The following is a 56,829-nucleotide window of genomic DNA, read 5'->3' as shown; positions in this document are numbered from 1 at the left end:
GACTGGACCGAACTGGTGGCCCAGGCGCACGAGCGCGGCGCGCTGGTGGCCGTCGGCGCCGACCTGTTGGCGCTGACGCTGATCACCCCGCCGGGTGAAATCGGCGCCGACGTCGCATTCGGCACCACCCAACGCTTCGGTGTGCCAATGGGTTTCGGTGGTCCGCACGCCGGTTATCTGGCGGTGCACGCCAAGCATGCCCGGCAGCTGCCGGGTCGGCTGGTCGGGGTTTCGGTGGATGCGGACGGGTCGCCGGCGTACCGGCTGGCGCTGCAGACCCGTGAGCAACACATCCGCCGGGACAAGGCCACCAGCAACATCTGCACCGCGCAGGTCCTGCTGGCGGTGATGGCCGCGATGTATGCCAGCTACCACGGCGCAGACGGCCTGACCCGCATCGCCCGGCGGGTGCACGCGCACGCCGAAAAGATCGCCGCCGCACTGGGTGACGCGCTGGTGCACGACACGTTCTTCGACACCGTGCTGGCACGGGTGCCCGGCCGCGCCGACGAGGTGATCGCCGCGGCCAAAGCGAAAAACATCAACCTGTGGCGCGTCGACGACGACCACGTGTCGGTGTCCTGCGACGAGGCCACCACCGACGAGCACGTCGCCGCGGTCCTCGACGCGTTCGGGGTGCACGCTGCCGAGCCCGCGTTCGCCGGCATCGCCACTCGCACGTCGGAGTTTTTGACCCATCCGGCGTTCACCAGGTACCGCACCGAGACATCGATGATGCGCTATCTGCGGACACTGGCCGACAAGGATCTTGCCTTGGACCGCAGCATGATTCCGCTCGGCTCGTGCACCATGAAACTCAACGCCGCTGCCGAAATGGAGCCGATCACCTGGCCGGAGTTCGCCCGGCTGCATCCGTTCGCCCCGGCCTCCGACACTTCCGGAATACGCCGGCTGATCACACAATTGGAGCAGTGGCTGGTGCAGATCACCGGCTATGACGTCGCCTCCTTGCAACCCAATGCGGGCTCTCAGGGCGAGTATGCGGGGCTATTGGCGATTCACGCCTACCACGCCAGCCGCGGGGAACCGCAGCGCGACATCTGCCTGATCCCCTCCAGCGCGCACGGCACCAACGCCGCGTCCGCCGCGCTGGCAGGGCTGCGAGTGGCCGTGGTGGCCTGCCGCGAAAACGGCGACGTCGACCTGGACGACCTGCGCGCCAAAGTCGCCGAGCACGCCGATCGCCTTTCGACGCTGATGATCACGTATCCCTCGACGCATGGGGTGTACGAGCACGACATCGCCGAGATCTGCGCGGCCGTGCACGACGCCGGCGGTCAGGTGTACGTCGACGGCGCCAACCTCAATGCGCTGGTCGGGTTGGCCCGGCCCGGCAAGTTCGGCGGCGACGTCAGCCACCTGAACCTGCACAAGACGTTCTGCATCCCGCACGGCGGCGGCGGACCCGGTGTCGGCCCGGTGGTGGCGCGCTCGCACCTGGCGCCGTTTTTGCCCGGGCATCCGCTCGCGCCCGAATTGCCGCCGGCGCGGCCGGTGTCCTCGGCGCCCTACGGGTCGGCGTCCATCCTGCCCATCACCTGGGCCTACATCCGGATGATGGGCGCGGCCGGGCTGCGGGCGGCCTCACTGACCGCGATCGCCTCGGCCAACTACATCGCCCGCCGGCTCGACGAGTATTACCCGGTGCTCTACACCGGCGAGAACGGCATGGTGGCCCACGAATGCATCCTGGATCTGCGGCCACTGACCAAGGACACCGGGGTCACCGTCGACGATGTCGCGAAACGTTTGGGAGACTACGGATTTCATGCACCGACCATGAGCTTCCCGGTGGCCGGCACGCTGATGGTGGAACCCACCGAAAGCGAAAGCCTGGCCGAGCTGGACGCGTTCTGCGAGGCGATGATCGCCATTCGCGGCGAGATCGACCGCGTCGAGGCAGGGGAGTGGCCGGTCGAGGACAACCCGCTGCGCGGCGCCCCGCACACCGCGGAGTGCCTGGTGGTCGACAAGTGGGAGCATCCCTACACCCGCGAACAGGCCGCCTATCCGCTGGGCCGCGACTTCCGGCCCAAGGTGTGGCCGCCGGTGCGCCGCATCGACGGCGCCTACGGCGACCGCAACCTGGTGTGTTCGTGCCCGCCGGTCGAGGCGTTCGCCTGACTACATGCCCAGCGCGTCGAGGATCTGTTGCGGGATGAAGTCCACCAGCAAGGTGGTCATGCCGCCGAACGGATCGATGCCGATATTCGCCAGATCACCCAGACCCAGATCGCCGAGCAGGTCACCCAGGCTCAGGTTGGACAGATCACCCAAGTTGCTCAGGTCCAGCGGCAGGTTGGACAGATCCAGCAGGTCCAACAAGTCGCCGAGGTTCAGGTTGTTCAACAAGTCACCCACCGGCAGGTTGAGGACATCGAGTGAGCCCAGCAAGTCGGCGAGGCTCAGGTCACCGGTCACCGGAATCGGCAGACCCAACTGACCCAACACATCCGTCAGCAAACTGCTGATCGTCAGATCGCCGGTCAACGGGATGGGCACGCCCAGTGCGGTCAACAAGCCCTCGATGGTCAGATCACCCGTTGACGGAATCGGAATCCCCAACTGTCCCAGCACCGAGGTGATCAGGTCACTCAAATCCAAGTCACCGGTCGACGGGAGGTTGATCCCCAGCGCAGTCAACAAATCGGTGATGCTACCGAGGTCGCCGCTGGTCGTGCTGCCAAGACCGAGAAAGTCCAGCAGGTCAGTCAGATCCAGGGCGCCGCCATTGCCCAGCGTGAGCGTGTTCACCAGCTGAGCCAGGCTTACACCGTTCAAAAGGTCGAACAGTGTGGGAAAGAGAAGAAGCACGGGCGCTAGTAAGCCCCCGATTCCCGGGACGGTTTGCAGCAAATCGCCCAACCCTAGGCCGCCCAGCCCCAGACTATCCAGCAAACCGCCGAGGCCGACGTTGCCGACATTGAGACCGCCGAACAGCCCACTGATCACGTCGGTGAGGCTGAGGTCGCTCACGTTGATGTTCAGACCCAAGGCATCCAACAGGGCCGTCAGAGTCACGTCGCCCAGGTTGGTGTTCAGACCTAAGTCATCCAACAGGGCCGTCAGACCGAAGCTGCCCAGGTTCGCGTTGAGGCCCAACCCATCCAACAGGTCCGTCAAACTCAGCTGACCCAGCGTTTCGTCCAGACCCAAGTCGGTCAGCAGGTTCGTCAGGCTGAAGCTGCCCAGCCCCAAGTCACCAAGGCCGAGGACGCTCAGCAAGCCGCCCAGCGTCGGGTCGCCCAGTAGGTCACCAAGACCCTCGTCGCTCAGCCCCAACGCGCTGAACAAGCCGCCCAGGTCCAGCTCGCCCAGCCCGAGTTGATCCAGCAAGCTGGACAGGTCCAGGTCGGTGAGCAGCGTGTTGCCCAACCCCAGGGCATCCACCAGGTTGAGCAGGTTAAGGTCGACGCCCCCGGTCTGCAGAGGGGCGAGGATTCCGTTGAACGCGGGCAGCGTGATGGTGCCGCCCAGCAGGCTGAGCTCGTCCTGGCCGTTGAGGTAGGCGTTCAGGATGGTGGCAATGCCTTCGAACAGGCTCGCCGGGTTGGTCATCGCCTGGCCGACGACCTCGTTGATCGCGGTAGTGGTGGTCACCCACGTGCCGAGCTGTGCGAGCCCGAGCGAGAGTCCCGGCGGCAAATCCACCGAAATTTGCGCCGGCAGCGAGCCGAGGTCCGTGGTGACATCGGGAGTGACGTCCGTCAGGGCGCTGATCACGCCGAGCGGGTTGGTGAACAGCGCAGCAATGACACCTGTGATGGCCGGGAGGTCCGCGTTGTCGATGATGTTCTGCACGTTGGTGTTCGTGTTGGCGAACAGATCCGACCACGCGTCGACCAGTTGGACCGGCCGCGACTGCACTTCGGGCGGTGGTATCGCTATCGGCGCGGCGGTGATGAGGCTGGCGCCTACCAGAACGACACCAGCTGTGGCGTAGGGACGCAATGCTTGTTGCATGACCATCATCTCCTCGGACCGATGGCGAACTGTGATGCACCTCACAGGTATCTGGACCATATAGCAGAATGAATTAGGCGTGAGTAAAACCGCTCAGTAATAATTAAGGATTTACTCAGGCCACACCTGGCAGTTACTTACCCGATAATTAGTTTTGCGGCGCGGTGCCGATGGCGACCGGGCGCTCAGCTCAGGAAGGTGGTCACCGCACTGGTCAGTTCGGGGGAGGCCGACGTCGCCAAGTTCTGGTAGCTCCCGCCGGAAAGCCGGGCGACAGCTTCCCAGGTGGAACGGTCCGAGTCGGCGCCGAAGTCAATGATGTTGACCGCAATGGGTTTTCCGGGGTCGAAGGCCCCGCGAATGTAGTCCTGCAGCCCCGGACCGTCGAGAGTGCGATCGGTGTGCGGTCCAGCGGTGATCACGAGCACCGAATTCGCTTGCCCCTCATGGAAATTGGCCTTGGCCGCGTCGTAGACCATCCGCAGCGTGGTGAACGACACCGCCCCGCCCTGGGACGCGTACTGCTTGTCCAGCGCCTGGGTGAGCGCCGTCGACCGCGGCTGGCCGTCCACCTGATCGGCCAGCGGCCCGGCCGAGACTTCGCTCCGGCCCTCTTTGCCGTCGAAGGTCCACAACCCGACCACCGCGCTGGGCGGCAGCGCCTCAATGCGGTTCTCCAGTGCGGCCACCACATTGGCCAGCCGGGAATTGCCGCCTTCGTCGGTGGTCATCGACTGCTCGAGCATGATCGTCGCGGCCGGCCCGCTTGACGACACGGCCAGCGTGCTGGCCAGCGTGGCCCGCATCGTGTCGTCACCCACCGACAGTGTCGGGGGCAGCTCCGCAAAGCTGGTGACGTCGCTGCTCGGCGGCTTGGCGCCCTGAGCGCGGAATCCGGCCTTGGCCAGCTCCGCGAGCTGGTCGGGCTTGCGCATGTACCGGGCAAACGCACTGGCGGCGGTGAGCTGGTCCTGCGACAACCAAGAACCGCTCAGCAGCACCGTCGGGTAGTCGGCCACCGCGGCCGGGCCCGGCGGAATCCAGGAGCTGAGCCTGCTGGGCGCGTCGGGGATCGACTCCCCGCGCGCAAAGAGCTGCTGTTCGGTGGTCACCACGGCATGCACCGGCGCGCGCGCCGGATCACCGGGTTGAAGCAGCGCGTCCATTGCCGCATCCAGCGAATTGTCGGCCAGCTTGGGTTGGCTGTCGATCAGTGTGCGCACCGCGCCCGCCCCACCGGTGGCCGGCGCGCCGCGCGGAACGGATCCCGCCGCCACCGCCTCGGCGGCCAGAAACGGGGCGTCGCCGTTACCGCTGATCGGCAGGGCCAGCCGCAACGACCCCCAACCGGGCAGCTTCAATCCGCTCAACGAATCCGGCTTGCTCTGCAGCGCGGGCAGCGTGGACCATTTCTGGTCGCCGAGTGCGCGCTGAAGCTCCGGCCGCAGCGCCAGCAGCACCGGCGACGTCACCAACGACCGGCTGTCGCTGATCGTCTTTTGCCCCGCCGAGGCCGACAGCCGCGCCGCCGACACCGAGCTGGCCGGGACCCAGAGTGCCGGTCGCGGACCCAGATCCGCCGGCCAGTCTCCGATGAAACCCTCGACGACGGCGTCCGAGCCGGCCGGCTTGACGCTGACCTCCACACAGTGCTCACCGACCGGCGTCGCCGAGGCGTTGTACTGCTCGGCGAATTTCTCCACGTGCCCGGCAATCGACGGATCGGCGACGACGGCCACCGTCTCCTTGTTTCCGACACAGCGCGCCGCAGCGGTGTGCGAGCGGTGTGACAGCGCGTCGCCGAAGAACCGCCAGACGATCACGGTGGCGACCACGACCACCACCGCGACCAGCGCGGCGATCACCCCGATGCTGACCCCACGCCGCCCGCCTTCACTGCGGTGCCGGCGAACCCATTCGGTGCCGCGGTGGCCGCCGCGAGCCGGCGGCGGAGATGGCGACGGCTGGGCCGGCCGGGCGAAAACGGGATAGTCGTCGGCGCCAAAGTCCTCGCCGTAATCCTCGGCTAAATCCTCGCCATAGTCCTCACCATAGTCTTGGCCATAGTCTTGGCCATAGTCGTGGCCATAGTCGTAGTCGGCGTGACCGGGGTCATCCGGCAAACCGCCCGAAACCTGGTCGGGCGTCGGCTCGCTGTAGCGCTGGTGCCTGCCCCCCTGATCGCCGGGCGGCCAACCGGTGTCGTAGGCGTCGGTGCCGAAGAAGTCGTCGGACGTCCCGTCCGCCGGCTCGTCGGGATCCGGAATGCTGTGTCTACCCATACCGGTACGCGCGTGCAGTGGTCATGCGAGCAGGTCAGGTTCGGGCGCGAGCCTTAAACTCGCGGCGGCGCCGATGCAGAATCGGCTCGGTGTAGCCGTTGGGCTGCTGGGTGCCGGACAGGATCAACTCCTCGGCGGCGAGGAAGGCGATGCTGTCGTCGAAGTTGGGCGCCATCGGCAGATACGCCGGATCGCCCGCATTCTGCTCGTCCACCAGCGGAGCCATCCGCTCCAGGCTGGCCCGCACGTCCTCGCGGGTGATCACCCCGTGGTGGAGCCAGTTGGCGAGCAGCTGACTGGAAATCCGCAGCGTGGCGCGGTCTTCCATCAACGCGATGTTGTGGATGTCGGGCACCTTCGATGACCCGACACCCTGGTCGATCCAGCGCACCACGTACCCCAGGATCGACTGACAGTTGTTGTCGACTTCTTCCCGGATCTCTTCGGGAGCCCAGGCCAATTCCTTGGCCAGCGGGATCGTCAGCAGTTGGTCAATCGTGGTGCGTCGCTTGCCGGCCAGCTCGTTTTGCACCGCGACCACGTCGACGTAGTGGTAGTGCATCGCGTGCAAGGTGGCCGCGGTCGGCGAGGGCACCCACGCCGTGCTGGCGCCCGCCTTGGGTTGCGCGATCTTCTGTTCGACCATGTCGGCCATCAGCTCGGTCATGGTCCACATGCCCTTGCCGATCTGAGCCCGCGAGGCAAACCCGGTCGCCAGACCGGTGTCGACGTTGTTGTCCTCGTAGGCCAGGATCCACGGCTGGGTCTTCATGGCGCCCTTGCGCACCATCGGCCCGGCCTCCATGGAGGTATGGATCTCGTCGCCAGTGCGATCCAAGAAGCCGGTGTTGATGAACACGATTCGGTCGGCGGCGGCTTTGATGCACGCCTTGAGGTTGACCGTGGTGCGCCGTTCTTCGTCCATCACGCCGACCTTGAGCGTCTTTTGCGGCAACCCGAGCACGTCTTCGACCCGGCTGAACAGCTCGGTGGTGAACGCCACCTCGTCCGGGCCGTGCATCTTGGGTTTGACGATGTAAATCGAGCCGCTGCGGCTGTTCACCAGCGGACCGTTGGCCTCGCTGGACTTCAGCCCGTGAATGGCGCACAGGCCGGTGAACAGCGCATCCTGGATGCCCTCGAACACCTCGTTGCCGTCAGCGTCGGTGATCGCATCGTTGGTCATCAGGTGGCCGACGTTGCGAACGAACAGCAGGGCGCGCCCTGGCAGGGTGAATTCACTGCCGTCGGGCGCGGTGTAGGTGCGGTCGGAGTTGAGCACCCGGGTGAAGGTGCGGCCGTCCTTGTCCACCTCGGCGGCCAGGTCGCCCTTGTTCAGGCCGAGCCAGTTGCGGTAGGCGCGGACCTTGTCGTCGGCGTCGACGGCGGCCACCGCGTCCTCGAAGTCGATGATCGTGGTGACGGCCGCCTCCAGGATGACGTCTTTGACCCCGGCCTTGTCGGTCTTGCCGACCGGCGACTCCGGATCGATCAGGATCTCGATGTGCAGCCCGTTGTTGACCAGCAGCACCGACCATTTCGGGGAGCCGGGCTCGCCGGTGTAGCCGGCGAACCGGCCGGGGTCGGCCAGGCCACGAACCTCGTCGTCACCTTCCAGGTCGACTAGCAACCGGCCGTCGTCGATCTTGAACCCGGTGACATCGGCCCAGGAGCCCGACGACAGCGGCACCGCCTCGTCGAGGAACCTGCGGGCGTAGGCGATCACCTTGTCGCCGCGCACCCTGTTGTAGCCGGTGCCCTGCTCGGCGCCATCGGTCTCCGGAATGACGTCGGTGCCATACAGCGCGTCGTACAGCGAGCCCCACCGGGCATTGGCGGCGTTGAGCGCAAAGCGTGCGTTGGTCACCGGGACCACCAGCTGGGGGCCCGCGGTAGTGGTGATCTCCGGATCGACGCCCGAGGTGGTGATCGTGAAGTCCTCGGGTTCTGGCAGCAGATAACCGATTTCGGTGAGGAATTGGCGATAGGCCTCCGGGTCGACCGGTTCGATGACGCGGTGGCGGTGCCATTTGTCGATCTGGGCCTGGAGTTCGTCGCGGCGCGCGAGCAGGTCCCGGTTCTGCGGCGTCAGGTCGGTGACCACCTTGTCGACGCCGGCCCAGAAGCTGTCGGGGTCGATGTCGGTGCCGGGCAGAGCCTCGGCGTTGATGAAGTCGTACAGCACCCTGGCGACGCGCAGGTTTCCAACCGGCACGCGATCTGTCATCATTCGCTCCCTATCGGCCTCAATGGAATCGTGCTCAGCCTACCGGCCAGTAGCCTGACTATTTGCATCCGGCAGCCCGCAACAGCAGGTCACACCGCTCGATCAGCGCCCCGCGCAGCGGAGCGGCGCGCTCCGCGATCGCACGCTGGCAACGCACATACTCGGCGCGGCCGGCGGCGTGCTCGACGGCGATCGGTGTGTACCCGTAGCTGCGTAGGTCATACGGGCTGGCCCGCATGTCGACCTCCCGCGCGGCCGCGGCCAGTTCCAGGCAGTCCAACAGCAGCTCGGAGTCGATCAGCGGGATCAGCTTATAGGACCACTTGTACAAATCCATGTTGGCATGCAGGCAACCGGGCTGCTCCCAAAGGTGTTGGGTGCCGCGACTGGGCGCACCGGCGTTGCGTGGCATCGCGTCGGGCGTGAAAAACCGGAACGCGTCGAAATGACTGCACTGCAACGGCGCCGACTCCACCACGGCGTCGATGCGTGATCGACTCAGGCGCAGCGGAACGCGCTCGTGACGCACGGCCTCGCTGCGGTACACCATGGCCCACTCGTGCATCCCGAAGCAGTTCAGCTTGGCCTGCCGGTCGGCCGTGGACCGCAGGAGCCGTGCCACGAACCGAACGGTGTCCAAGCGGCTGCGCAGGTACGCATCGCTGACACTGATGCAATTGCCCTGGACGGCATAGCCACGCCGGCCGCGGTAACGACGGATCACCTCGTCGCCGGTCAGCGCCACCCCGTACCCGGGATGCCAGCACCGCAGCTGGCGCGGACGCAGCGTGTAGTAGTCGAACAGGAAATCCCAGATCGGATGGGGTTGGCCGAAGCGATGCCCACTCAGAAACGCTTCGACACGGTCCCGATACGCGTCAGCGCGGACACTCCACTGCGCGGGCGCCAGCACCTCAGCCATGACGTGTCCGGTCGCGCACCGTGCCGATGAGATCTTCGACGAAATCCTCCAGCGCCACCATCCCGACCACGCCGCCGTCCGCACCGGTAACCAGCGCCAGGTGACTGTTGCTGCGGCGCATCCGCGACAACGCCTCGGCCAACGGCATGGACTCAGGAACCTCCGGCAGCGGGCGCACCGTGGCCCGGTCGATCACTGCCTGCGGATCGTGATCTTCGGAAACGCCGAGCGACAACACGTCCTTGATGTGCAGGTACCCGATGAAACTGCCGTCGACGTCGGTCACCGGGAATCGCGAATAGCCGGTCTCGCTGAGCGCCTGCTCGACCGCCTCGACGCTGGGGCCCCCGCCGGCGACCGCCACCGGCACCGTCCGGATCTGCGCGACTGGTTTGGCGACGTCGGCAACCACCCGATTGCGAATCTGCAGCGCCCGAGTGAGCCGGGTGTGTTCCTCGGGATCCAGCAGCCCTTCCGACACCGATTCGGCGATCATCTCGCTCAGCTCGACGGTAGACACCGTGACGTCGAGCTCGTCGCGCACCGGCACCCGCAGCGCTCGCAGGATCGTTTCGGCACACCAGTTGTAGAACGCGATGAACGGGCGGGCCGCCCGCACGTAAATCAGGTAGGGCGGGATCAACAGCATCGCCGCTCTTTCCGGGCCAGCGATCGCGATGTTCTTCGGAACCATTTCGCCAAGCAGCAGATGCAATGTCACCACGATCGCCAGCGCGACGAAGAAGGACGCCGTGTGCAGCAGGGCATGAGGAAGTCCGGCCAGGTCGAATGCCGCCTTCAGCAGGTCGGCCACGGCGGGCTCGCCGATCCGCCCGAGCAGAATCGACGACACCGTGATGCCGAGCTGGGCGCCGGCGAACATCAGCGGCAGTTGCTCACCGGCCCGGATCACCGTGAAAGCGCTGGCCTTACCCTGCTCGGCCAACGCTTCGAGTCGGTCGCGGCGCACCGATATCAGCGAGAATTCCGCGCCCACGAAGAAGCCGTTGGCGCCGATCAACAGGATGGTCGCCAAGATCCGCAGCATGTCACCCATCAGCGGCCTGACCGTGAATCTTCACCGAGATCGGTCAGCTCGAGCAGGTCGATGCGCCGACCGTCCATGCGTAACACGCGAGCCCGCCAGCGGTTGGATGTCTCCGCCATCTCATCGGGCTGGAAGGCGGACAACTCGACGACGTCGCCGGCCACCGGGATGTGGCCGAGCTCTTTGAGTACCAGCCCGCCGATCGTTTCGTAGTCGCCTTCGGGCGCGCGATAGCCGGTGGCAGCGGCCACCTCGTCGATGCGCAGCAGGCCCGACACCCGCCATCCGTTGCCGGCCGCCACCACGTGCGGGGTGGCGTCGTCGTGTTCGTCGCGCACATCGCCGACGATCTCCTCGATGAGGTCCTCCACCGTGACGATGCCTGCCGTACCGCCGTATTCGTCGACAACCAACGCGGTTTGCAGGCCATTGGCGCGGATCTGAGCCATCACCGCATCGCCGTCGAGGGTGGAGGGCACCATCGCGACCGGCTGTGCGACCGCGGTCAGCGGAGTGCTCGCCCGCTTGGCCGGCGGCACTTTGAAGATCTGCTTGACGTGCACGATGCCGACGGTCTGGTCGAGGTCGCCGTCGACGATCGGGAACCGGGAAAAACCGCTTTCGGTGGCGGTCGCCACCAGATCGGCGATGGTGTCGTCTTTTTGCAGGGCAACGATTTTCGACCGCGGCGTCATCAGCTCTTCAGCCGTGAGCGTGCCGAACTGCAGCGAGCGATGCACCAGCGTCGCGGTGGCGGGATCCAGTGCGCCGCTGCGGGCGGAGGTGCGCACCAGCGACACCAGTTCGGCCGGGGAGCGCGCCGAGCGCAGCTCTTGGGCCGGTTCGATGCCCAGCCGGCGCAAAATCCAGTTTGCCGTGCCGTTGGTCAGCCGGATGGCCAACGCGAACAGCGTCGAAAAGGACAGCTGCACAATCGCAACCACCCGCGCCGTGGCCACGGGCCGTGCGATCGCGACGTACTTGGGCACCAGCTCGCCGAACACTATGGACAACGACGTCACCGCCGCCAATGCCACAGACGCAACGATGCCGTCGGCGATTCGGTCGGGCACACCGAGCGCGTCCAGTGCCGGGTGCGGCAGGTCGGCCACGAGCGGTTCGGTGAGATATCCGCTCACCAACGTGGTGATCGAGATCCCCAGTTGGGCACCGGATAACTGAAACGACAGCGTGTGGTGGGCGCGCTGCACATAGCGGTCCCGGCGGCTTCCGCCGCGGGCGTTGGCCTCCACGGTGCTGCGCTCGAGGGTGGTCAGCGCGAATTCAGCGGCGACGAACAACGCGGTGCCCGCCGTGAGCGCCACGATCGCCAGCAGGCTGATCGCGGTGACGACGAAGTGGTTCATCGGCTTTGCCGTCTAGGCGGCACCCGAACCCTTTCCGTTGATGTGACTGCGCGATTGAACTGACATGGTAGCGAAAACAGCCGGTTTACCAGCCAAATGGCAGCGGATGCCCCTCGGCGAAGCCCGCCGCCGATTGCACCCCGATCACCGCGCGCTCGTGCAATTCCGCCAGGGTCGCGGCGCCGACATAGGTGCACGTGCTGCGCACCCCGGAGGTGATGTGGTCGATCAGGTCCTCGACACCGCCGCGATCGGGGTTGAGTCCCATCCGCGACGTCGAAATCCCTTCCTCGAACAACGCCTTGCGGGCGCGGTCGAAGGCGCTGTCGCCGGAGGTGCGGGCGACCACCGCCCGTTTGGAGGCCATCCCGTAACTTTCCTTGTACGGCTGGTCGTCGCGGTCGCGCATCAGGTCGCCGGGGGACTCGTAGGTGCCCGCGAACCACGATCCGATCATCACGTTGGACGCCCCGGCTGCCAGGGCCAGCGCCACGTCCCGCGGGTGGCGCACACCGCCATCGGCCCAGACATGTCCACCGAGTTGCCTTGCGGCGGAAGCGCATTCGAGAATCGCCGAAAATTGTGGGCGCCCGACGCCGGTCATCATCCGGGTGGTGCACATCGCGCCCGGACCGACGCCGACCTTGACGATGTTCGCTCCGGCGGACAGCAGGTCACGAGTTCCCTCGGCGGACACCACATTGCCGGCGACCAACGGCACCGGCAAGTCCAGCGACGAGACCGCCTTGATGGCGTCCAGCGCCTTCAGCTGGTGTCCGTGCGCGGTGTCGACGACCAGCACGTCGACACCGGCTTCGACCAGCGCTTGGGCCTTACCGGCCACGTCACCGTTGATGCCGACGGCCGCACCGATACGCAACCGGCCCGCGGCGTCAGTCGCGGGGGTGTACAGGCCCGCGCGGATCGCGCCGGTGCGGGTGAGCACCCCGGCAAGCGTGCCGTCGGCGCCGGTCAGCACGGCGACGTCGACGGGAGCGTGCTCGAGCAGATCGAAAATGGTGCGCGGGTCGGTGCCCACCGGGGCGCTGACGAAATCGGTCAACGCGACATCCCGGACCCGGGTGAAGCGATCGACTCCGGCGCAAGAGGATTCGGTGACCAGCCCGATCGGGCGTCCCTCGAAGACCACCACCGCGGCGCCGTGCGCGCGCTTGTGGATCAGAGCCATCGCGTCGGACACCGAATCGTCCGGTGCAAGCATCACCGGGGTGTCGACGACCAAGTCGCGGCTCTTGACGAACTCCACGGTCTGCTGCACGGCGGTGAGCGGAAGGTCCTGCGGCAGAATCACAATGCCGCCGCGGCGGGCTACTGTCTCGGCCATTCTGCGACCGGCCACTGCGGTCATGTTGGCCACTACTACCGGGATGGTCGTGCCCGAACCGTCCTCGGTGGTCAAGTCGACATCGAAACGCGACGCCACATCGGAACGGTTGGGCACGATGAAGACGTCGTCGTATGTCAGGTCGTACCCGGGCCGGTGCCCGTCCAGAAATCTCATGCGCCCCCTAGGCTGGTACCTCGCTGCGGTCACCACTCCATAGCGTGTGGAACTTGCCCGGCGCGTCGATCCGACCGTAGGTGTGCGCGCCGAAGAAATCGCGCTGGGCCTGGGTCAGCGCGGCCGGCAGCCGCTCGGTGCGCAGCGCGTCGTAATACGACAGCGCCGAGGCGAAGCCCGGAATCGGGATACCCAGCTGGGTGGCGGTGCACACCACGCGGCGCCAACTGTCGATCGCCGATTCGACGGCGCCACGGAAATACGGCGCCACGATAAGGCTGGCCAGGTTCGGATCGGCGTCGAAAGCGTCCTTGATCCGGTTGAGAAACTTCGCGCGAATGATGCAGCCGCCCCGCCAGATCGTTGCCAGATCGCCGGGGGAGATGTTCCAGCCGTATTCGGCGCTGCCGGCCTGAATCTGGTTGAAGCCCTGCGAATACGCGACGATCTTCGAGGCATACAGCGCTTGACGGACGTCCTCGGTGAACGCGTCCGGGTCGCCGGGGCGCTCACCGAGGCGGCCCGATGCCAGCCCGACGGCAGCCTTGCGCTGCTCGACCGATCCGGAGAGCGCGCGGGCGAACACCGCCTCGGCGATCCCGGTGACCGGCACCCCGAGGTCCAGCGCCGATTTGACCGTCCAGCGGCCGGTGCCCTTCTGCTCGGCCTCATCGAGGATCACGTCGACCAGCGGCTTGCCGGTTTTCGCGTCTTGCTGGCGCAGGACCTCAGCGGTGATCTCGACCAGGTAGCTGTCCAGGTCCCCGCCGTTCCACTCGCTGAAGATGTCCGCGATCTGCGGCGCCGTCAAGCCCAGGCCGTCGCGCAGCAGCTGGTAGGCCTCGCCGATGAGCTGCATGTCGGAGTACTCGATCCCGTTGTGCACCATCTTGACGAAGTGTCCGGAGCCGTCGGGGCCGATGTGTGTGCAGCACGGCACGCCGTCGACGTGCGCGGAGATCTCCTCGAGCAGCGAGCCCACCGACTTGTAGGACTCGGCGGGGCCGCCCGGCATGATCGAAGGGCCGTTCAGCGCGCCCTCTTCGCCGCCGGAGATGCCCGCCCCGACAAAGTGCAATCCGCGCTGAGCCATGGCCTTTTCGCGCCGGATGGTGTCGGTGTACAGCGCGTTGCCGCCGTCGATGATGATGTCGCCTTTTTCCATCGCGTCAGCGAGTTCGTTGATGACGGCGTCGGTGGGGTCGCCGGCCTTGACCATGATCAACACCCGGCGCGGCTTCTCCAGCGCGGCAAGAAACTCCGGAATTGTCTCGGTGCGGACGAATTTGCCCTCGTCGCCGTGTTCTTTCAACAGCGCGTCCGTTTTGGCAATCGAACGGTTATGCAGCGCAACGGTATAACCGTGCCGGGCGAAATTCCGGGCGATGTTGGAACCCATCACCGCCAATCCGGTGACCCCGATCTGCGCGGTGCCGGTGGCGGCGTTTGATTCCGACGAGCTCATGTATTCGCCCTCTCAGGTTGGCTTCTGCTCAGCGTTCCACCAAACACTGTGGCACAGCACGGTTGATCTAGCCGTACCGCCGGTTCAGGCGAACAGCCGGTGCAGCTCGATGAGCCACGGCACGGCCAGCGCAATCGTCGGGACAACCAGCACCGCGGCCGCCGCCAGATACGCACCCAGCGCCAGCGCGAGACTGTTGCCGCGCCCGGACAATCGGCGCACCCGCACCACGGTGGTGGGGCCGCCGGCGGCCAGTGCGCCCGCTGGCGTCCGCCCGGACGCGCAGGCGACCAGCGCCCGGGCCAACGGAGTACGACCGACCACGCGCACCGCGGCATCGTCGGCCAGCAACTCGACGAGCAGCCGCACCGAGTTCAGCGCGCTGGTGCTGCGGACAAACCGGGGGAAAGCGGCCCGAACCGCAGTGAAGCCTTCCAGGACGAGATCATGACGGGCCCGCAGGTGTGCGCGCTCGTGGCTCAGGATCGCGGCGATTTCCGCGTCGGTGAGACTGGCCAGCGTTCCCTCGCTGACCACCACCCGGCTGCGCATACCGGGCAGGCAGTAGGCGAGCGGCTGCGCCACTTCCAGGATGCGGAGGTCGCGAACGCCGGTCTGCGAGCCCATGTCCTGGTTCCCGACGCCGAGCAAATCGACCAGCATGCGGTGGTGGGCCCGCCGTCGCCGGGTGGCAATGGCCACCCGCAGCACGGCGAGTGCCAATCGAGCGCCGACCAGCACGGTGACGGCGAATACGCTCACGTACAGCGTCCACAGGGGCCAGCCGAGTCGGTTGATGTCACCGAACAGGCTGGCCGTGGGGCGCCCGTCGGGGCCAGGCATCAGCAGGCGGCTGGCGACCGCAATGCCGGCGCTGAACGCCGACAACACCGCGGCTAACGCGATTGCTTGCCACAGCACGATGGTGGCCCGGGGTGCGCGCAGCGGCCATTTCGCCCGTGCCAGTAGAGCCGGCACCGGACCGACGAGCAGCACCGCGAGGACGGCGAAGGCCAGCGCAGCCACGCTGCCAGTCTCCCTTACTCCTCGTCTCGGTCGCCAGCAGTTTTGCCGGCCCGGTGACTCGCTTCCAATTCGTCGAGTGCCCGCCGAAGCGCGTCGGCCTCGTCGGCGCCGACCCGTTCGACGAAGTGCACCAGTGCCGCCTGCCGGCCACCGGAGTCGGCGGCCTGATCCAGGGCGTCGACCATCAGCCCGGCGACCAGTTCGTCACGTCCGTGTACCGGGGCGTAGCGATGTGCGCGGTCGTCCCGTATCTGCGACACCAGGTTCTTCTTGGCCAGCCGCTGCAGGACGGTCATCACCGTCGTGTAGGCCAAATCGCGCCGTGCAGACAGGGCTTCGTGTACTTGACGGACCGTTTGCGGTTCGGACGCTGACCACAGGTGGTCCATCACCGCACGCTCGAGATCACCCAGGCGCATCTGCTTAGCCATAATCGTTCATCTCCTGTGCAATGACGCAAGCCTACCTCTCGTTACTACCGGGCGTCGTACCCAGCCTGGGTCCGTCGTGACAGCCATCACGGTTCCGCCGCGCAGACCGTCTGGATTATAGTTAGCCTAACCTAACTTGCGGGAGGCACTGTGACGACTTCGGTGGACGACCCACTGATCGCGGGGATGACGATTCGTCAGACACTGCCGCTGCACGAGTCCAGCCGGCGCCTCCGCGAGTTGTATCCGCACTGTCCGCGGGTCTACGGGGTCGCGGTGATGTCTGACGTCTTCCCGCGGCGCTGGTGGCCGCTGGCATCGGCTGTGAGCGGCGACCGGCTGCAAATCATGTTCGACGGCATCGCGGCCGACATGACCGTCCGCTCCGCCGCGCGGGAGCTAGCTACTGCTTTGACGCACACCGTGATTGGACGGGTGATCGCGCTTGTGGTGCTGGAGGGCCGGGCCTGGGACACCGGCATCGAGAACTTGTGGGTGCATGCCGACGCCGACGGTGCGATCGACTGGGTCGGTGTGGTCGATCCGACCCTGCGCGCCCTGCCCGACGACCCGTGCTTTCGAGATGGCCCTTGCCCGGCCATGGTTCGGCTGCCTAACGAGGCGGCATTGACCACCTGGGTCGCGCACCGCAGTCACCGGACCTTGGCACCGCTGTTCACCAGGTTGCATGCGATGAGTGCCGGCGCACTGCCCGTCGCGGCGATGTGGCACACGGTGGGCTCGGCCGTGGTGGCGACCGCGACGCAGCTGCCCGCGCTCACCGCCGCCAGTGAGGTGATCGCCATGCGCCGGGCTCAGGCCGTGCTCGATGCGCTGGTCGGATTCGGTTTACCGGTGCGGGGATACCCGCCGAGAGGAACGCGGACCCTTGCGAAATTAGGGCAGCCTTGCCTATGCTGATCGCCGTCGAGTATCACGAGAACTGAACCGACCGCAGCAGGGTCCTGAGGGCTGCAGTGACCCCCGGTCTACTCGATCGGCGAGCCCCGCGCCTGGTGCGCGGGGCTCGCCCGTGTCCGGGGGATTCAATCGAATGGTGTAGACACAAGGGCGTGCAACCTGTTCCAGTCGCTCCCGATGCGGACACAACGTTCGACAAGGAAATCGGGCTGGTGTTCACCGAGCTCACTGCGGACGTGGCCCGAGCGCAGCTCGAAATTCAACCGAAACTGTTGCAGCAGTTCGGGATTGTGCACGGCGGGGTGTACTGCTCGATGATCGAGAGCATGGCCAGCATCGCGGCGTATACCTGGCTGGCCGCCAACGGCGGCGGTGTTGTCGTCGGAGTCAACAACAACACCGACTTCCTGCGCGCCATCAGCTCCGGCACGGTGTACGGGACCGCCGAACCGGTGCACCGCGGCAAGCGTCAACAGCTGTGGCTGGTGACCATCACCGACGGCGACGAGCGTCTTGTCGCCCGCGGTCAGGTACGGCTGCAGAACCTCGAACCGCGGACTTGAGGCGCGGCTCGCGGCTGTTAGGCCCAGCTGGAGCCGACGGCGGAGTCGGTGCTGGCCATGTTGTTGCCGGCGGCCTGCACCTTTTGCCCGTGGGCGTTGGCCTGCTCGTAGATCACCTGGAAGTTGCGACCCAACGCGGTGATGAACTCCTGGCAGGCCACCGAACCGGCACCACCCCAGAAGTCACCGGCGGCCAGCACATCACGAATGATGGCCTGGTGTTCGGCCTCCAGGGCGGCGGCCTGGGCACGGATCAGCGCACCGTGGGCGTCGACATCGCCGAACTGGTAATTGATCGTCATCTTTGTTCTCCCAATGTCTTTCAGCTGCCCAGGATCTGCTGGCTGGCCTGCTCTTGCTGTTCGTAGTTGTTGGCGTCGCGGATCAGCCCGTCGCGCACCCCGTGCAGCATGTTGACGATGTTGCGAAACGCGGTGTTCATCTGGGCCATGGTGTCGTGCGAGGTCATCTGGGCTGTGCCGCTCCAGCCGGCACCGGCGATGTTCATCGAGGACGCCCACATCTTGCGGGCCTCGTCCTCAACGGTCTGAGCGTGCACGTCAAAACGGCCCGCCATGTCCCGCATCGCGTGCGGGTCGGTCATAAAGCGCGTTGGCATTTGATGTCTCCTTTTCGTCTCGAGCGTGTTGGTGCAGTGAACGGCTAGCGCATGGTGGAACGTCGTCCCTTGGCCGCCTTGCGCCGGCTTTCCTCTGGGTCGCGATAGCCCCGGGGACTCGGTCCGTTGCCGGCCAGGGTCATCAGCGGCGCACCGCCGAACAGCGGCATCCCGCGGAAAAGGCCGCCACCTTCGGCCGCGACGACGTTGGAAATCGGCAATTCCGCCGCTGCAAGGCGCATCTCCGGGGCTGCCGTGGCCCAGCTCTGCGGCACCGACAGGCCACTCATCGAGGTGGCCTGGCCGAGACCGGCGGACACCGATGCACCCGCCAGACCGGCCGATGCCTCCACCGGTAGTAGGCCCAGCGGCTCGGCTGCCGCGATAGCGGCGGGAGCCGTTGCAGCCAGGCCGAACGGCGACGGGAGCGCGGCACCGGCGATGCAATATTCGGGTACGAAAGCCGCGATGATGGCGGTGTCGAAAAGGGCGTCCTGGGGAATGGCCCAGATGTCGGAGAGCGAGCCCAGGCTGTCAAGCCCCGAGGGCTCTGCGGCCTGAGACACCGCGGACAGCGTGTGCGAAACCGCGGCGTGTCCGGCCGACGTGCCGCCGGACTGGCTGACCGCGGCTCCCTGGCTGGCGAGCGCTCCCGGGTTAGTGGTTTGGTGCGGCGTCGCGAACGGCGTCATCTGCGACGCTGTCTGTGAGGCGGCGGCGTAGCCGTACATCGCGGTTGCGTCTTGCGCCCACATCTCGTCGTACTGAGCCTCGGTGGCCGCGATCGCAGGCGTGTTCTGGCCCAAGATGTTGGTCGCCACCAGCGCCGCCAGTTGCGCGCGGTTGGCGGCGACAACCGGCGGGGGCACCGTCATGGCGAACGCGGCCGCATGTGCGGCCGCAGCGGCCTTGGCCTGGTTGCTGGTCTGCTCCGCCTGTGCCGCAGTGGCGCTGAGCCATGCTGCGAAGGGTGCGGCCGCCGATGCCATCGATATCGACGACGGCCCCCGCCACGGCCCGCTGGTCAGTGCCGAGATCACCGACTGGTAGCTCGCCGCCGCGGTGTACAGCTCGGTAGACAGCTCGTCCCAGGTGGCCGCCGCGGCGAGTATCGACCCGGAGCCGGGCCCGGCATACATGCGCCCCGAATTGATTTCCGGCGGTAATGCTGCGAAATCCATTGCCGCGCAACACCTCAACTAGCCGCGACGGCATTGGCGGCCTCGGTGGCCGCGTATGTCATCGCGCTGTTGTTGAGGGTGGCCACGAACATCTCGTGGATGGCCGCGGCTTGGGCGCTCACCTGGTGATACATCTGCGCGTGAGCGACGAACTGCGCGGCCGTCAGCACCGAGACCTCGTCGGCGGCTGCGGGAACCACCCCCATCGTCGAGGCTTGAGCTGCGGCGTTGCGGGCGTTGAGCGCAGAGCCGACACCGGCCAAAGTGCTGGCCGCCGACGCCAGCGCCTCAGGTTGTGTGGACACGAAAGACAATGACTTCTCCCTACGAAATCCGGGCCGGCGTTGATCCCGCCGACGGCAGACAACGGCTCCAACAACTACCCAGTGCCCACCCTGTTGTGATAGAGCGTTAACGGGCATTTAACTTTATTAACGATCTTTTAACTTCCGCCCAGCGACCGCACAGGCTCTCGTACCGAAGCACTCAGCGACACGGCAAAATTGCTGTCTAACTGCAGAAACTACGGATTTCGACCGCGCTCATCGGGTATCGACCACAAGGGTGAGCCCGGGCCGGCTGTCGACCGTGGCGCGTGGCTCAGAGCAGATTGAGTCCAATGGGTGAGGCTGCAGTAACTTGCGCTTAACTGGCGATCTGCGAACTCATCGGCGAAGCGGAACTGGTCGGCGACCGCTGGCGCCGGCCGGTGAGGCCCCGCGCGGTGCGCAGCGCCACCGCCATCAACGTGTTGGTGGGGTTCTGGCAGCCCGAGGTGACGAACACGCTGCCGTCGGCGACATAGACGTTGTCCATCTGGTGCATTCGCCCGCTCGGATCTGTGACGCTCGTGGTCGGGGACAGCCCCATCTGCATCCCGCCCATCACATGCTTGGTGTCCGGGGGAGTGAGGCCGCCTATCTGATTCACGAAACTCGATGGCACAGCGGCATATAGCGTCGCACCGGCGGCCGCGAGCATCGCCGTGATCGGCAGCAGGTAGAACGTCTGCGCGACCTGTTCGTGCTTGCCGAGTGCGTAGGTGATCCGGGGGACAGGCTGGCCGTTGAGGTCGGTGACCGTGGGGTCGAGCGTGACGTTGTTGGACAGGTACGGCAGATCGGTGCCGATGAAGTTCACCCCGGCCAGCCGGTCGCGCAGGATCGAGGCGCGCATCAGGTCCTTGAACGATGAGCCGAACGGCTTCCCGGGCAGAAACGACAGGATCAGCTGGTAGAACTTGCCCTCGGCGATCGGGTCCTGACTGCCTCCCAGCTCGCACAGGCCGCCGCGGATGTAGGGCAGTCCGTTCAGCCGGGCAAACGCCCGCGCCCCGGGGAAGTCCGGATTGGCGAAGTCCTCCAGGCACTGCGTGGTCGAGCGACCGCGATAGGCATGCACGCGCTGGTCCAGATAGATGGCGAACCCGTCGATGAAGTTGTGGAACATCAGCCGTTTGCCGATGCGCCCACTGGCGTCGGGCAGTCCGGACAGCAGCGCCAGCCGTGCGGTCTCGATCGCGGAAGCGGCCAGCACGATCACATCCGCGCTTTCCCCGCCGGCATTGCCCTGCGGGTCGATGAAGGAGACACCGGTGGCCCGCCGGCCGCTGAACTCGACCTTGGTGACCGTCGTGTCCGCCCGCAATTGCACCCGTCCGGTCGCCAACGCTCGCCGCAACGGGCCTAGGGAGCCCACCCGGGCTCCGATCGGACAACCGTAGTTGCTGCAGAACCCGCAGTTGTTGCACGCCGCCCGCCCGTCGAATTCCACTGAATTGATTGCCATTGGGAACGGATATGGATGCAGCCCAACGAGTTTCGCGCCCCGAGCGATCAGTGAGGACGAGCGCTGCTGCGCTCCCGGCGGCATCTGATAGGGCCTCGAGCGTGGCGAATGCGCCATGGTGAGCGCCGGTATCGACGCCAGATCGCCCTGGGTGCCCAGCAGTGCCTCGATCTCGTCGTAGTAGGGCGCGATCTCGGCGTACTCGAACGGCCAGTCCGCCATGTCCGCGCCGGGCACCGGGCCCAGCAGTGACAGCCCTTTGAAGTCGATGTCCCAAAACCGCGGCACCTTCGCGTCCCAGTGCACGGTGCCGCCACCGACGGTGACCGGAAGGTCGTTGACCGGGCCGACGTAGTTCGCCGCCTGGTTGGCGTTTTGGCGGAAGGTGCGCGGGTAGGCGAGCGGGTCCGGCTGCTCGAAGTAGCGGTACAGCGCCTTGAGCTCGTCGTTGGAAAACGTTGTCGTGCCGAACAGGTTTCCTTGCAGGTTGGTGAAGTAGTTCGACCCCTTTTCGAAAATCACGACGTCCCAGCCGGCCGCGGCAAGCTCCATCGCCACCACCGACCCGCCGGCGCCGGAGCCGACGATGATCGCCTTAGTGCCCGGCATGCACGCCGCCCTTCCCCCCCATCTTGGCGACGGCCTGTTCGAAGCCACCGTGCACCAGCCGGTCCATGATGCCGCCCGGCGGTACCCCGACGGGGTCGTATTGGGCCGCCTCGACCTCGGCGTCGGTGTAGCCGCGCGGCTGAGAGTCGCCCGGGTAGTAGATGTCGCGCCAGCCGACCAGATTTGCGTTGCCGCCGTATTCGGGAGGCGCGTACATCGCCTCGATGGTGTGACCGAACAGCAAATCGGTGAACGCCGCGACCTGGGTCTGGGTCAAGATCATGTCCTGGTAGAAGGGTGCGACGGCGGTGAAGTCGCCGCCGGCCTGCTTGTCGAGCAGCGCGATACCGTTTCGGTATTGGTTCTGCAGGTCGCCGACCCGCTGGCGCCACGCGTAGGTCTGGGCGCGGTTGAGCGGGACGAACTCGGCCATGAAGTCCTGGGTGCCGCCGGCGCGGTTGCTCCATGGCCCGCCCGCGTGCACGTCGGCGGGGGCGACGTCGAACACCGACAGCAGGCGGTCCAGGTAGGTGACCACGTGCGCTTCGTGCGCCCCCGGATGGCCGCGCTCGGCCGGGTCATCGTCCGGTCCCGGCACCAGGCGACGGGTGGCCGCGTCAAGAACCGCGGCCTGGTGCGGCGTCAAAAACCGGTATCCAGCATCGGCCGACGCTGTCGGGGCGGCCCGGGACAGCGCCGCGGCCAAGGGCAGCAAGCTCAGTCCACCGAGTACCGCGCGCCGGGAAACCGGCACTGGCGTATCAGACCTGCGAACGGCCTTGTCGCTGGCCACGCGCCGAGTATGACCCCGGTATCGGTCTGACCAGCGGAATGCCCGTTTTCCGGCGTGTCGCGACCCTAGCGATCGGGTTAGCTCGCCTTGGCTTCCTCGCCTTGATGCGCTTCGGCGGCCAGCACTGCCAGCTGTTCGAGCCGGGTGCGGGCAAAGGCCTGCTGCTCGGTGATGGTGAGCTGGCCGCGCCGACCGCTCAGGAAGGTCACCGCCCAGGACAGCACCGTGGTGATCTTGTTCTTGAAACCGATGAGATACACCAGGTGCAGCATCAGCCACGCCAGCCAGGCAAGCAGTCCGCCGAACTCCAGCGGACCGATTTTGGCGACCGCCGAGAACCGCGACACGGTCGCCATCGAACCCTTGTCGAAGTACTGGAAGGGCTCTCGCTCGGCCGGGTCGGCGCCGGCGAGTTCGGCTTTGATGGTGTTCGCGGCGTACTTGCCTTCCTGGATCGCGCCCTGCGCCACCCCTGGAACTCCGTCGACGGCGGCCATGTCGCCGACCACAAACACGTTGGGGTAGCCCGGGATCGAAAGGTCCGGCAGCACCTTGACCCGCCCGGCGCGGTCGAGCTCAACCCCTGACTGCCGGGCCAGGTCGCGGCCCAGGGGGCTGGCGGAGACGCCGGCCGACCACACCTTGCAAGCCGATTCGATGCGCCGAATGCTGCCGTCGGAGTCCTTGACGGTGATGCCGTCTCGGTCGACGTCGATGACCATCGCGCCGAGTTGGATCTCGACGCCCATTTTCTCCAGCCGTGCGGCCGCCTTCTTACCGAGTTTCTCTCCCATCGGTGGCAGTACCGCGGGAGCGGCGTCGAGCAGGATCACCCGCGCCTTGGTCGAATCGATCTGGCGGAACGTGCCTTTCAATGTGTACTCGGCCAGCTCGGCGATCTGCCCGGCCATCTCGACACCCGTAGGGCCGGCGCCGACCACGGTGAAAGTCAGCAGCTTCTTGCGCCGCTCAGGGTCGTTGGACCGCTCGGCCTGCTCGAACGCGCTCAAGATGCGGCCCCGCAATTCCAGCGCGTCGTCGATCGATTTCATACCGGGGGCGAATTCGGCGAAATGGTCATTGCCGAAGTAAGACTGGCCCGCACCGGCTGCGATGATCAGGCTGTCGTATGGGGTCTCATAGGTGTGGCCGAGCAGCTCGGAGACGACGCGCCTCCCGGCGAGGTCGATGTGCGTGACGTCGCCGAGCAGCACCTGAACGTTGCGCTGCTTGCGCAGAATGACGCGCGTCGGCGGAGCGATCGCTCCTTCGGCGACGATGCCCGTGGCGACCTGGTACAGCATCGGCTGAAACAGGTGGTGGGTGGTGCGCGCGATCAGCTTGATGTCGACGTCGGCGTGCTTGAGCTTCTTGACCGCGTTGAGCCCACCGAAGCCGGATCCGATGACGACAACACGATGGCGCCGATTGCGTTCAGCAGTGTCTCCGGATTGGGCACTCATGTTCGGGTTGCTCCTCAAGGGCGACTGCGGTCACCTATTACGGTAGCCGCCCAAACCAGCCGACAAACGACGCCAACGCTGTGTGATCAGCCACATCGGGCCGTGTGGCAAACGCTCACAGTCCAACCAGCGGGCGCAGCGCATCGGACACCTTCGCGATCACACCGGGTGTGTAGAGCGGCATGTTGATGATCACCCCGTCGACGCCCGCGTCGAGCACCTTGGTCTTGATCTGATCGGCGACCGAATCGGCACTGCCGACAACCATGCGCTGGCTCATCTCGGCCGGAATCTGGTCCGCCGAGGCATTGTCGTCGATCATCACCGTCAACAACAGGCTGGTTTCCAGCGTGGACCGGTCGCGACCGTGTTCCTCGCACCGCTTGGCCAGCGCGTCCAGCTTGCGCGGCAGCTCGTCGAAGCCGCCGACAATGTTGAGGTGGTCGGCGTAGCGTGCGGCGATCGAGAACGTCTTCTTCTCGCCGCTGCCGCCGATCAGCAGCGGAATCCGGTCGCGGTAGCGGGGATTGGCGATCGCCGATTCGGTCTTGTACCACTTGCCGGAGAACGTTGACGGCTCGCCCTTGATCATCGGGTCGAGGATCTGCAGCGCCTCCTCCAACCGGTTGAACCGGTCGGTGAACGTGCCGAACTCGAAACCAAGCTGCTGATGTTCGAGCTCGAACCACCCGGTGCCGACACTGAGGACTGCCCGGCCGGCGCTGACCACATCCAACGTCGTGATGATCTTGGCCAGTAGCGTCGGGTTGCGGTAAGTGTTGCCAGTTACCAACGCGCCCAACTGAACTCGTTCGGTCGCCGTTGCCAACGCCCCGAGAGCGGTGTACGCCTCCAGCATCGGCTGGTCGTGGGAGCCCAGCATGGGCAGTTGATAGAAGTGGTCCATCACGAACACCGAGTCGAACCCTGAAGATTCGGCCTCGCGGGCTTGCTCGATGACAGTCGGGAAAAGCTTTTCGACGCCGGTGCCGTAGCTGAAGTTGGGGATTTGGTAACCGAGGCGGATAGTCACGGGCTCCACCGTAACGACCGGCAGCCCGCGCGGCTAGAAGTGGGCGAGGGCTCCGTGGCTGACGTGCAGCAGTTGTCCGGTGATGTGGCGGGCCGCAGGCGTGGTGAGGAATAACGCCATCCGCGCGACCTCGTCGGCTGCAGACGGCGGAGCGCTGCTCAATCCTTCGTAACCGGGCTGCGCACCGCGGCCCGTCGCAACGGCGTTGACCGTGATCCCACGTGTCCCGAAGATGTTGGCCTGGCCTGCCACCCAGTTGGCCAATGCGGCCTTCATCGCCGCGTCGGCACTACCGGCGCGCGGGTTCTCCGGTACCACGCTGACAATCGACCCGCCCGAGCGCAGGTGATCGCCGACAGCCTGCACGGTCAGCACTGCCGAGAGCACGCCGGCATCCAGCGCGTTGCGCCAGGCTCCGGCCAAGTCCGCGAGGGTATAGGTGCGCGGGTCACCGGCCTCCCGGCGGGGGGCCGGCACGTTGACGATGGTGTCCAGGTGGGCGGGGAAGAGCCTCTGGACCTCAGCCAGGCTGGTCGGGTCGGTGGTGTCGCAGACGATCGCGTCCGCCTCGAGTTCCTTGGCCGCGATTTCGAGGTCGCCGCGCTGGGCTCCCACCAGCGTCACTTCGTGGCCGGCATTGCGAAAGCCTTCGGCAACCGCGCGACCCAGTTCGGTGTCGCCGGCTGTGACCAGCACATCCACCGCCATGACCTCCTCATGTCCAGCACCGAACCCGAACCTCACGGCGCGATCCCGACCAATGTTACTGGACAGTAGCTAGCTGTGGAACTCGGGACTCGCCCGAATGCGGCACCAATTGAGTAACGGTTGTCTTGCCTTCTCGGCCGCTGCGCAGCCGAATCAGCGCCGGGCTACGTTAGACGGCATGCGCCGAAGCTGGATGCTTGCCGCTGTTCCGTCGCTGATCCTGGCGGTAGTCATGGCCGGATGCAGCTCGCAATCCGCGTCATCGCCGTCGTCACCGACGCCGGCCAACCAGTCGATCGTGGTGTTCGCCGCCGCTTCGCTGAAGCCGGCGTTCAGCCAGATCGCCGAACAGTTCAAAACCGAAAACCCTGGTGTCAGCGTAGATTTCGACTTCGCAGGATCCTCGGAACTGGCTACACAACTGACCCAGGGCGCCACCGCGGACGTCTTCGCATCCGCGGACACCGCCCAGATGAATACGGTCTTTAGCGCGGGCCTGGTGCACGGGACGCCGACCAATTTCGCGTCCAACACCTTGGTGATTGTCACCGCCCCGGGCAACCCCAAGAAACTGGGATCATTCGGCGATCTCGCCAAGCCCGGGGTGAGCGTGGTGGCATGTCAGCAGCCGGTGCCCTGCGGAGCCGCCACACACCGCATCGAGGACAAGACCGGCGTGCGGCTCGACCCGGTCAGCGAGGAGCCGAGTGTGACCGACGTCCTCAACAAGGTGATCACCGGTCAAGCCGATGCCGGGCTGGTGTATGTCACCGACGCCATCAACGCCGGCGACAAAGTCGCCACGGTCAAGTTCACCGAGTCTGCCGACGCGGTCAATGTGTACCCGATTGCGGTGCTCGAGAAGGCGGCGCAGCCCGCGTTGGCGCAGAAGTTCATCGACCTGGTAACCGGCGAAGCGGGGCAGAAGGTCCTCGCCCAGGCCGGCTTCGCCAAACCCTGACCAGCGGCGTTGACGGAACATTCCGGGCTGCCGCGCTGGGTGTATATCCCGGCAGTCGTCGGGGCTCTGCTGGTGGTGGTGCCCCCGGTAGCGCTCGCGGTAAAGGTCGACTGGCCGCATTTTTGGTCGCTGATCACCAGCTCGTCGTCGCAAACGGCGCTGCTGCTCAGCCTGAAGACGGCCGGAGCCAGCACACTGCTATGCGTGCTGTTTGGCGTGCCGATGGCGTTGGTGCTCGCCCGCAGCCAAGCGCGGTGGGTGCGGTGGCTGCGACCGATGATCCTGCTGCCGCTGGTGCTGCCCCCCGTGGTCGGTGGCATCGCGTTGCTCTATGCGTTCGGCCGGCTCGGGCTGATCGGACGGTACCTGGACGCCGCCGGCATCAGCATCGCGTTCCCCACCAGCGCGGTGGTGTTGGCGCAGACCTTCGTGTCCCTGCCGTTTCTGGTCATCGCTCTCGAGGGCGCTGCGCGCACCGCCGGAGCCGACTATGAGGTGGTGGCCGCGACGCTGGGGGCCCGACCGGCCACGGTGTGGTGGCGGGTGACGCTGCCGCTGCTCGTCCCCGGCCTGGTTTCCGGCGCCGTGCTGGCATTCGCCCGCTCCCTGGGGGAATTCGGCGCGACGCTTACGTTCGCTGGGTCCCGCCAGGGCGTGACAAGGACGTTGCCGCTGGAGATCTACCTACAGCGGATTACCGACGCCGATGCCGCGGTGGCGCTGTCGATGCTGCTGGTGGCCGTCGCGGCGGTCGTCGTGCTGGCGGTGGGCACCCGCAGGCTCGTCGGGGTCGGAGCCGGATGACGGGATTGCAGCTGCAGGCCGTCGTCGCCGAACGCAGCTTTGATGTGGAGTTCTCCGTGGCGCCGGGCGAGGTGCTGGCGGTACTGGGGCCGAACGGAGCGGGAAAGTCGACCGCGTTGCATGTGATCGCGGGCCTGCTTCGGCCCGATCGCGGGCGGGTGTGCCTGGGTGACCGGGTTCTTACCGACACGGCAACGGGACTGCACCTGGCGACCCATCGCCGCCGCGTCGGCCTGCTGCTTCAAGATCCGCTGCTGTTCCCGCACCTGAGCGTGCTGGCCAATGTGGCATTCGGGCGACACAGCCGTCGCCGGCGCTGGTCGGCCACCCGCGCCGCCGAACGTGACATTGCGCTGCACTGGCTTCGTGAAGTCGACGCCGAGCCATTGGCTGATCGCCGGCCGCGGCAGCTTTCCGGTGGGCAGGCCCAACGCGTGGCGATCGCGCGGGCGCTCGCCGCCGAACCCGACGTGTTGCTGCTCGACGAGCCGCTCGCCGGCCTCGATGTGTCGGCGGCCGCGGGAATCCGCGCGGTGCTACGCAAGGTCGTCACCCGAAACTCGCGCGCCACCATCCTGGTGACCCATGACCTGCTCGACGTCGTGACGCTGGCCGACCAGGTCCTGGTGCTCGAGTCCGGTCGAATCTCCGAGATCGGACCGGCCGCCAATGTTCTCACCGCGCCACGTAGCCACTTCGGCGCTCGCATCGCCGGTGTGAACCTGGTCAACGGAACGATTGGCGACGACGGCACTCTGCTTGCCCGCTCGGGAACTCACTGGCATGGCACTGCAGCCGGGGATCTACTTCACGGACAGCAAGCGGTCGCGGTATTCGCTCCGGCGGCGGTAGCGGTGTATCGCGATGCGCCACAAGGCAGCCCACGCAACACCGTCGAAGTGACGATTGCTGAGCTCGACACCCGAGGCCCGGCGGTCCGGGTGCGCGGCGAGGAACAGCCGGACGGCGCACCCGGCTTGGCCGCCGATATCACCGTCGATGCCGCCGCGGAGCTTCGGCTCGCGCCCGGACACCGCGTGTGGTTCTCGGTCAAAGCTCAAGAGGTGGCGCTGCACAACGCGCCGGTACACCACCGGGACAGCGCGTGTTCATAACTTCTGGCAAACAAATCACAATGTCAGCAATCCGCACTTGCGTCACGGGTGTAACACGGTAGGTTGGCGCCATGGAGCAGGTGGACCCATTTTCGACATGGCCTAAAGGCTTTCGGGCAAGGTTGGCGGGCGCCGCGTTGGCCGCTGCCACTGCCGTCACCATCGCATTGCCGGCGACCACAGCAAGCGCCGATCCGGTGCCGCCCCCGGCTCCGGCACCGTCGCCGGGGGGACCCAACGCCGCCCCGGACGCCGGACCCGGCCCAGGGGGTCCCGACACCGCGCCGCCGGGTACCAACCCGGTCGCCGGCCCGGTGGGCATCGATCCGAACGCGCCGCCGCCGGTCGCCGACCCCAACGCACCAGAACCCGGGCGTATCGGCAACGCGGCCGGTGGATTCAGCTACGTCCTACCCGCGGGCTGGGTGGAGTCCGACGCCAGCCACCTCGATTACGGATCGGCGTTGCTCAGCAAGGAAATCGGCCCACCACCTGCACCAAACCAGCCGCCGGTGGTCGCTAACGATACGCGCATCGTGCTGGGCAAGCTGGACCAAAAGCTTTATGCCAGTGCAGAATCCGACAACACCAAGGCCGCCAGCCGGTTGGCGTCCGACATGGGTGAGTTCTTCATGCCGTATCCCGGTACCCGCATCAACCAGGCCAGCACGCCGCTGAATGCGAATGGTGTCGCCGGTAGCGCGTCGTACTACGAGGTCCGGTTCAGCGACACCAGCAAGCCCAACGGCCAGATCTGGACGGGTGTGGTCGGCGCGCCGGCCGCGAACGCCACAAGTGGCCAGGGCCAGCGTTGGTTTGTGGTGTGGCTCGGGACCGCAAACGATCCAGTCGATCAGGTCGCCGCCAAGGCGTTGGCCGAGTCGATAAGACCGTTTACCCCGCCGCCTGCCCCCGCCCAGGGCGCACCGGCACCTGCTCCGGGCGCACCGGCGCCTGCACCGGGGGCACCCGCACCGCCACCCGCGCCGGGTGCGCCGGCACCGGCGCCCGCTCCGGAGGTACCCACTCCGGTGCCCCCGCCGGGGGCGCCGGCTCCCAATGCGCCGCAACCACCGTCGGCTCCGGCGCCGGCTGCAGAGCAGGCTCCGATCACCTCGACCGGTAGCACGGTGTCGACCTGAAACGTTGAGGGCTCGCCCGCGGCAATAAGGAGATCCGGATGGACGTCACGGCAGCTACCGAGCTTCTCGCTTTGTCGACACCCACGGCCGTTAGCTGGGTCGCGTACATCATCATCGGCGGTATTGCCGGCTGGCTCGCCGGCAAGATCGTCAAAGGCAGCGGTTCAGGCATTTTGGTAAACATCGTCGTCGGGGTAATTGGCGGTTTTATCGGAGGCTTACTGCTGGGCTGGCTTGGCGTCGATGTTGAGCATGGCCGGAGGTGGTTCACGTTTTTCGTCTCGCTGGGCGGGGCCATCATCCTGTTGTGGGTTATCAACCAGATCCGTGGGGTGTCGAAACGCTAAACCATTGCGGCCGTGACGATTAGCGGAATGATGTGCTGATGAGTCCAACGATGACCGCGTGGCGGGTCCGCCGGCCCGGCCCGATGGCAACCGGTCCGCTCGAACGAGTCACCGCAGAGGTGCCACGGCCCGAGCCGTCCGAGTTGCTCGTGGCGGTGCGTGCGTGTGGAGTCTGCCGCACCGACTTGCATGTCACCGAGGGCGATCTGCCGGTGCACCGCGACCGAGTAACCCCGGGACACGAGGTGGTCGGTGAAGTCATCGAGGTTGGCGCCGACGCCGGCACTGACTTCACCGTCGGCGACCGCGTCGGCATCGCTTGGCTGCGACATACCTGCGGTGTGTGCAAGTACTGCCGCCGCGGCGACGAGAACCTCTGTCCCGACTCGCGCTACACGGGCTGGGATGCCGACGGCGGCTACGCTGAATTCACTACTGTCCCAGCGGCATATGCCCATCACTTGCCCGACGGATACACCGACAGCGAGCTGGCGCCGCTGCTGTGCGCCGGCATCATTGGGTATCGCTCGCTGCTGCGTGCCGAGCTACCGCCGGGGGGCCGGCTGGGGTTGTACGGGTTTGGCGGCAGCGCGCACATCACCGCGCAGGTTGCGCTGGCGCAAGGCGCTGAACTGCATGTGATGACCCGCGGGGCCAAAGCACGCGAGTTGGCGCTCGAACTGGGCGCCGCATCCGCTCAGGGCGCAGCAGACCCCCCGCCGGTGCCGCTGGACGCCGCGATCTTGTTCGCGCCGGTCGGTGACCTGGTGCTGCCCGCATTGGCCGCGTTGGATCGGGGCGGCACGCTGGCGATCGCCGGTATCCACCTGTCCGACATCCCGCCCCTGAACTATCAGCGACACTTGTTCCAGGAGCGTCAGGTTCGCTCGGTGACTTCGAACACCCGCGCCGACGCCCGGGCCTTTCTCGAGTTCGCCGGGCAGCATCACATCCGGGTGACCACGCCGGAATACCCTCTGGCGCAGGCGGATCGGGCCCTAACGGATCTCAGCGAAGGCCGCATCGCCGGGGCGGCCGTGCTGCTGGTGTAGCGGCGCTCACGTGGAGAGCTGCCAGACCAGGGCGGCCGCCAGCGCGCCCAACCCGTTCAGCGACCAGTGCAATGCGATCGGCGCGATCAAGCTGCCGCTGCGTCCGCGCAGCCAGCTGAACACGAATCCGGCTACCGCGGTGGCCAGCACCGCCAGGATCACACCGCACAGCATGCCGATCACACCACCGCCGAACAACCGGGTGAAGCCCACATTGCTGCTCGTCAGACCCAGCGATGTCGCGATGTGCCACAGGCCGAACAGCAGCGAGCCCGCCATCGCGACGCCGCGGAATCCCCACGCCCGACTCAGCGCGCCGTGCAAGACGCCGCGAAACGCCAGCTCCTCGGGAATGACGGTCTGCAGCGGGATGATGATCATCGACGCGATCAGCGCCCCGGAGACCGTCACGTAGTGGTTGTTCATGAACATCGGCCGGGTCAGCGGCAGCAGCGCACCCACCGCGATCACCGACACCACGACGGTGACCGCGGCCAGCGCATACCCGATGCCGGCTCTCCAGTGCTCACGCCCGAGGCCGAGCTCAGCCCAGCCTAATCCATTGCAGCGCAAGAGGATTACCAGTCCGATGGCCGCGGTCGGGACCGTGGCGATACTTGCCCAGGGCGCGGTGAAATGCGCGATCAGGTTGGTCAATGCCAACACGACGACAACAACGGCGACGTCGACGTAGACCGTGAACCGGTGCAGCGCAGACAACTGCACCGCCAGCGGATGCGCTTCGGTGGCCATTCGCCTAGATTACCCAGGTCCATCCCGAGATCTGCGGGTCGTCCTCGCCGTGCTCGCGGGTGTACCGGCGGGCCGCCAGGCGCGCGTCGGCCATCGCCTGCCGTAGCACGGCAGCGCGATTGCCCAGCCCGTCGACTCGGTCGATCACGTCCATCACCAGGTGGAATCGGTCGAGATCGTTGAGCATCACCATGTCGAACGGCGTCGTGGTGGTGCCGCGCTCTTTGAATCCGCGCACATGCAGGTGGCTGTGGTTGGTGCGCCGATAGGTGAGCCGGTGAATCAGCCAGGGGTAGCCGTGGTAGGCGAAGATCACCGGGGTGTCGACGCCGAACAGCGCATCGAATTCGCTGTCGGGCAATCCGTGTGGGTGCTCGGATTCCGGCTGCAGCCGCATGAGGTCGACGATGTTGATCACCCTTACCTGCAGGTCTGGCAGCTCGCGGCGGAGGATGTCGGCGGCCGCCAGCGTTTCCAGCGTCGGGATGTCGCCCGCGCAGGCCAGCACGACGTCCGGTTCGGCCGTCGCGGTGCTGGCCCACTGCCAGATGCCCAGCCCGCGCGTGCAGTGCGCGATCGCCTCATCCATGCCGAGGTAGGCCAGCGCGGGTTGCTTTCCGGCGACGATGACGTTGATGTAGTCGCGGCTGCGCAGGCAGTGATCGGCGACCGACAGCAGCGTGTTGCCGTCCGGCGGCAGATACACCCGGGTCAGCTCGGCGCGCTTGTTCGCCACCAGGTCGATGAAGCCAGGGTCCTGATGCGACGCACCGTTGTGGTCCTGGCGCCACACGTGAGAGGTCAGCAAATAGTTCAGCGACGCGATCGGGCGCCGCCAGGGCAGTTCGCGGCTGGTGGCAAGCCATTTGGCGTGCTGGTTGAGCATCGAGTCGACGATGTGCACGAACGCTTCGTAGCAGTTGAACAGCCCATGCCGGCCGGTGAGCAGGTAGCCCTCCAGCCACCCTTGGCAAAGGTGCTCGGAGAGCACCTCCATGACGCGCCCGTCGGGGGCCAAGTGCTCGTCGACGGGTTCGATTTCCGACAGCCACACCTTGTCGGTGGACTCGTAGACGGCGTCCAGCCGGTTGGACGCCGTCTCGTCGGGGCCCATCAGCCGGAATCGGTCGGGATTGCGGGCGATCACGTCGCGCAAGAAGGTGCCGAGCACCCGGGTCGCTTCGTGGGTCGTGGTGGCGGGCTGCTCGACGGGCACGGCGAAGTCACGAAAGTCCGGCAGGTCCAGGTCGTCCAGCAACAGCCCACCGTTGGCGTGCGGGTTGGCGCTCATCCGGCGGTCACCGGCCGGCGCCAGCGCCCGTAGTTCGGGCCGCAGCCTGCCGTCGGCGTCGAACAGCTCCTCGGGCCGGTAGCTGCGTAACCATTCTTCGAGTTGCCTGCGGTGCGACGGGTTGTCGCGGGTTTCGGCCAGCGGCACCTGGTGCGCGCGCCAGGTGCCCTCGATCTGCTTGCCCTCGACCATTTTCGGGCCGGTCCAACCCTTGGGGGTGCGCAGCACCAGCATCGGCCATACCGGCCGCTGGGTCTGCTCGCCGTTGCGGGCAACGCGCTGGATGGTGGCGATGTCGTCGAACGCCTCATCGAGCGCGGCGGCGAGTTGTTGATGCACGTTGACCGGATCGTCTCCGGCGACGGTGATGGGCCGATAGCCGTAGCCGCGCATCAGCGACTCCAGCTCGTCGTGCGGGAGCCGCGCCAACACGGTCGGGTTGGCAATCTTGTAGCCGTTGAGATGCAGGATCGGCAGCACCGCGCCGTCGGTAGCCGGGTTGAGGAACTTGTTGGAGTGCCAGCTGGCGGCCAACGGTCCGGTTTCGGCTTCACCGTCGCCGATCACGGCGGCCACCACCAGATCGGGGTTGTCGAACGCCGCACCGTAAGCGTGCACCAAGGCGTAACCCAGTTCGCCACCTTCGTGGATGGAGCCGGGCGTCTGAGCGGCGACGTGACTGGGGATGCCACCGGGAAAGGAGAACTGCCGGAACAACTTTCGCAGCCCCTCAGTGTCTTCCTCGATCCCGGTGTATACCTCGCTGTAGGTGCCCTCCAGGTAGGCGTTGGCGACGAGCCCCGGCCCGCCGTGGCCGGGCCCGGTGACGAAGATGACGTCGGCGTCGCGGGCCCGGATGACCCGGTTCAGGTGCGCATAGATCAGGTTCAACCCCGGAGTGGTGCCCCAATGGCCCAGCAGCCGCGGTTTGATGTGCTCGGGCGCCAGGGGATCGCGGAGCAGCGGATTGTCCAGCAAATAGATCTGGCCCACCGACAGGTAGTTGGCTGCGCGCCAGTACGCGTGAATCCGGTCGCGTTCGTCATCGGCGAGGACGGGTGGGGTCTCCGGGTGAGAGGTCACCGGTCCGATTGTCCCCGACGGTCGGCAAAAGCCGCCAACTACGCTCAACCCATGCCCGTCGACCCCCGCACTCCGGTGCTGATCGGCTACGGCCAGGTGAATCAGCACGACATCGACCCCGGTATCGAACCCGTCGACCTGATGGTCGCCGCCGCCCGCCAGGCCGCCGACCAGCGGGTGCTCGAGGCGGTGGACTGCATTCAGGTGGTGAATGTGCTGTCGGCGCGCTACCGCGATCCCGGTCTGCTGGTCGGCCAGCGCATCGGCGCCGACCGTGCGGCCACCCGCTACAGCGGGGTGGGCGGGAATTTTCCGCAGACCTTGGTCAACCGGGCATGCCTGGACATTCAGCACGGCCGCGCGCAGGTCGTGCTGGTCACGGGTGCGGAAACCTGGCGCACCAGAATGCAATTGAAGGCCCAGGGCAACAGGCTGACCTGGACGCAGCAAGACGAGTCTGTCCCGATCGCGCCGGGCGGCGACGAGAACGTCCCGATGGCCGGCCCGGCCGAGGAACGCATCGAACTGATCCGGCCGGCCCACGTGTACCCGATGTTCGAGCAGGCGTTGCGGATCAGCATGGGCGAGTCGGTGCAGGACCACCGCAGGCGCATCGGCGAACTGTGGGCGCGGTTCAACGCCGTGGCGGTCGACAATCCGCATGCGTGGATACGCAAACCGCTTGCAGCCGAGGACATCTGGCAGGCTAGTCCGGCCAACCGGATGATCAGCTGGCCGTATACCAAGTTGATGAATTCCAACAACATGGTCGACCAGGGCGCGGCGCTGATTTTCGCCTCGGCCGACACCGCGACCCGCCTGCGAATCCCCACCGAGCGCTGGGTCTTTCCCTATGCGGGCACCGATGCGCACGACACCTATACGCTCGGCGAGCGCGCTGAGCTGCACCGCTCCCCGGCCATCCGGATCGCCGGCGCACGCGCGTTGACCCTGGCCGGCCTGCACATCGACGCCGTCGACTACGTCGACCTGTACTCCTGCTTCCCGTCCGCGGTGCAGGTCGCGGCCGCCGAGCTCGGCCTGGCGACCGACGACCCGAGCAGGCCGCTGACGGTCACCGGCGGGCTGACCTTCGCCGGCGGCCCGTGGAACAACTACGTCACGCACTCGATCGCAACCATGGCCGAATTGCTGGTCGCCAACCCCGGGCGTCGGGGCCTGATCAGCGCCAACGGCGGATTTCTGACCAAACACAGCTTCGCTGTGTACGGCACCGAGCCGCCTGCATCGGAATTCCGTTGGGAAGACGTGCAATCCGAAGTCAACCGAGAACCGACCCGGCGGGCGGCAGTCGAATGGGACGGTGTCGGCATCGTCGAGTCCTGGACCGTGCCGTTCGACCGCGACGGCAAGCCGGAGAAAGCCTTCCTGGCGATTCGCACCCCCGACGAGGCACGCACGCTGGCGCTGATACCCGATGCGATCTCGGCGGAGGCGACGGTGGCAGACGACATCGCCGGCGCTAAAGTCGCGGTGCGCGCCGACGGCACCGCCACGCTGAAATAACGGGCTCGGCAACGTCTCGGTCACCGAATCCTGACGAAAAAGTCAAAAGACAATGGGTATCCCGCAGACGTGCCTATTGTCGAGAAAGGGGCCGGGGGAGGTGGGTTGGCGTTGCGGATCCTGGTAACTGGCGTCACGACGGCGGTAGGGCGTGCCGTCGCGCGACAGCTGCTGGCGTCCGGGCATACCGTCATCGGCATCGCCCCTGATCCGCACGACAACCTGGATCCTGACGTCGATTTTGTCTGCGCCCCGCTCGGCGGCTCGCTGCTACAGCAGCTCGCCGACGAGGCACACGTGGTACTGCATCTGGCCCCGATCGAACCGGCCGCGCCCGGCAGCGCCGGCATCAACGGCCTGGTGCACGTCGCGCATGCGGCGGCCCGGTCGGGGGCCCGGCTGGTTTTCCCGTCCCAGGCCGCGGGGCAGCCCGAGCTCTACCAGCAAGCCGAGACGCTGGTATCCACCGGGTGGGCACCGAGCTTGATCGTGCGAATGGCTCCGCTGGTGGGCCGCCCGCTCGACTGGGCAGTGTGTCGCACCGCGACGAGCTTGATGCGCAGCAGCGATTGGCTCCACCCCGTGCGCCTACTGCACATCGACGACCTGATCCGATTCTTGGTACTCGCCGTCACCGCCAACACGACCGGTGCGGTGGATCTTGGGACCCCGGACACCACCAATGTGGTCGTCGCGCGGCACCTGCTGCGTACCGTTGCCCAGACAACGCGAGCGAGCCGGCCCGCCACCTGGGCACAGTTGACGCCGCATATGGATATGTCCGCGCTGCAAGAGGATTGGGTGTTTGACTTCGGTTGGTCGGCGGCCGACGCGATCGCCGACACCGCACGCGGACTGATCGGGCGCAAGCTCGACGCCGGCGGCGCGCTCGAGGTTCCCGGTCATCTGCCGTTGCCCCACGAGGTCAAGGTGCGGTCTCGGTCACCCGACGACGGCGCAACGCTGCTGTGCGCGGCACCGGACGGCTTGGAGGGTGAGTTCGACGACCGGATCGACCCGAGATTCCCGGTGTTCTCCGCAGCCACGCTTGCCGACGTGCTGCCCGGGCCGCTTACGCCGATGTCGCTGGACGTCCAGTTGTCCGGCTTGCGCAGCGCCAACCGAGTGATCGGCCAGGTCATAGCGCTGGGCGACGTGGTGGCCGCCGAATGGGGCAACCGAGCCATCGCGGTGTTCGGCCATCGCCCCTACGTCGGGGTCTCGGCCATCGCGATCGCCGCAAGCCAGCTGCCGGGGTGGGACGAGCGCGCGGTGGTCGACCGCCTGCTGCGCAATGCGCCGGTCGACGAACTATTGCCGCTGGGCCGTCCGCCGCTGGCGGGCGGGGTCCTCGGATCAGCGGCCAAGGCGCTGGTGATGACACGGGCGCTGGCCGTGCTGCGCCACCTGAAAACCCAGACGCAGGCCTACCGCGCCGCCGCGACGGCCGAACACCTCGACGCCGCGGCGCTGACAGGGCTACCCGAAGCGTCTCTGCAGGTGCGGGCTCGATTACTGCGAGACCGGATCCACCAGGGTTGGGGCCTGACCGCGCTGTGGTTGATCGACACCGGCGTCACCGCAGCCACTCTGGAACGCGCCGGCTCACCCGCCCCGGTGACCGGCATTGACGCAATGCTGAAAAGCGGACGCGTCGCGGCGGAAACCGCGGCATTGGCGGCCGCCTTGCAGCACGACGCGTCGGCGTGCGCGCTGGCACACGATGGAAACCTCGACGGTATTCGCGCCCAATCTCCGCGGGTCGCCGACGGCGTCGACGCGGCGCTCAAGCGCATGGCGCACCGAGGACCGGGAGAAGCCGAGCTGGCCAACCCGACATTCGGTGACGATCCGTCGATGCTGCTGACCGCTGCCGCGCAGATGGCAACCACCCTCAACAGCGACGAGACGCCGGCGGATGCATCGGCGCCGAAACCTGCCGAACGTATCGCGACCACCGCCCTGGTATCCGGAGAGATGGCTCACGACACCACCATGCGGTTCACCCACGAACTGCGAACGACCTTGCGCGAGTTAGGAACTCGCTGGGTCGCGGCGGACATCATCGATGTCGTCGACGACGTCTACTACCTGACCTGCGACGAGGTGCTCACCATGCCGGGCGACGCGCGGCTGCGGGTCAAACGGCGACGCGCAGAGCGGGATCGGCTGCAGGCGCTGCGCCTTCCCGAAGTCATCGACCACCGCTGGCAGCCATTGGACACTAACTGAGCAACTCACCCAGCGGAGTCTTCGGATCGCCCAGCCGGTCGGGATCCACCGGGCGCTGGGACCGGATCAGGGTTTTCACGTCGTCGAGCACATCCCAGATGTTGATGTTCATACCGGCCAGCACGCGGTTTTTGTCGTCGAGCCAGAACGCGACGAACTCGCGACTGTCGACATCGCCACGGAACACCACCCGGTCATAGCGGGGCGCATGGCCCACGTACTCCATGCCGAGGTCGTACTGGTCGGTGAAGAAGTAGGGCAGTTCAGCGTATTGGCCGGGTGTACCGAGCATCCCGGCCGCCGCCACCGCGGGCTGCTTGAGCGCATTGGCCCAGTGTTCAGTGCGAATGCGAGTGCCGTACAACGGATGCTCGGCGGCGGCGATGTCGCCGACCGCGTAGATGTCGGAGTTGCTGCTGCACAGCGACGCGTCGACCAGCACCCCACCGTCGCCCGTCGACAGCCCGGCTTGCTCGGCGAGTTCGAGGTTGGGTTGGGCGCCGACCGCCACCAGCACGGCATCGGCGGTGATCGTCGAGCCGTCCTGCAGCTTGAGACCGCTGGCCTTTCCGTCCGCGGTGGTGATCGCCTCGCACTGGCTTTGCAGCCGCAGGTCGACACCGTGTTCGCGGTGAAGGCGGGCGAAAACGGCCGCCACCTCCTCGCCGAGTGCTGCCAGCAGTGGCATTTTGGCGGTCTCGATGACGGTGACGTCGACGCCGCGTTGGCGGGCGCCGGCAGCCACTTCCAGGCCGATCCATCCGGCGCCCAGCACCGCCAGCGAGGAGCCCTCGGCCAGCGCGGAGTCGAGCGCAACTGCGTCTTCGTACTTCCGCAGATAGTGCACGCCGGCTGCATCGGATCCCGGTATCGGCAAGTGCCGCGGGCGCGACCCGGTGGCCAGCAGCAGCTTGTCGTAGCCGACGGTGGTGTCGTCGGCTAACTGCACACTGTGCGCGGCCGGGTCGATGGCAGCTGCCCGCACGCCCAACCGCAGGTCGACGTCGTGTTCGCGGTACCACGCGGAATCGTGCACGGTGAAATCGGTGAGTGACTTCTTTCCGGCAAGAAACTCCTTCGACAGCGGAGGCCGTTCGTACGGCAGCTGCTCCTCGTCGGCCACCAGCACTAGTTGTCCGTCGAAACCGTTGTCGCGCAATGCTTCTACGGCTTTTGCCCCGGCAAGTCCGCCGCCGACGATGACAAATGACGTGGCCATGCCGACAGCCTACTCGGCGCCGCTTAACTCAACAGTTCCCGCATAGACAACGCGTTGCGCACGGCGTGGCCACCCAGGTCGTTGTTGAAATACATCCACACGTCGGTGCCATCGGCCTCCCAGGCGGCGATGCGCTTTGCCCAGCGCCGCAGCTCGTGGCGCGGGTATGAGCCCGCATACATCGAGTTCTGGTCCGGGCCGTGCATCCGGATGTACACGAAATCCGTGGTGGCTCGCGGGATGCACGGCAGGCCCGCGCCGCTCATCACCACATATGCCGCACCGTGGCGCTCCAGCAGCGCGTACACGTCGGGGTCGTTCCACGACGAATGCCGCAACTCGACGGCTACGCGTATCCACTTCGGCATCGCAGCCAGAAAGGTTTCCAGGCGAGCGTCGTCGCGGGCTTGCTCTGGGTGCAGCTGGACCAGCAGCACACCGTGCCGGTCACCGAGTATTCTCCAGCAGCTTTCGAACCGCTCGATCCACGGCTCCGGCGAGGACAGCCGCCGATAGTGGCTCAGCCCGCGATGCGCTTTCACCGACATGGTGAAGCCATCCGGCAGCTGCGCACGCCACCCGGCGAACGTCGAATCCTTGGGCCAGCGGTAGAAACTGGCGTTCAGTTCGACTGTGTCGAAGACCTCGACGTAGCGGGCCAGCCGGCGCGCCGACGGCAGGCCTCGCGGATACAGGACGTCGACCCAGTGGTCGTAGGACCAACCCGAGGTGCCAATCCGCACGGTCACCGTCGGCTCAACCAGAAAGCTGTCGGCACACATCGGCGTCCAGCGATGCGCGTACCAGCGCCGCGGCCAGGCGCGCGTTGGACTGCGGGGCCAGGGCACCCAATTCGGCCGCATCGGACGGCAAACCGAGTTTCTTCGCCGCGCTCAGAGCCCGTTTGTCGAAATACGGCCGCACCCAAGTCCATACGTCCTGCACTTCCCGCAAGAATATGTCGGCGCCGGTGGGGCCGATGCCGTTGAATTGCTGCAGCAGACGGCTGGCCGTACCGACGTCGTGCGCGCTGCGTCGGGAGAGTTGACGCAAATCGCCGGAGTACTCGTCGCGGACCCGCTCGGCCAACTCGGTCATGCGAGTCGCCGAGCTTTCGTCGTATCGCACGTAATGGGCGCGGCCAAACGCGCGGATCATGGTGCGACGACGGTCGGATTCCAGCACCGCCTTCGGGGTGCGCAGGCCGTCGCTGAAGAGTTCACGCCCGGCGCGCATGGCGATCGAGGCATCGATCGGTTTGCTGCCCAGCATGCACAGCACCAACAGCTGAAAAAGCGGCATCGGTTTGTCACTGAGACGGACACCGGCTTCGGCCGCATACGTGGTGCCGGCCGCCTTCAGCAGTCGCTCCACGCGCTTGTCCATACCGCACCGCGTACCCGCGAGACCTGGTCACAAATCAGTCCAGGTCCACCCGGATCGTCAGCAGATCGGTGCCCATCGCGCGCACCAGCGCACTGTTGACCCCGGGCAGATTGCGCAGCCGCTCGATAGGGTCGTCGTCCGGCAGCAGGTGGGCGGTTCCGCTGCGCCATCGACCGCGAATACGAACCCGCACAGCCGGATTGGCCTTGATGTTGCGCACGTACTGGGAATGCTGCCCGTGCTCGGAGACCAACCAGAACTGGTTGCCGACCAGCCGGCCGCCGACCGGGGTGCGCCTGGGCTGCCCGGACTTGCGGCCGATGGTTTCGATCATGGTGATCGGCAGCCGTCGGGCCACCGGATTGGCCACCAGCCGTTGGACGGTACTCACCACACGCCGCTTCAAACTGTTCGCGTCGGTCATGCCGCGACAGTAGCGTGATGCTCGGCTTCCAGCGATTGGGCCACGATCTCGGCGACATCGGTCATCGGCTTGACCTCCAACGCCTCCAGCACTTCGGCGGGGACGTCGTCGAGATCAGGCTCGTTGCGCGCCGGGATGAACACCGTCGACAACCCGGCGCGCTGGGCGGCCAGCAGCTTCTGCTTGACGCCGCCGATCGGCAGCACCCGCCCGTTCAGCGTCACCTCACCGGTCATCCCGACATCGGCGCGAACCTGACGCCCGGTGGCCATCGACACCAGCGCCGTCACCATCGTCACCCCGGCGGACGGCCCGTCCTTGGGAACCGCGCCGGCCGGCACGTGCAGGTGGATCTGCCGATCCAGTGCCGCCGGGTCGACGCCCAATTCCGAAGCGTGCGAACGCACATAGGACAGTGCGATCTGGGCCGACTCCTTCATCACGTCACCGAGTTGACCGGTCAGCTGCAGGCTCGGCTCGCCGTCGTTCGCGTTCGCCTCGATGTAGAGCACGTCGCCGCCCATCCCGGTCACTGCCAGGCCGGTGGCCACGCCCGGAACCGCGGTGCGCTCGGCGGATTCGGGGGTGAACCGCGGCCGACCCAGGTAACCAACCAGATCCGGCTCGTCGACGACGACCGGCGCCTCGACGTCCCCGGCCAATTCCGTGGCGACCTTCCGCATCACCTTGGCCAGCAGCCGCTCGAACTGGCGCACACCGGGCTCGCGCGTGTAGTCGGCGGCGATCTTGCGCAGCGCCGCTTCGGTCACGGTGACCTCGTCGTCGGTCAACCCAGCACGTTCGCGCTGCCGGGGCAACAAGAAATCGCGCGCGATGGCGATCTTGTCGTCCTCGGTGTAACCGTCGATCTCCACCAACTCCATGCGGTCCAGCAGCGCCGACGGGATGTTCTCGACCACGTTGGCCGTCGCCAAAAACACCACGTCGGACAGGTCCAGATCCAGGTCCAGGTAGTGGTCCCGGAACGTGTGGTTCTGCGCGGGGTCGAGCACCTCGAGCAGCGCCGCAGCGGGATCGCCGCGGTAGTCCGAGCCGACCTTGTCGATCTCGTCGAGCAGCACGACGGGGTTCATCGACCCGGCTTCGCCGATGGCACGCACGATGCGGCCGGGCAGCGCACCGACGTAGGTGCGCCGGTGCCCGCGGATCTCGGCCTCGTCGCGCACACCGCCCAACGCGACCCGCACGAACTTGCGGCCAAGCGCGCGGGCCACGCTCTCACCCAGCGATGTCTTGCCGACACCCGGGGGACCGGCCAGCACCATCACCGCACCGGAGCCGCGGCCACCGACAACCTGCAGGCCGCGCTGGGCCCGCCGGGCCCGCACCGCCAGGTACTCCACGATGCGGTCCTTGACGTCCTCCAGACCGTGGTGATCGGCGTCCAGGATTTCCCGGGCGGCCTTCAGGTCGGTCGAGTCATCCGTCTTGACGTTCCACGGCAGCTCGAGCACGGTGTCCAGCCAGGTGCGGATCCAGCCGCCTTCGGGGCTTTGCTCGCTGGCCCGTTCCAGCTTGCCGACCTCGCGCAACGCGGCCTCACGCACCTTCTCGGGCAGGTCAGCCGCCTCGATGCGAGACCGGTAGTCATCCGAATCCTCCGAGCCGTCCGGCGCGAGCTCCCCGAGCTCCTTGCGGATCGCCGCGAGCTGCTGTCGCAGCAGGAATTCCTTCTGCTGCTTTTCCATTCCGGCACGCACGTCTTCGGCGATCTTGTCGCTGACCTCGACTTCGGCGAGGTGGTCGGTGGTCCACTCGATCAGCAGCCGCAACCGCGCGTTGACGTCCTCGGTCTCCAGCAGTTCACGTTTCTGCACGTCGCTCAGGTACGACGCATATCCGGCCATGTCGGCCAGTGCCGCGGGATCGGTCAGCCGGTTGACGACGTCAACAAGCTCCCAGGCCTCCCGCCGCTGCAGCATCGCCAGCAGCAGCTTCTTGTATTCGGCGGCCAGCGTGCGGGTCTCGTCGGTGGGCTCGGGGTCGGTGACCTCGGTCACCTCGACCCACAGTGCCGCACCGGGGCCGGTCGCTCCGGCCCCGATGTGGGCACGCCGTTCGCCCCGTACGACGGCGGCCGTTCCGCCGCCGGCGATACGGCCGACCTGCAGAATCGACGCCAGCACGCCGGACGACGGGTAACGGTCGTCGAGCCGCGGCGCGATCAGCAGCTTGCCCGATTCGCTCGCCCGGGCCGCGTCGACCGCAGCGCGAGCCGCGTCGTCGAGCGCGATCGGCACGACCATGCCGGGCAGCACAATCGGGTTGCTGACGAACAGGACCGGGACTGTCTTGGCTTCAGCCATCAAACCTCCAAAGTTAAGTCTGTTGCGCTCAACCTTGGTAGGCGGCTGTTTGTTCCCGGTCGTCCCGGCTCAGTCGTCGATGTGTGTCGGTGGGTCGGCGAACGCGGGATCCCCGGGGTGCCGGTCCGGGCCCATCTCGTCGCAGTGCTTGTTGGGCACCAGGTAGGAACTGGCGCCGCGGTAGATCAACGTGGGGACGGCCACGCAGCGCTGCCAAGTGCCGTCGGGCTGGATCGGGCCGTCACACTTGCTGAGCACGGGTCCGCCGTACTGGCAGCCGGCGCCGGCCGGCGGCGCCCATGCGATCAGCCCCGCGGTCATCCACAGGACAGTCAGTCCTGTGGCGATGCAGCGCCCCATGGTCGTCTCCTATGCGTCGTCAGCCACACCACTCACGGACATCGGGCGGGTACTGGTCGAGCGGTGGATCACAACGCTGCCCCGGTGGGTAGTTGACGCGGGCATTGAGCAGGTCGCAGGGAATGTAAACCTGCTTGCCCTTGGCAGTGTTGCTCAAACATAGCGTCGGCGGCTGGGCCGGAGCCTGGGCGGGGGCAATGAGCGCGACCACTAAGGCGCCGAGCACCCACACAACAGCGCGATACATCATGGGAACTCCTTTTGCCAATGAATGGCCAACACTTGACCTGCGTAAACGTGAGGGTAGCCCGCCGGGGCAGTCAAGCTGGAAGTAACGGCACCAATCGCCGCAGTTGCGTTATGTGCTTCGGCGACAATTCCTCTAGGCAAGTGACACCGAGCAGCCGCAGCGTGCGGGTCAGCTGGCCCGACAGGATCTCGATGGCACGGCGCACCCCCGCCTCGCCGCCGGCCATCAGGCCATACAGATAGGCCCGCCCGACCAGTGTGCATCGCGCACCGAGCGCGACGGCCGCGACGATGTCGGCGCCGGACATGATGCCGGTGTCGAGCAGGATCTCGGTGTCGCCGCCGAGCTCGCGTGCCACCGAGGGCAACAGATAGAACGGCACGGGCGCCCGATCCAATTGGCGGCCACCGTGATTGGACAACACGATGCCGTCGGCGCCATGGTCGACGGCCGAGCGGGCATCGTCGAGGGTTTGGATTCCCTTGACGACGAGCTTGTTCGGCCATTGGGTCTTGATCCAGGCGAGATCTGCGAAGGTGACGCTGGGGTCGAACATCGTGTCGAGGTATTCGCCGACGGTGCCCGGCCAGCGGTCCAGGGACGCGAACGCCAGCGGCTCGGTGGTCAACAGGTCGAACCACCACCGCGGGTGGCGGGCGGCGTCGAGCACGGTCCGGGCCGTCAACGCCGGCGGAATCGACATCCCGTTTCGGGCGTCGCGCAGCCGTGCACCGGCGACCGGAACGTCGACGGTGACCAGCAGTGTGTCGAATCCAGCCTCGGCGGCCCGTCGCACCAGCGCCATCGACCGGTCCCGATCTCGCCACATGTACAGCTGAAACCACTTGCGGCCCTGCGGCACAGCCGTTGCGACGTCTTCGATCGAGGCGGTGCCCAAAGTGGACAGCGAAAACGGGATGCCGGCGGCCGCTGCCGCGCGGGCCCCCGCGATCTCGCCCTCGGTGTGCATCAATCGGGTAAAGCCCGTCGGGGCGATCCCGAACGGCAGCGCCACCGGCTGGCCGAGCACTTCCCAATCGGTGCGGACATGGGTCACATCGCGCAGGATCGTCGGATGAAATTCGATGTCGCGGAAGGCTTGCCGGGCACGGCCGAGTGACACCTCGTCCTCGGCGCCGCCGTCGGCGTAGTCGAAAGCGGCTCTGGGGGTGCGCCGTTTCGCGATGCGGCGCAAGTCGCAAATGGTCAACGCCGCGTCCAGCCGACGCTGGGTGCGGTCGAGGCGCGGCTTGCGGAACCTGATCAGCGGCGCCAGATCACGGGCTTTGGGCATCCGCCTGTGCAACGGTGGTGACATGAGATCCGTATCCGACCCCTTCGATCTGCAACGCTTTGTTGACGCGCAGGCTCGCGTTTACCACACCGTAGTCGAGGAGCTGCAGGCCGGCCGCAAACGCAGTCATTGGATCTGGTTCATCTTCCCTCAGCTGGAAGGGCTGGGCAGCAGCCCGACGGCGGCGCGGTACGGCATTTCGTCGCTCGAGGAAGCCGAGGCTTATGTTCGCCACGAAGTGCTGGGGCCGCGTCTGCATGAGTGCGCACAACTGGTCAACCAGATAACGGGGCGGTCCATCGAAGAGATATTCGGGTCGCCCGACGACCTCAAGGTGCGCTCGTCAATGACGTTGTTCGCCCGGGCGACTGACGACAATCGTGATTTTCGAGAGCTGCTCGACAAGTACTACGGCGGCGTGGAAGACCCATTGACCCTGCGGCTGCTCAGCTAGGCCGCAAAATCCGCCATCCCTGCGGTTCGACCAGCACGGTGTCGACGACGTCGTCCGGCGGGGCCCCCGATCCCGCAATGACCTGTGCCCGCGGCACGCTCATTTGAAGCGGCGTCTCGTCGATATTCAGCGCAACGATGAGGGCTTCGTCGCCGCTATGCGTGCGGTACAGATAGCGCCGGTTGTCCAGCAGCATCGTGCTCGTCGTCGCCGCGTGCAGCCAGGGGTGACGCCTGCGCAGCCCGATCAAGTACTGGTGCAGCGCCCACACTTGCGCGCCGTGCTCATCCAGCGACGCTGGGGGAGCGCCGAAGTCGGGCCGCACCGCGTCGTCTCCGCCGAAACGTTCTTCCTTCACCCCGCGGTACCCCAGTTCGTCGCCCGCGTACACGCTGGGAATACCGCCGAGGGTCATCAGCAGCACCAGCGCGTGCGCGTAGTGATCGGGGTGCTCGAGCCGACTGGCGATGCGGGTGACGTCGTGGTTGCCGATGAAGGTCAGCGGCGAAAAGCTGCCCAGAAAGTCGTTGTGCCGCTGCAACGCCCAATCCAGCTCATAGAAGTTGCCGTCGTTGAGGGTGCTCCAGATCGCCTTCCACAACTCGTACTGGGTGGCCGAATCGAAACCGGCGGTTTTGACCGCTGCGGCGTAATCGCCGTGGATGAGCTCGCCCAAAAACCACGCATCGGGGTGCGACGCCCGCACTCGCGGTAACACTGCCGCCCAAAACGGCGGCGGCACAGCGTAAGCCGCATCCAGGCGCCAGCCGTCGGCGCCGCGCCGCAGCCAATGCGCCATCACGTCGACAACGTAGTCGGCGACCTCCGGATTGTCGTGGTTCAGCGTGGTGAGATCGCCGTGACCTTCGAAAGGGTAGTCGCGAAACCACGCTTGGCGATCACGCGGAAAGTCCGGGCCGACGTGGTTGAATACGCCATCGAGCAGCACGCGCAGCCCGCGTCGATGCGCCTCGCCGATGAAGAAATCGAAATCGCCGTCGTCACCGAGCCGCGGGTCGATGCGGTAGTGATCGGTGGTGTCGTAACCGTGGGTGCGCGAGGCGAAGATCGGGCCCAGCGCGATGCCCGAAGCCCCCAGCGCAACGGCGTGATCGAGCCAGTCGACAATGCGCCGCAGCCGGTGTTCGGCGGGACCAGGTGCCGGATCGGCCGGAAACGCCCCCACGAAGCCGAGCGGGTAGACCTGCCACCAGATCACATGCTCGACCCAGCCAGGCGCGGTCACAGCCGAAACGTTACCCGGCGGCCGCCAGAGTCTGAGCGGTCGTGATCGCCTGCGCCACGCCGGCGACGATGGCAGCGACCTTCAGCGCCTCGAAGATCGCCTCCCTGCCGACCCCGGCTTCGCGCAGCGTGTGCTCATGCGCCGCCACGCAGTGTGCGCACCCATTGATCGACGACACCGCGAACGACCACAACTCGAAATTGGCTTTGTCGACGCCGGGATTGCCGATGATGTTCATCCGCAGCCCGGGGCGCAGGTCGTCGTAGGCGCCGTCCAGGAACCCCCGGCCGCGATAGAACACGTTGTTCATGCCCATGATCGACGCCGCACCAAGGGCCGCCTGGTACGCCTCAGCCGACAGATAATCCGCTGCCTCAGCGCCAATCTCGCTCAGCACCCGCTCGTTTCGCGTCGCAGCCGCGCTGGCCAAAAGCGTGCCCCAGAGCTGCTCCTCGCCCAGCACGGTGGTCCGGGTTATCGACCCCAGATTGAGCTTGAGATCTTTGGCGTAGTCGGGCAGGGCGTCCTTCAGGTCGTTGATGCCCATCAGGCCGACTTCCGCAGCTCTTCGCCGGCGTCGATGGTCGGGTCGCCCTTGCGCCAGTTGCAGGCGCACAGCTCGTCGGACTGCAACGCGTCAAGCACCCGCAGCACCTCGTCGACATTGCGGCCCACCGAACCCGCTGTCGCTGACACGAACTGAATCTCGTTGTTGGGGTCGACGATGAATGTCACCCGGTCGGCGACACCTTCGTCGTTGAGCACCCCGGTGGCCTCGACCAGCTCGCGCTTGATGTCCGACAGCATCGGGAACGGCAGGTTCTTCAGATCCTCGTGGTGCACGCGCCACTGGAAGTGCACGAACTCGCTGTCCACCGAGACGCCGAGCACCTGCGCGTCGCGGTCCTCGAACTCGTCGTTCAGCTTGCCGAATGCGGCGATCTCGGTCGGGCACACGAAGGTGAAGTCCTTCGGCCAGAAGAAGATCACCCGCCACTTGCCCTTGTGGTCGTCGCTTGTGATGGTGGTGAAATAGTCGCCCGGCTCTTTGGCGTCGACCTTGGACAGATCGCCACCGATCAGTGCGGTCAACCGGTAGGCCGGGAACTGGTCGCCGATGGTCAGCAGGGCCATGTTTCCTCCTCGATCAAGATCGGATCTACTCGCAACTCTGGATTGACTCCAGTCTGCCTCGTCAACACTCTAAATAAAAGGTGATATTTCCCACTATACTAATAGGCATGGCCGATAAGAGTTATCAACCCACCATCGCCGGCCTCCGGGCATTTGTCGCGGTGGCTGAAAAGCAGCACTTCAGCAGCGCTGCAACAACTCTCGGGGTCAGCCAGTCGACGCTGTCGCAGGCGCTGTCGGCGCTGGAGGCAGGCCTGGGCGTCCAGCTGGTCGAGCGGTCCACCCGGCGTGTCTTCTTGACTGCCGAGGGCCGACAGCTGCTGCCGTACGCGCAAACAGTCGTCGAAGCGGTGTCGGCGTTCGCCGCGGCGGCCGCCGGGGCATCCGACCCTCTGCAGGGCGACATGCGGTTGGGCCTGATCCCAACGGTCGCGCCCTATGTGTTGCCGACGATGCTGGCCGGCCTGGCCGAGCGGCTGCCCGAGCTGACCTTGCGCGTGATCGAGGACCAGACCGAACGGCTGCTGGCCGCGCTGCGGGAAGGCTCGCTCGACGCCGCGCTGATCGCCTTGCCGGCCGAAGCGGGCGGGATCAGCGAAATCCCCATTTACGAGGAGGACTTCGTGCTGGCGCTGCCACCGGGACATCCGTTGTCCGGTAAGCAGCGGGTGCCGCCCACCGCCCTGGCGCAGCTGCCGTTGTTGTTGCTCGACGAGGGCCACTGCCTGCGCGACCAAGCGCTCGACGTCTGCCGTAAGGCCGGCGTGCGCGCCGAGCTTGCCAACACCCGGGCCGCATCGTTGGCCACCGCGGTGCAGTGCGTGACGGGCGGGCTGGGGGTGACGCTGATACCGCAAAGCGCCGTGCCGGTCGAAGCGGCCCGCAGCCGGCTCGGGCTGGCGCAGTTCGCCAATCCCCGGCCGGGACGACGCATCGGGCTGGTGTATCGGTCCTCGAGCGGCCGGGAGGCGCCGTACCGGCGGATGGCAGAAATCATCGGTGAGCTGGTCAGCGCCGATCAGCCGGTCCGGCTGGTCAAAGCGGCGTAACCGACACCCCCTTGTCGCCGACGAGTGAGAACGTGTTCTAGTTGCTGTCATGCTGGACTTCACCGCGGACAACACCAGCGCCGAGGATCTCGACCGGCTACGCGGAATCTACGAGCCGCTGACCCAGTCGGTTCGCGAGTTGATCGACGCCACCATCCGTACCGAAGTGGACGAAGACGCGGTTGCTGCGGCTAAAGCCGAAATCGATTCAGCCACAGCACGCTTGCGCAGCAAGCAACTTGAAGGCTCATTCGGCGTGCGCTATCGCGACGCCGGGCGGCAGATAACGTGGGGCAACGTCGTGATCGGAACGCGAAACCCGATCGCGCCGCCGCTGGTGATCACTCACGACCCGTCCGGCGGCGTGTGGTGCGACTTGGAGCTGGGGGCCGCATATGAGGGCCCGCCCGGCCACGTGCATGGGGGAGTAGCGGCGCTGATCCTCGATCATGTGCTCGGCGAAGCGGCCAGCGACGGCATCTCTCCCCGACTGACGGGAACCCTTACCCTGCGCTATGTGCGGGCCACCCGACTGGGCCGGTTGCGTGCGGAGGCGATGACCACCCGCGTCGATGGGGTGAAGACCTTCGCCGCAGGTCATCTCGCCGACGATGAGGGCATCACGGTGCATGCCGAGGGCGTGTTCATCAAACCCCGCTGGGCGCGATAGCGATGGAGAAAGTCATCGCTGTGCTGCGGGCCGCGGACCGCGACGACGACTGGTGCGCGCGTCAGCGTGGCCCGGTCGCCGATGAGCTGCTGCGGCTGGGTATCCAAGGTCTGGCCGTCAACGTTCGCGACAGCGCCGTCCGCGACTCACTGATGACCTTGACGACACTGGACCCGCCGGCGGCCGCCGTGGTGAGCATGTGGACGCAGCAATGCTACGGCGAGCAGATAGCGACGGCGCTCACACTGCTGCAAGCCGAGTGTGAACTACTGGCCGCCTACCTGGTCACCGAGTCGGTTCCGCTGGCAGCACCACCCGAACTCGGTAGCCGCACAACGGGTTTGGCCAACATTGCCCTGTTGCGCCGGCCTGCCGAGCTAGACCAAGAGACCTGGCTGCGCCGCTGGCAGCACGATCACACCGCGGTGGCGATCCAGACCCAGGCGACGTTCGGCTACACCCAGAACGCGGTGGTGCGCGCACTGACGCCGGACGCGCCGCCCATCGCGGGAATTGTCGAAGAGTTGTTTCCTATCGAGGCGATATCCGATCTGAAGGCCTTCTTCGGCGCCGCCGACGACGCCGATCTGCGGGATCGACTAGACCGAATGGTCGCCAGCACCGCAGCCTTCGGCGCCAACGAGAACATCGACACGGTGCCGACCAGCCGCTACGTGCTGAAATCACCGTTCAGCGCAAAAGCGCATAGGAGGCAGCCGTGATATTGCAGATCGAGGACGACAACCGGGTGCGCACCCTCACCCTGAACCGGCCGGAATCACTCAACGCCTTCAACGAGGCGCTGTACGCCGCGACTGCCGAGGCGCTCGATGCGGCCGCCGCCGACCCGGACGTGGCCGTCGTGCTGCTGACCGGGGCTGGGCGCGCATTCAGCGCCGGCAACGACCTCAAAGAGATGCAGGCCCGGATCACCGACCCGGACCTGGGCGGCGAATCCAACTTCACCGCGATGATCGACGCGCTGAGCCGGTTCCCCAAGCCGCTGATCTGCGCGGTGAACGGCGTCGGGGTCGGCATCGGCGCCACCATCCTCGGCTACGCCGACCTGGCCTTCATGTCGTCGACGGCCCGGCTGAAATGCCCGTTCACCAGCCTGGGCGTCGCCCCGGAAGCCGCGTCGTCGTATCTGTTGCCGCAGCTGATCGGCCGGCAAAACGCCGCGTGGCTGCTGATGTCGTCGGAATGGGTGAACGCCGAGGAGGCGTTGCGGATGGGCTTGGTCTGGAAGGTGTGCGAGCCATCAGAGCTGCTGGCAGATGCCCGCCGGCATGCCGAAATCCTTGCGTCCCGGCCGCTCCCTAGTCTGATGGCGGTCAAAAGCACCATCGTCGACCCGGCTCGCCCCGAGATCGCCGCCGCGTCCGCGCGGGAGAACGCTCACTTCGCCGAGTTGATGGGGGCGCAGGCCAACGCTGCGGCATTGGCCGATTTCACCGATCGAAAAAGAGCGGATTAGCGAGCGCCGCTGGTCTCCAGTTGCGAGCCGGCCGCGATGATCGCCCGCAACGTGTGCCGGCAGCGGCCACAGTCGGCGCCCGCCCCGCACGCGGCGGCCACCTCTTTGGATGTCGACGCCCCACGCGACACGCACTCAGCCACAGTTTGGCTGGTCGCCCCCACACAAAGGCACACGTACATCAGCACACCCCTGCCGATCCGGCGTCGCCGCCCAACTGAACAGCTCGCATATTAGTGGAGTCTAACCTAAGTCGGTTAGTGCAGTCTAACCTAAGTCACCCCGGGCGGGCCGCGGCCCGCCCGGATCGGACGTCGCCGGGTATGCCGCCGAGATTATGTCCGACCGATTTTTCCCACTGAGGAAATTTCTCGTCACACGCAACGGACTTGTGGCCGCCGATCAACGGTGGGTCGGAGTTTGTTACTCAACATAGCCTTGCTTTAGTTAGGCAACGCTCGCCTGAGTGAGTATTACCTTGGGTGACAACAGCTTTCGTCTGCGGTAGCGTACGCGTGACCAGCGCGGCGCCAGCTACATAGAGGAGCGAGAATGCAGGGCGATCCTGACGTTTTGCGACTGCTAAATGAGCAATTGACCAGTGAGCTCACCGCGATCAATCAATACTTTTTGCACTCCAAAATGCAGGAAAATTGGGGCTTTACCGAACTGGCGAGCCGCACCCGGGAAGAGTCGTTCGACGAGATGCGGCACGCCGAGACGGTCACCGACCGCATTCTGCTGCTCGACGGCCTGCCGAACTATCAGCGCATCGGATCGTTACGCGTCGGCCAGACGCTGCGTGAGCAGTTCGAAAGCGACCTGGCCCTGGAATACGAGGTCGTCAACCGTCTCCGACCGGCGATCATTTTCTGTCGGGAGAAACAGGACAGCACCACGGCCACCATTTTCGAGAAGATCGTGGCCGACGAGGAAGGCCACATCGACTACCTGCAGACCCAGCTGGAGTTGATGGACAAGTTGGGCGAGCAGCTCTACTCCGCTCAGTGTGTCGCCCGGCCGCCCACCACCTGACACGGCGGCGATTGGGGTCGCTCCGTTCGGGCAACTAACTTTGACATGACGGTACCGGCTGCGCCGACGACCGCACGACCGCCAGATGCGCTGGATAACACGCTGGTCAGCACGCAGCGGCGCAACCTGATCTTCCTGGCAATCATGCTCGGCATGCTGCTTGCCGCACTCGACCAGACGATCGTGGCGACCGCACTGCCGACCATCGTCGCCGACCTCGGCGGAGCCGGCCATCAGTCCTGGGTCGTCACCAGTTATCTGCTGGCCTCGACGATCGTCACGGCGCTCGTTGGCAAACTGGGCGACCTGTTCGGCCGCAAGGCGGTCTTCCTGTCCGCAATCGTGTTTTTCGTCGTCGGGTCGGTGCTGTGCGGCCTATCGCGGTCGATGATCATGTTGGTGCTCGCTCGCGCGGTCCAGGGCGTCGGCGGCGGCGGCCTGACCGTGACCGCGATCGCGCTCATCGGCGAGGTCATCCCGCTGCGCGAACGTGGCCGGTATCAGGGTGCGTTGGGGGCGGTGTTCGGCGTCACCACGGTGGTCGGTCCCTTGTTGGGCGGCTATTTCACCGATCACCTGACCTGGCGGTGGGCATTCTGGATCAACCTGCCGGTGTCGGCGGTGGTGTTAGCGGTGGCCACCGCGACCATCCCTACCCTCGCCGAGCGCGCCAAACCCGTCATCGACTACGTCGGAATCATCTTCATCGGGCTGGGCGCCGCGGGGCTGACCTTGGCCACCAGTTGGGGCGGCACTACTTATCCGTGGGGATCGGCGCCGATCATCGCCCTATTCGTCGGGTCTGCGGTCGCGCTGGGCATGTTCATGTGGGTTGAGACTCGCTCCGCCGCACCGATTTTGCCGATTCGGCTCTTCGGTAATCCGGTATTCACCGTCTGCTGTGTGCTGTCGTTCGTGGTGGGCTTCGCGATGCTGGGCGCGTTGACGTTCCTGCCGACGTATATGCAGTTCGTGGATGGCGTATCGGCTACTGCCTCTGGTCTTCGCACGCTTCCGATGGTGATCGGCATGTTGACCACCTCGATGGTCAGCGGCATCCTGGTCGGCCGCACCGGCCGGTACAAGCTTTTCCCGATCGCGGGGACGGCCGTCATGGTGATCGCTTTCGTCCTGCTCTCACGGATGGGGCCCTCGACGTCGGCGCTGGTGCAGTCGCTGTACTTGGTCATCCTGGGTGCCGGGATCGGGCTGTGTATGCAGGTCCTCGTTCTGGTCGTGCAGAACACCTCGAGCTTCGACGACCTGGGTGTCGCCACCTCGGGTGTGACGTTCTTCCGCACCATCGGCAGCTCGTTCGGCGCCGCGATCTTCGGCTCGCTGTTCACCAACTTCCTGCAGAGTCGACTGGGTCCGGCGCTGAGCGCCAGCGGGGCGCCTGCCGCCGCGGCGAGTTCGCCGGGGCTGTTGCACGGGCTGTCGGCCCAGACCGCGGGCCCGATCGTGGGCGCCTACGCCGACGCGCTGTCCAAGGTGTTCGGATGGGCGGCACCGGTCGCCGCGGTCGGTTTGGTGTTGGCACTGTTCTTGCGCGAGATCCCGCTTCGCGGCATGGGCAACACGCCCGCCGACCTCGGCGACGGGTTCGCGATGCCGACGGGCCAGTCGTCCGAGGAGATGCTGGAGGCCGCGATCGGGCGCATGCTGCAGGGCGAGCCTGGAATGCGGCTGCGCAGCATAGCCATGCGTCCCGATTGTCGACTCGATGTCGCGGGGTTGTGGGCCGTCTTGCGGATCCACCGATATGCGCGGATGTTCGGCACAGCACGGCTGACCGATATCGCCAACGACGTGGGCGTGCCGTACGAAGTCCTTGAACCCGTCGTCGACAGTGTGGTAGCCGCCGGGTACGCGATGCGCGACGTCGACCGGCTATGGCTCACGCCGTCGGGAGCCCAGCAGGTCGACTTCGTGTCCGGGCTGATCCGCGACTGGGTCATGGACAAACTGACCCGGGTTCCCGGCTTTGCGGGACCGCCGGACCGGGCTCAGGTCGAAGCGGCTCTCGACCGGATCGCGCACCGAGTTGTCGCTCAACGCGATTGGCACTCTGCGAGCGCGCCACACAGCGTACGATCTCGGCATGAGCCGAATCGGAACATTCGCTGACGACGACCTGGCCGGCTGGTTCGTGAAATCTCCCGAACTCGGTGGGGCACTCGGCGCATTCAGCGACGCCGTCTACAACCGCAATCGCCTGCCGATGCGCACGCGCGAACTCGCCAGGGTGGTCATCGCCCACGACAACGAGTGCGAGGTCTGCCTCAACACCCGCGACGGCGACGGACCCGCCGCAGGAGTTGACGAAGAACTCTACGACCACGCTCTGCAGTGGCGTACCTGGCCGGGATTCAGCGAACAGGAGCGGCTGGCGGCCGAATTCGCGCACCGCTTCGCCACCGAACACACCGTGTTACGCGACGACGAGGACTTCTGGACCCGTTGCAAAGAGCACTTTTCCGACGAGTTGCTCGCCGATCTGGCCTTGTCGTGTGCGCTCTGGATCGGGATGGGGCGGGTACTGCGCACCCTGGACATCGGCCAAAGCTGCAAGTTCACGTTGCCCAGTCGGGCCTGACACACCGCGCGTGAGCACCACCCCACTTGCTGCCGCCGCGATCGCGCAGCTGGAGGGCGAAGGGGTGGAGGCGGTCATCGGCACTGTTGTCAATCCCGCCGGGCTCATCCTGGCCAAGACGGTTCCACTGCGTCGCACCAACACCTTTGCCGAGCCGGGGATGGGCGCCAGTCTGGTCTGGCATGCCTTCGCGATCGATCAAACCGGCATAGCGTTCACCGAGAGCATCGGTGTAGTCGGCGATCAGCGCGTCCGCGCCGACCTGTCCGCCCTGCGGATGATCGGCGACGGGTTAGCCTGGGCGCCAGGCGGATTCTTCGAGCAGGACGGTACACCGGTTGCGGCGTGTAGCCGCGCAACCCTGGCCCGCGTCCAGGCGGCACTGGCAGCCGAGGGCATCGATGCGGTCATCGGTCACGAAATCGAGTTCGTGCTGGTCAATCCGGACGGCAGTCGGCTGCCGTCCCAGGTGTGGGCACCGTACGGCCTGGCTGGAATCCTCGAGCACGAGGCATTCATTCGTGACGTCTCCGCGGCCGCCACCACGGCCGGGATCGGAATAGAGCAACTCCATCCGGAGTACGGCATCAATCAGTTCGAAATCTCGTTGGCGCCGCAACCACCGGTAGCCGCCGCTGATCAGCTGGTGCTGATCCGGCTCATCATCGGCCGGGTGGCCCGCCGCTATGGCATGCAGGTCAGCTTTTCGCCTGCGCCGTTCGCTGACAATGTGGGATCGGGTGCACACCAACACTTCTCTTTAAAGACCGCCGACGGACCGCTGTTCTCCGACGGAACGGGCGTGCACGGAATGACGGCCGCGGGGGAGTGCGCTCTGGCCGGTGTGCTGGCCGGCCTGCCCGAGGCGCAAGGCCTGTTGTGCGGGTCGATCGTGTCCGGATTGCGAACCCGCCCGGGCAACTGGGCCGGCGCATACACATGCTGGGGCGCTGAAAATCGGGAAGCCGCCCTCCGATTCGTCCGTGGCGGGCCAGCCAATCCGTACGGCGGGAACGTCGAGGTGAAAGTGGTTGACGCTTCGGCGAACCCGTATTTCGCCTCGGCGGCGATCCTCGGGCTTGCGCTGGAGGGCATCAAATCGAACTGCGTGTTGCCGCCGGAGACCACCGTGGACCCGGCGACGTTCACCGATGCCGACCGCAACCGCGAAGGCATCCTCCGCCTGCCCCAGAAGCAGCCAGAAGTAATTGCAGCACTTGATAATTCGACTCGTATGCGCAGCATTCTCGGCGATGCCGCCGTCGACGTTGTGGTGGCCGTGCGTCGTCTGGAACATGAGCGCTACGGCAGCCTGAGCCCTGAGGAGCTCGCGGACAAGTTCCGGATGGCCTGGAGTGTGTGAGGGTGCCCGGCGCACTAGCGACCCACATCGCCGAGGTTTCGTTGATCGACCAGCACGTCCACGGTTGCTGGTTGGCGCATAGGGATCGGCGGCAATTCGAGAACGGGCTCAACGAAGCCAACACCGAACCGCTCGCCGACTTCGACACCGCATTCGACTCGCAACTCGGTTTTGCCGTTCGTGCCCACTGCGCTCCGCTGCTTGGCCTGCCGAAACACGCTGAACCCGACGACTATTGGAATCGCCGCGGTCAAGTCGGCGAGCTCGAGCTGGCCCGGCTTTTCCT

General features: G+C 66.4%; 54 protein-coding genes (2 of these 54 running past the window's edge). 21 read left to right on the top strand and 33 right to left on the bottom strand.

Features of this window, described 5'->3' with window-relative positions; genetic code table 11:
- Positions 1-2,145, top strand: partial view of an aminomethyl-transferring glycine dehydrogenase gene (gene gcvP, locus MSP7336_RS17320; protein ID WP_113964211.1) — the 3' portion only. Its footprint begins 687 nt before the window's first position; only the last 2,145 of its 2,832 coding nucleotides appear in the window; the start codon falls outside the window, past its left edge; its stop codon occupies positions 2,143-2,145.
- On the opposite strand, the gene MSP7336_RS17315 is transcribed toward gcvP, so the two are convergent.
- The 10 genes from MSP7336_RS17315 to MSP7336_RS17270 form a co-directional block, all read right to left on the bottom strand.
- Positions 2,146-3,984 (bottom strand): autotransporter outer membrane beta-barrel domain-containing protein, encoded by a 1,839-nt coding sequence (locus tag MSP7336_RS17315; protein ID WP_142706806.1) that lies wholly within the window; start codon positions 3,982-3,984, stop codon positions 2,146-2,148. It lies immediately after the preceding gene.
- Between the two features lie 185 nt (positions 3,985-4,169).
- Positions 4,170-6,266 carry a substrate-binding domain-containing protein gene (locus MSP7336_RS17310; protein WP_113964209.1) on the bottom strand — a complete coding sequence of 699 codons (2,097 nt, stop codon included), beginning with the start codon at positions 6,264-6,266 and terminating at the stop codon, positions 4,170-4,172.
- A gap of 34 nt (positions 6,267-6,300) precedes the next feature.
- A complete protein-coding gene (locus MSP7336_RS17305) occupies positions 6,301-8,493 on the bottom strand; it encodes a malate synthase G (protein WP_113965014.1) in 2,193 nt (730 codons plus the stop codon).
- A gap of 58 nt (positions 8,494-8,551) precedes the next feature.
- Positions 8,552-9,415, bottom strand: a complete 864-nt coding sequence (locus MSP7336_RS17300) for a 3-methyladenine DNA glycosylase (protein ID WP_113964208.1) — start codon at positions 9,413-9,415, stop codon at positions 8,552-8,554.
- Positions 9,408-10,472: a hemolysin family protein gene (locus MSP7336_RS17295; protein WP_069397586.1), complete on the bottom strand. Its 1,065-nt coding sequence runs from the start codon at positions 10,470-10,472 to the stop codon at positions 9,408-9,410. Before MSP7336_RS17295 ends, MSP7336_RS17300 begins: the two co-directional genes overlap by 8 nt.
- The gene (locus MSP7336_RS17290; RefSeq protein WP_069397585.1) at positions 10,472-11,830 is read right to left on the bottom strand and encodes a hemolysin family protein; all 1,359 of its coding nucleotides are present in this window, start codon (positions 11,828-11,830) and stop codon (positions 10,472-10,474) included. Before MSP7336_RS17290 ends, MSP7336_RS17295 begins: the two co-directional genes overlap by 1 nt.
- A gap of 85 nt (positions 11,831-11,915) precedes the next feature.
- The gene (locus MSP7336_RS17285) at positions 11,916-13,352 is read right to left on the bottom strand and encodes a GuaB1 family IMP dehydrogenase-related protein (RefSeq protein WP_069397584.1); all 1,437 of its coding nucleotides are present in this window, start codon (positions 13,350-13,352) and stop codon (positions 11,916-11,918) included.
- A gap of 7 nt (positions 13,353-13,359) precedes the next feature.
- Positions 13,360-14,817: an NADP-dependent phosphogluconate dehydrogenase gene (gene gndA, locus MSP7336_RS17280; RefSeq protein WP_113964207.1), complete on the bottom strand. Its 1,458-nt coding sequence runs from the start codon at positions 14,815-14,817 to the stop codon at positions 13,360-13,362.
- A gap of 84 nt (positions 14,818-14,901) precedes the next feature.
- Complete coding sequence (locus MSP7336_RS17275) at positions 14,902-15,843, bottom strand: M56 family metallopeptidase (RefSeq protein WP_069397582.1); 942 nt, start codon at positions 15,841-15,843, stop codon at positions 14,902-14,904.
- 14 nt (positions 15,844-15,857) lie between these two features.
- Positions 15,858-16,274, bottom strand: a complete 417-nt coding sequence (locus MSP7336_RS17270) for a BlaI/MecI/CopY family transcriptional regulator (RefSeq protein WP_069397581.1) — start codon at positions 16,272-16,274, stop codon at positions 15,858-15,860.
- Between the two features lie 150 nt (positions 16,275-16,424).
- Between MSP7336_RS17270 and MSP7336_RS17265 the strand changes: the two genes are divergently transcribed.
- Both MSP7336_RS17265 and MSP7336_RS17260 read left to right on the top strand, forming a co-directional pair.
- Positions 16,425-17,195, top strand: coding sequence for an iron reductase (locus tag MSP7336_RS17265; protein ID WP_069397580.1), 771 nt, complete (start codon positions 16,425-16,427; stop codon positions 17,193-17,195).
- Positions 17,196-17,347: 152 nt separating this feature from the next.
- On the top strand, positions 17,348-17,758 hold the full coding sequence (locus MSP7336_RS17260) for a PaaI family thioesterase (RefSeq protein ID WP_069397579.1): 411 nt from the start codon (positions 17,348-17,350) through the stop codon (positions 17,756-17,758).
- Positions 17,759-17,775: 17 nt separating this feature from the next.
- Here the strand turns inward: MSP7336_RS17260 and MSP7336_RS17255 are convergent, their stop codons facing one another.
- The 9 genes from MSP7336_RS17255 to MSP7336_RS17215 all read right to left on the bottom strand — a co-directional run bounded on the left by MSP7336_RS17255 (position 17,776) and on the right by MSP7336_RS17215 (position 25,952).
- Positions 17,776-18,060, bottom strand: a complete 285-nt coding sequence (locus MSP7336_RS17255; RefSeq protein WP_069396094.1) for a WXG100 family type VII secretion target — start codon at positions 18,058-18,060, stop codon at positions 17,776-17,778.
- A 20-nt stretch (positions 18,061-18,080) separates the two neighbouring features.
- Positions 18,081-18,377, bottom strand: a complete 297-nt coding sequence (locus MSP7336_RS17250; RefSeq protein WP_069396093.1) for a WXG100 family type VII secretion target — start codon at positions 18,375-18,377, stop codon at positions 18,081-18,083.
- A 44-nt stretch (positions 18,378-18,421) separates the two neighbouring features.
- Positions 18,422-19,558: a PPE family protein gene (locus MSP7336_RS17245; protein WP_113964206.1), complete on the bottom strand. Its 1,137-nt coding sequence runs from the start codon at positions 19,556-19,558 to the stop codon at positions 18,422-18,424.
- Between the two features lie 14 nt (positions 19,559-19,572).
- Positions 19,573-19,872 (bottom strand): PE family protein, encoded by a 300-nt coding sequence (locus MSP7336_RS17240; protein WP_113964205.1) that lies wholly within the window; start codon positions 19,870-19,872, stop codon positions 19,573-19,575.
- A gap of 331 nt (positions 19,873-20,203) precedes the next feature.
- A complete protein-coding gene (locus MSP7336_RS17235; protein WP_113964204.1) occupies positions 20,204-21,955 on the bottom strand; it encodes a GMC oxidoreductase in 1,752 nt (583 codons plus the stop codon).
- Positions 21,942-22,748 (bottom strand): gluconate 2-dehydrogenase subunit 3 family protein, encoded by an 807-nt coding sequence (locus tag MSP7336_RS17230; RefSeq protein ID WP_084226436.1) that lies wholly within the window; start codon positions 22,746-22,748, stop codon positions 21,942-21,944. Before MSP7336_RS17230 ends, MSP7336_RS17235 begins: the two co-directional genes overlap by 14 nt.
- Positions 22,749-22,825: 77 nt before the next feature.
- The gene (locus tag MSP7336_RS17225) at positions 22,826-24,211 is read right to left on the bottom strand and encodes an NAD(P)/FAD-dependent oxidoreductase (protein ID WP_069396088.1); all 1,386 of its coding nucleotides are present in this window, start codon (positions 24,209-24,211) and stop codon (positions 22,826-22,828) included.
- A gap of 115 nt (positions 24,212-24,326) precedes the next feature.
- Positions 24,327-25,244, bottom strand: a complete 918-nt coding sequence (locus MSP7336_RS17220) for an LLM class F420-dependent oxidoreductase (RefSeq protein ID WP_113965011.1) — start codon at positions 25,242-25,244, stop codon at positions 24,327-24,329.
- 33 nt (positions 25,245-25,277) lie between these two features.
- Positions 25,278-25,952, bottom strand: a complete 675-nt coding sequence (locus MSP7336_RS17215) for an SDR family oxidoreductase (RefSeq protein WP_113965009.1) — start codon at positions 25,950-25,952, stop codon at positions 25,278-25,280.
- A 178-nt stretch (positions 25,953-26,130) separates the two neighbouring features.
- Between MSP7336_RS17215 and modA the strand changes: the two genes are divergently transcribed.
- The 6 genes from modA to MSP7336_RS17185 all read left to right on the top strand — a co-directional run bounded on the left by modA (position 26,131) and on the right by MSP7336_RS17185 (position 31,373).
- Positions 26,131-26,913 carry a molybdate ABC transporter substrate-binding protein gene (gene modA, locus MSP7336_RS17210; protein ID WP_069396085.1) on the top strand — a complete coding sequence of 261 codons (783 nt, stop codon included), beginning with the start codon at positions 26,131-26,133 and terminating at the stop codon, positions 26,911-26,913.
- A gap of 9 nt (positions 26,914-26,922) precedes the next feature.
- Positions 26,923-27,717 carry an ABC transporter permease gene (locus tag MSP7336_RS17205; protein WP_113964203.1) on the top strand — a complete coding sequence of 265 codons (795 nt, stop codon included), beginning with the start codon at positions 26,923-26,925 and terminating at the stop codon, positions 27,715-27,717.
- Positions 27,714-28,832 carry a sulfate/molybdate ABC transporter ATP-binding protein gene (locus MSP7336_RS17200; protein ID WP_113964202.1) on the top strand — a complete coding sequence of 373 codons (1,119 nt, stop codon included), beginning with the start codon at positions 27,714-27,716 and terminating at the stop codon, positions 28,830-28,832. Before MSP7336_RS17205 ends, MSP7336_RS17200 begins: the two co-directional genes overlap by 4 nt.
- 71 nt (positions 28,833-28,903) lie before the next feature.
- Entirely contained in the window at positions 28,904-29,974 is a 1,071-nt protein-coding gene (locus tag MSP7336_RS17195; protein WP_113964201.1) for an alanine and proline-rich secreted protein Apa, read from the top strand.
- A gap of 38 nt (positions 29,975-30,012) precedes the next feature.
- The gene (locus tag MSP7336_RS17190) at positions 30,013-30,321 is read left to right on the top strand and encodes a GlsB/YeaQ/YmgE family stress response membrane protein (RefSeq protein ID WP_069396081.1); all 309 of its coding nucleotides are present in this window, start codon (positions 30,013-30,015) and stop codon (positions 30,319-30,321) included.
- Between the two features lie 38 nt (positions 30,322-30,359).
- Positions 30,360-31,373, top strand: coding sequence for a zinc-binding alcohol dehydrogenase family protein (locus tag MSP7336_RS17185; protein ID WP_425325752.1), 1,014 nt, complete (start codon positions 30,360-30,362; stop codon positions 31,371-31,373).
- 6 nt (positions 31,374-31,379) lie between these two features.
- Here the strand turns inward: MSP7336_RS17185 and MSP7336_RS17180 are convergent, their stop codons facing one another.
- Both MSP7336_RS17180 and MSP7336_RS17175 read right to left on the bottom strand, forming a co-directional pair.
- A complete protein-coding gene (locus MSP7336_RS17180; protein WP_113964200.1) occupies positions 31,380-32,126 on the bottom strand; it encodes a CPBP family intramembrane glutamic endopeptidase in 747 nt (248 codons plus the stop codon).
- Positions 32,127-32,130: 4 nt separating this feature from the next.
- Complete coding sequence (locus tag MSP7336_RS17175) at positions 32,131-34,500, bottom strand: phosphoketolase family protein (RefSeq protein WP_113964199.1); 2,370 nt, start codon at positions 34,498-34,500, stop codon at positions 32,131-32,133.
- Positions 34,501-34,551: 51 nt separating this feature from the next.
- On the opposite strand from MSP7336_RS17175, the gene MSP7336_RS17170 reads away from it, so the two are divergent.
- Both MSP7336_RS17170 and MSP7336_RS17165 read left to right on the top strand, forming a co-directional pair.
- Positions 34,552-36,027 carry an acetyl-CoA acetyltransferase gene (locus tag MSP7336_RS17170; protein WP_113964198.1) on the top strand — a complete coding sequence of 492 codons (1,476 nt, stop codon included), beginning with the start codon at positions 34,552-34,554 and terminating at the stop codon, positions 36,025-36,027.
- A gap of 111 nt (positions 36,028-36,138) precedes the next feature.
- The gene (locus tag MSP7336_RS17165; RefSeq protein ID WP_113965005.1) at positions 36,139-38,259 is read left to right on the top strand and encodes an NAD-dependent epimerase/dehydratase family protein; all 2,121 of its coding nucleotides are present in this window, start codon (positions 36,139-36,141) and stop codon (positions 38,257-38,259) included.
- On the opposite strand, the gene MSP7336_RS17160 is transcribed toward MSP7336_RS17165, so the two are convergent.
- From MSP7336_RS17160 to MSP7336_RS17130, 8 genes are all read right to left on the bottom strand, one after another.
- A complete protein-coding gene (locus MSP7336_RS17160; protein WP_113964197.1) occupies positions 38,252-39,478 on the bottom strand; it encodes an NAD(P)/FAD-dependent oxidoreductase in 1,227 nt (408 codons plus the stop codon). The genes MSP7336_RS17165 and MSP7336_RS17160 overlap by 8 nt on opposite strands.
- A gap of 23 nt (positions 39,479-39,501) precedes the next feature.
- Positions 39,502-40,227, bottom strand: a complete 726-nt coding sequence (locus MSP7336_RS17155) for a DUF72 domain-containing protein (protein ID WP_113965003.1) — start codon at positions 40,225-40,227, stop codon at positions 39,502-39,504.
- Positions 40,228-40,234: 7 nt separating this feature from the next.
- Positions 40,235-40,864, bottom strand: coding sequence for an endonuclease (locus MSP7336_RS17150; RefSeq protein WP_113964196.1), 630 nt, complete (start codon positions 40,862-40,864; stop codon positions 40,235-40,237).
- Positions 40,865-40,898: 34 nt separating this feature from the next.
- Positions 40,899-41,288: a nitroreductase family deazaflavin-dependent oxidoreductase gene (locus MSP7336_RS17145; RefSeq protein WP_069396074.1), complete on the bottom strand. Its 390-nt coding sequence runs from the start codon at positions 41,286-41,288 to the stop codon at positions 40,899-40,901.
- Entirely contained in the window at positions 41,285-43,615 is a 2,331-nt protein-coding gene (gene lon, locus MSP7336_RS17140) for an endopeptidase La (RefSeq protein WP_113964195.1), read from the bottom strand. Before lon ends, MSP7336_RS17145 begins: the two co-directional genes overlap by 4 nt.
- Positions 43,616-43,684: 69 nt before the next feature.
- Positions 43,685-43,975, bottom strand: coding sequence for a CDGP domain-containing protein (locus MSP7336_RS17135; protein ID WP_113964194.1), 291 nt, complete (start codon positions 43,973-43,975; stop codon positions 43,685-43,687).
- A 19-nt stretch (positions 43,976-43,994) separates the two neighbouring features.
- A complete protein-coding gene (locus tag MSP7336_RS23580) occupies positions 43,995-44,225 on the bottom strand; it encodes a hypothetical protein (RefSeq protein WP_069396071.1) in 231 nt (76 codons plus the stop codon).
- Positions 44,226-44,295: 70 nt separating this feature from the next.
- On the bottom strand, positions 44,296-45,543 hold the full coding sequence (locus MSP7336_RS17130; protein ID WP_113964193.1) for an alpha-hydroxy acid oxidase: 1,248 nt from the start codon (positions 45,541-45,543) through the stop codon (positions 44,296-44,298).
- Here MSP7336_RS17130 and MSP7336_RS17125 point away from each other — a divergent pair.
- A complete protein-coding gene (locus tag MSP7336_RS17125; RefSeq protein WP_113964192.1) occupies positions 45,542-45,973 on the top strand; it encodes a DUF1810 domain-containing protein in 432 nt (143 codons plus the stop codon). The two genes, MSP7336_RS17130 and MSP7336_RS17125, sit on opposite strands and share 2 nt — an antisense overlap.
- On the opposite strand, the gene MSP7336_RS17120 is transcribed toward MSP7336_RS17125, so the two are convergent.
- From MSP7336_RS17120 to MSP7336_RS17110, 3 genes are read right to left on the bottom strand one after another with little or no spacing between them, the layout of a single operon-like run.
- Positions 45,966-47,219: an alpha-amylase family protein gene (locus MSP7336_RS17120; protein ID WP_113964191.1), complete on the bottom strand. Its 1,254-nt coding sequence runs from the start codon at positions 47,217-47,219 to the stop codon at positions 45,966-45,968. The genes MSP7336_RS17125 and MSP7336_RS17120 overlap by 8 nt on opposite strands.
- A gap of 10 nt (positions 47,220-47,229) precedes the next feature.
- Positions 47,230-47,766: an alkyl hydroperoxide reductase gene (locus MSP7336_RS17115; protein WP_069396067.1), complete on the bottom strand. Its 537-nt coding sequence runs from the start codon at positions 47,764-47,766 to the stop codon at positions 47,230-47,232.
- Positions 47,766-48,353: a peroxiredoxin gene (locus MSP7336_RS17110; RefSeq protein WP_069396066.1), complete on the bottom strand. Its 588-nt coding sequence runs from the start codon at positions 48,351-48,353 to the stop codon at positions 47,766-47,768. The genes MSP7336_RS17115 and MSP7336_RS17110 overlap by 1 nt, the downstream gene beginning before the upstream one ends.
- A gap of 107 nt (positions 48,354-48,460) precedes the next feature.
- Here MSP7336_RS17110 and MSP7336_RS17105 point away from each other — a divergent pair, with 107 nt between their 5' ends.
- Genes MSP7336_RS17105 through MSP7336_RS17090 form a run of 4 tightly spaced genes read left to right on the top strand, consistent with a single transcriptional unit; the run spans position 48,461 to position 51,549 of the window.
- Positions 48,461-49,402, top strand: a complete 942-nt coding sequence (locus MSP7336_RS17105; RefSeq protein WP_113964190.1) for a hydrogen peroxide-inducible genes activator — start codon at positions 48,461-48,463, stop codon at positions 49,400-49,402.
- A gap of 49 nt (positions 49,403-49,451) precedes the next feature.
- Entirely contained in the window at positions 49,452-50,072 is a 621-nt protein-coding gene (locus tag MSP7336_RS17100; RefSeq protein ID WP_113964189.1) for a PaaI family thioesterase, read from the top strand.
- Positions 50,073-50,074: 2 nt separating this feature from the next.
- The gene (locus MSP7336_RS17095; protein WP_181786826.1) at positions 50,075-50,794 is read left to right on the top strand and encodes an EthD domain-containing protein; all 720 of its coding nucleotides are present in this window, start codon (positions 50,075-50,077) and stop codon (positions 50,792-50,794) included.
- Positions 50,791-51,549 carry an enoyl-CoA hydratase/isomerase family protein gene (locus MSP7336_RS17090; RefSeq protein ID WP_113964188.1) on the top strand — a complete coding sequence of 253 codons (759 nt, stop codon included), beginning with the start codon at positions 50,791-50,793 and terminating at the stop codon, positions 51,547-51,549. Before MSP7336_RS17095 ends, MSP7336_RS17090 begins: the two co-directional genes overlap by 4 nt.
- Here MSP7336_RS17090 and MSP7336_RS17085 read toward each other — a convergent pair.
- The gene (locus MSP7336_RS17085) at positions 51,546-51,731 is read right to left on the bottom strand and encodes a (2Fe-2S)-binding protein (protein WP_069396422.1); all 186 of its coding nucleotides are present in this window, start codon (positions 51,729-51,731) and stop codon (positions 51,546-51,548) included. The two genes, MSP7336_RS17090 and MSP7336_RS17085, sit on opposite strands and share 4 nt — an antisense overlap.
- 370 nt (positions 51,732-52,101) lie before the next feature.
- Between MSP7336_RS17085 and bfr the strand changes: the two genes are divergently transcribed.
- The 5 genes in view from bfr to MSP7336_RS17060 are tightly spaced (at most 45 nt apart) and all read left to right on the top strand, a layout consistent with a single transcriptional unit that may run on beyond the window.
- Positions 52,102-52,584, top strand: coding sequence for a bacterioferritin (gene bfr, locus MSP7336_RS17080; RefSeq protein ID WP_069396399.1), 483 nt, complete (start codon positions 52,102-52,104; stop codon positions 52,582-52,584).
- Positions 52,585-52,629: 45 nt separating this feature from the next.
- Entirely contained in the window at positions 52,630-54,711 is a 2,082-nt protein-coding gene (locus MSP7336_RS17075; protein ID WP_113964187.1) for an MDR family MFS transporter, read from the top strand.
- Complete coding sequence (locus MSP7336_RS17070) at positions 54,686-55,180, top strand: carboxymuconolactone decarboxylase family protein (RefSeq protein WP_069396397.1); 495 nt, start codon at positions 54,686-54,688, stop codon at positions 55,178-55,180. Before MSP7336_RS17075 ends, MSP7336_RS17070 begins: the two co-directional genes overlap by 26 nt.
- Before the next feature lie 10 nt (positions 55,181-55,190).
- Positions 55,191-56,543, top strand: a complete 1,353-nt coding sequence (locus MSP7336_RS17065; protein ID WP_113964186.1) for a type I glutamate--ammonia ligase — start codon at positions 55,191-55,193, stop codon at positions 56,541-56,543.
- A 2-nt stretch (positions 56,544-56,545) separates the two neighbouring features.
- Positions 56,546-56,829, top strand: the 5' end (the start) of a protein-coding gene (locus tag MSP7336_RS17060) for an amidohydrolase family protein (RefSeq protein ID WP_244917487.1). Its footprint extends 841 nt past the window's final position; the window shows 284 of its 1,125 coding nt (coding positions 1-284); it begins with the start codon at positions 56,546-56,548; its stop codon lies off the right edge, out of view.

The sequence above is a fragment of the Mycobacterium shimoidei genome, from assembly GCF_900417275.1.
GTDB classification, from domain to species: domain Bacteria; phylum Actinomycetota; class Actinomycetes; order Mycobacteriales; family Mycobacteriaceae; genus Mycobacterium; species Mycobacterium shimoidei.
Note: the sequence above shows the minus strand (reverse complement) of the source record. Positions and strands in the feature narration are given on the sequence as shown.

What these genes read in the sequence shown, in the direction of transcription:
- bfr (WP_069396399.1), top strand. Translation starts at nt 52,102, where the DNA reads ATGCAGGGCGATCCTGACGTTTTGCGACTGCTAAATGAGCAATTGACC.
- MSP7336_RS17095 (WP_181786826.1), top strand. Translation starts at nt 50,075, where the DNA reads ATGGAGAAAGTCATCGCTGTGCTGCGGGCCGCGGACCGCGACGACGAC.
- MSP7336_RS17315 (WP_142706806.1), bottom strand. Translation starts at nt 3,984, where the DNA reads ATGCAACAAGCATTGCGTCCCTACGCCACAGCTGGTGTCGTTCTGGTA.
- MSP7336_RS17170 (WP_113964198.1), top strand. Translation starts at nt 34,552, where the DNA reads ATGCCCGTCGACCCCCGCACTCCGGTGCTGATCGGCTACGGCCAGGTG.
- MSP7336_RS17215 (WP_113965009.1), bottom strand. Translation starts at nt 25,952, where the DNA reads ATGGCGGTGGATGTGCTGGTCACAGCCGGCGACACCGAACTGGGTCGC.
- MSP7336_RS17115 (WP_069396067.1), bottom strand. Translation starts at nt 47,766, where the DNA reads ATGGGCATCAACGACCTGAAGGACGCCCTGCCCGACTACGCCAAAGAT.
- MSP7336_RS17110 (WP_069396066.1), bottom strand. Translation starts at nt 48,353, where the DNA reads ATGGCCCTGCTGACCATCGGCGACCAGTTCCCGGCCTACCGGTTGACC.
- MSP7336_RS17235 (WP_113964204.1), bottom strand. Translation starts at nt 21,955, where the DNA reads ATGCCGGGCACTAAGGCGATCATCGTCGGCTCCGGCGCCGGCGGGTCG.
- MSP7336_RS17270 (WP_069397581.1), bottom strand. Translation starts at nt 16,274, where the DNA reads ATGGCTAAGCAGATGCGCCTGGGTGATCTCGAGCGTGCGGTGATGGAC.
- MSP7336_RS17295 (WP_069397586.1), bottom strand. Translation starts at nt 10,472, where the DNA reads ATGGGTGACATGCTGCGGATCTTGGCGACCATCCTGTTGATCGGCGCC.
- MSP7336_RS17070 (WP_069396397.1), top strand. Translation starts at nt 54,686, where the DNA reads ATGAGCCGAATCGGAACATTCGCTGACGACGACCTGGCCGGCTGGTTC.
- gndA (WP_113964207.1), bottom strand. Translation starts at nt 14,817, where the DNA reads ATGAGCTCGTCGGAATCAAACGCCGCCACCGGCACCGCGCAGATCGGG.
- MSP7336_RS17180 (WP_113964200.1), bottom strand. Translation starts at nt 32,126, where the DNA reads ATGGCCACCGAAGCGCATCCGCTGGCGGTGCAGTTGTCTGCGCTGCAC.
- modA (WP_069396085.1), top strand. Translation starts at nt 26,131, where the DNA reads ATGCGCCGAAGCTGGATGCTTGCCGCTGTTCCGTCGCTGATCCTGGCG.
- MSP7336_RS17200 (WP_113964202.1), top strand. Translation starts at nt 27,714, where the DNA reads ATGACGGGATTGCAGCTGCAGGCCGTCGTCGCCGAACGCAGCTTTGAT.
- MSP7336_RS17195 (WP_113964201.1), top strand. Translation starts at nt 28,904, where the DNA reads ATGGAGCAGGTGGACCCATTTTCGACATGGCCTAAAGGCTTTCGGGCA.
- MSP7336_RS17305 (WP_113965014.1), bottom strand. Translation starts at nt 8,493, where the DNA reads ATGACAGATCGCGTGCCGGTTGGAAACCTGCGCGTCGCCAGGGTGCTG.
- MSP7336_RS17100 (WP_113964189.1), top strand. Translation starts at nt 49,452, where the DNA reads ATGCTGGACTTCACCGCGGACAACACCAGCGCCGAGGATCTCGACCGG.
- MSP7336_RS17250 (WP_069396093.1), bottom strand. Translation starts at nt 18,377, where the DNA reads ATGCCAACGCGCTTTATGACCGACCCGCACGCGATGCGGGACATGGCG.
- MSP7336_RS17190 (WP_069396081.1), top strand. Translation starts at nt 30,013, where the DNA reads ATGGACGTCACGGCAGCTACCGAGCTTCTCGCTTTGTCGACACCCACG.
- MSP7336_RS17130 (WP_113964193.1), bottom strand. Translation starts at nt 45,543, where the DNA reads ATGTCACCACCGTTGCACAGGCGGATGCCCAAAGCCCGTGATCTGGCG.
- MSP7336_RS17300 (WP_113964208.1), bottom strand. Translation starts at nt 9,415, where the DNA reads ATGGCTGAGGTGCTGGCGCCCGCGCAGTGGAGTGTCCGCGCTGACGCG.
- MSP7336_RS17255 (WP_069396094.1), bottom strand. Translation starts at nt 18,060, where the DNA reads ATGACGATCAATTACCAGTTCGGCGATGTCGACGCCCACGGTGCGCTG.
- MSP7336_RS17160 (WP_113964197.1), bottom strand. Translation starts at nt 39,478, where the DNA reads ATGGCCACGTCATTTGTCATCGTCGGCGGCGGACTTGCCGGGGCAAAA.
- MSP7336_RS17285 (WP_069397584.1), bottom strand. Translation starts at nt 13,352, where the DNA reads ATGAGATTTCTGGACGGGCACCGGCCCGGGTACGACCTGACATACGAC.
- MSP7336_RS17150 (WP_113964196.1), bottom strand. Translation starts at nt 40,864, where the DNA reads ATGGACAAGCGCGTGGAGCGACTGCTGAAGGCGGCCGGCACCACGTAT.
- MSP7336_RS17225 (WP_069396088.1), bottom strand. Translation starts at nt 24,211, where the DNA reads ATGAGTGCCCAATCCGGAGACACTGCTGAACGCAATCGGCGCCATCGT.
- MSP7336_RS17185 (WP_425325752.1), top strand. Translation starts at nt 30,360, where the DNA reads ATGAGTCCAACGATGACCGCGTGGCGGGTCCGCCGGCCCGGCCCGATG.
- MSP7336_RS23580 (WP_069396071.1), bottom strand. Translation starts at nt 44,225, where the DNA reads ATGATGTATCGCGCTGTTGTGTGGGTGCTCGGCGCCTTAGTGGTCGCG.
- MSP7336_RS17125 (WP_113964192.1), top strand. Translation starts at nt 45,542, where the DNA reads ATGAGATCCGTATCCGACCCCTTCGATCTGCAACGCTTTGTTGACGCG.
- MSP7336_RS17105 (WP_113964190.1), top strand. Translation starts at nt 48,461, where the DNA reads ATGGCCGATAAGAGTTATCAACCCACCATCGCCGGCCTCCGGGCATTT.
- MSP7336_RS17135 (WP_113964194.1), bottom strand. Translation starts at nt 43,975, where the DNA reads ATGGGGCGCTGCATCGCCACAGGACTGACTGTCCTGTGGATGACCGCG.
- MSP7336_RS17085 (WP_069396422.1), bottom strand. Translation starts at nt 51,731, where the DNA reads ATGTACGTGTGCCTTTGTGTGGGGGCGACCAGCCAAACTGTGGCTGAG.
- MSP7336_RS17310 (WP_113964209.1), bottom strand. Translation starts at nt 6,266, where the DNA reads ATGGGTAGACACAGCATTCCGGATCCCGACGAGCCGGCGGACGGGACG.
- lon (WP_113964195.1), bottom strand. Translation starts at nt 43,615, where the DNA reads ATGGCTGAAGCCAAGACAGTCCCGGTCCTGTTCGTCAGCAACCCGATT.
- MSP7336_RS17075 (WP_113964187.1), top strand. Translation starts at nt 52,630, where the DNA reads ATGACGGTACCGGCTGCGCCGACGACCGCACGACCGCCAGATGCGCTG.
- MSP7336_RS17290 (WP_069397585.1), bottom strand. Translation starts at nt 11,830, where the DNA reads ATGAACCACTTCGTCGTCACCGCGATCAGCCTGCTGGCGATCGTGGCG.
- MSP7336_RS17245 (WP_113964206.1), bottom strand. Translation starts at nt 19,558, where the DNA reads ATGGATTTCGCAGCATTACCGCCGGAAATCAATTCGGGGCGCATGTAT.
- MSP7336_RS17145 (WP_069396074.1), bottom strand. Translation starts at nt 41,288, where the DNA reads ATGACCGACGCGAACAGTTTGAAGCGGCGTGTGGTGAGTACCGTCCAA.